This window comes from Pseudoprevotella muciniphila (genome assembly GCF_003265305.2).
Classification (GTDB): Bacteria; Bacteroidota; Bacteroidia; order Bacteroidales; family Bacteroidaceae; genus Alloprevotella; species Alloprevotella muciniphila.
Map to the genome: position 1 here is coordinate 2,133,844 of NZ_CP033459.1, position 56,815 is coordinate 2,190,658.

Sequence of the window (56,815 nt, forward strand, 5' to 3'; positions counted from 1 at the left end):
ACCAGCTGCCCATCACGGGCGACACACGAAAGAAACCGGACAAGTTCCAGCGAATAGAAGCCATCAGCCCGCTCTGGGAACGCGGATTCGTGTTCTACGACCTTGCACAGAAGGAAGACCCCGACATGCAGGCAGGACTCGAGCAGCTGCTGGCATTCGAAAAAGGTATGTCAGGCAACGACGACGCACCGGACGCCGACGAGGGAGCCATCTATATACTCCAGAAGAGCACAAGACAACAAACCTATAAACCGAGGTTCGGAAAAAGACCAACCTCTAAAAACTTATGGTAGTTCACTATGCTGAGACATCGTCGCAGCACAAATAGAAAAAACATGTTACAACTGATTAAGCAACTCATCTTCAGCATCCGCTTCAGGCAAGCCGTCAAAAAGGCAGACCGCCTGCAACACATCACGCACCGAAAATATATGGTGCTGGTCATTAACCGACGCCTCGAAGTCCTCTCCAAGCAGGAACTCAAAAAGTTCATAGCCGGTGGGGTGTTCCGGAAAGGTACCACCACACGCGACATTGAAGCAAAGGCGCTTTACATAACACTCTAAACTTCTGGCTATGTTTGTAACAGATCAAGACTATAAAATCGTCATCGGCGACCAGGCGCTGAAGGTGGTCTCGCAGGTCAGCCTGGAGAACCGCGCCAATGCCGAGACCGAAGCCGTCGAGGAAATCAGCGGCTACCTCAGACCCAAATACGACACCGAAGCCGTCTTCTCGGCAACGGGAACAGGACGAAACAGACTCGTGGTCATGTACACCTGCGACATCGCCCTCTACCACATGGCAGCCAGCGCACCGCAGAAAATGGGAATGGAGATACGAAAGGAACGCTACGAGCGGGCAGTCAAATGGCTCGAGGGAGTACAGTCCGGAAAAATCGTTCCCGACCTGCCGCTCGCTACAGACGAGGACGGAAACGCAACAGGGCTGCCGTTCACCTATGGATCGCAAAAACCGCTACGGCATAATTGGTGAGCAAATGAGAGCAGAGACAATATTTATTTTGGCTATGCAGAATGCAGCCAACAATCAACAAGGTTAATTGGTAACACAATGGGAAAGAGCAAAAAAAACAACAAGAATAAAACAACCGTGCAGACGCCGTTTGGTACCGTCCGGCTGGCACGAAAGGATGCACCGAAAGTGCGCAAGGTCGTCATGCAGCTCCAGAGAACCACCGACTCGCTCACACGAAAGGACATCGGCGACTGGCGAATGGCATGGCAACTCGCCATAAACATAGACAGCCCAAACCGGCAGCGTCTCTATGACATCTACCGCGACGTCGAGGTGGACCTCCACCTATCGGGCTGCATACAGCAGCGAGAAGGCTTCGTGCTCTCACGTTCGTTCAAGCTGGTCAACGAGAAAGGAGACGAGGACAAGGAGGCAGTCAACTATTTCAACACATCCTGGTTCAAGCTGCTCATGAAGCTCGCACTCGACGCAAACTACTGGGGACACTCGCTCATCGAACTGGGAAACATCACCAACGACATCAACGGAAGGCAGACATACGACGGCGTGAAGCTCATACCCCGTAAGCATGTCATTCCGGAATATCACCGTGTCATCACAGACCTGGGACAGGACTGGCACACGGGCATCGACTACCGTGAGCCGCCCTTCGCCGACTGGCTCATCGAGGTGGGACAGCCGGATAGCCTCGGGCTCTACCTCAAGGCGGCAACACAGACCATACCAAAAAAGAACGCACTGGCGTTCTGGGATACCTTCGCCGAAATCTTCGGTATGCCCATGAGAATCGCCAGGACAACAACACGCGACGAGAAAGAGCGCAAGAAGATAGAAGACATGCTCGAGAAGTCCGGACTCGCAGGATACATGCTCGCCGACCAGGGAACGGAACTGGAGTTCGTAGAGTCATCAAAGGGCGATGCGTTCAACGTCTATGACCGTCGCATCGACCGGGCTAACTCTGAACTCTCAAAACTCATCATAGGGCAGACCATGACCATAGAGGACGGATCAAGCCTCTCACAGTCCGAAACACACCTCGAAGTCTTCCAGAACCTCGTCGAGGCAGACTGCGACAACATACGCGACATGGTCAACAACCAGCTCATACCCCACATGATACGGCACGGCTTCCCGCTCACAGGAATACACTTCGACTGGGACTACAGCGTGGACTACACACCAGAGCAGCAGGCAGCATACGAACAACTCGTACTCAACAACTACGAGGTGGACCCTGCATACTTCTCCGAGAAATACAACATGCCTGTAGGGGAACGTAGGCAGATGCTGCCGCCTGTCGCGCCACCAGAGCCGCCACAGGACGATGAAGACCCCAAAGGCAATAAAACGCCCAAGCCGGACAAAAAGACGCGACAGGAACAAAACAATCGTGCCAGCGAGAGCCATCAAGTTCGCTTGAATGGCCGAGTGCAGCCGATTGAAGGCGAAGCCAATGCGCGCCCTTTTTTCGACTGAGCCCCAGTGATTACCTGGGGCTGCACGAACGCTATGCCCGAATCCTTGCGGACGGCGGTTTCCCCGTCGCCACTTTCGCCCGTGAGGACGAGATACGTCAGGAACTCTCGCGCCTGTTCGAGGGAATGATGAAGACACTCTACAAGGAGCAGGGGTCACAGTTCCGCATAGAGTTGCTCGAGACACCAAAAATGCAGGAGTTCATAGATACTCATGCCTCCGCACTCGATTCCTCTTTCCGGCAGGTGAAGATGTCCGATGCCATGCGACAGCGACTGCAACGTTCAAACTACATCTTCTCCGGCATGAAGACGTTCCACGAACTCAATGAGGCATTCCCTTCACTCATCGACGAGAACGGCAACAGAAAGCCTTTCGAACAGTTTTTGAATGACGTTCAGAAGATAGACCGTACCTACAACCGCAACTATCTCCGCGCAGAATACAACTTCTGTCAGGCTTCGGCTGACATGGCTGCCAAGTGGGAGGAGTTCATGCAGGACGGCGACCGATACAATCTACAATACCGAACAGCACACGACGACCGAGTGCGTCCGGAACACGCAGCGCTCGACCGCGTCACGTTGCCCATCACAGACCCGTTCTGGCAGGAGTATTACCCACCCAACGGTTGGAACTGCCGATGCACAGTCGTACAGGTGCGCAAGTCAAAGTACCCCGTGACACCACACGACGAGGCAATGGCGCTCGGTGAGGAGGCTACAGGGAAAGACACAAAAGGCATCTTCCACTTCAATCCTGGCATAGAGCAGAAGACTTTCCCTGACTATAATCCCTACACCATACGTCGATGCCGGGACTGCGATATTGCTAAAGGGAACGGTGCAGGCAGCCCATTAAGCCTATCACGCCCATTCATTCCAGAAAACGAACTATGTGCTGCGTGTCGGCTATTGCACGGACGTTTTGAGCAAATCGGCGAGAAACGGCAAGAGGGGAATGGAACTGTTACCATCCACACACTGATAAATCGCAATGATAGCGATTTCAACAAGCTAAATGATATTGCAACTTTCTTTGCAAGGGAACATGGGGCTGAGGTGATACTGACACCCAAAATGTCTCGTCCACCAAAGTTCCAGTACGAGTGTGTCTATGGTTCTCTTGTCGGCACTAAGTACGAAGGAAAATGTCCAGACCTCTGCATCAACGGTGTTTGGTATGAGCATGAAGGGTTCGTATCTGACAAACCTAAACGTGCATTTTCCAATATGCTAAATCATGGTCTAAGGCAATCAAGCCGCATCATAATAGACAGACCAAATCTAACTGATGCATATATGAAGCGTAATATAAACCAACGAGTAAAAGAGGGACAGATAATAGATGAGATCTGGATAAATGATGATTCTGGCATTAGATTGTTCTATAAAAAAGTTTGAGGAATGATTGCTCATTCCTCATTCTGCAACGAATCGGTAGTCATTAGCTACGGAATCGTTGATGCAAAAATACAAAAAAAACCGCAGTTTCCAAACAAAATAGCGGATTTTTTCATTGTAAAGCTTTTTTCTTACGTTTTTTTTAGTTAAAGATTTTGGTTACAAAGCAAAAATGTAATGTCCCTTTAACTATGATATTTTTTCTTTGACTATTGCATCCTCTATGTCTGTATGCAAATCATGAATCCTACGGAAATTATATATCTCATACAGCAATGACATAGCATTCACAAATATACAAAAAAATCCGCAACCTACAAACAAGTTTGCGGACTTTTTTCAAATTCCTCACTAACTCTCCTTCTGATGCACCTTTACATGGCAGTCATGGCAAAGAAGAACCAGGTTCTTCGTCTGCAACGCCAGTCCGGGGTTCTGGCTCACCGGCACCAAGTGGTGTATCTCCAATGCCTCCAGGGCAAAGTGCTTGCCGCAAAGCTCACAGCAGCCGCCACGCATCTGGTAGAGAAGCCGTTTCTTCCGGAGAAGAGCATTACGTCGATTGCGCAGCTGCTCGTCTATCGTACGTCTGCGCTTCATCCGAACGTTCGAAATGTAGAAATAAAGACCGAAAAGTCTGAAACTCTTGAATATCTCCATTGTCATTATCGTTTTGTATGTTGCGATTTCATCGCAACGATTTAATTGCCACGCATTGGTAACTCTCAATGTTCTCAATAATATCCTCATGATTGTGGTTCGTGCTGCTTCCCACAAGGTCAAACTCCAGAAACGTCTTGCCTCTCCTGCAAGCCAACTGAAGGTGTATCGCCTCCAGTAAGTCGAACACCTTCAGACCCTGTTCACGGAACTCACTATCTGCAGAACTGCTGCCCTGCCAGTCCGTCACCACATGAAGGTGTACTATCGGCTCTGCACGATATTCCGCTCCAGGCTGTATGGCATTCCACTGGATGGGCTGGAACTCCACGAACACCGCCGGACGTTCCCAATTCTCTTCCTGCTCGATGAACTCAACGTTGTGGTTCCACAGGTCGATGTGCTTGATGGCACGTTCCCAGCCTTCAGGAACGTCGTCTTCAGTTTCTGCTACTCCGTAGTAACCTTCTGTTGTCACATATAGTTTGGATAGTTGCTCTATGAGCATCTGATATACTTCTTTTCTCATTTCTCGTGTATTTTCAATTATCGTGCAAGCCGAAGGCAGAAGAGCTCGCTCTTATGCTGAGGCGCAGCCGATAATCATGATTCTCGAATCGTAAAATTGATGGATTCTTCAATATATCCGTTCAGGTTCTCCTCGATGATGGTCCGTACAGCTCGCTCCACTTCAGGACTGGTACCCAAAAACCTTCGGCGAGGAATCTTGATGGTGGTACCGGCTTTCTTCAAGGCCATGAACTTCCAGAACTCGGCTTCGCCGCTCAGCTGCACCGTGCGCTTGTCGTTCCGCCGGCTGCCGTCTTTCTTGCGACCGAACGAGCCGGTAGCCTCGTAATACTTGTGCCAGAAGTATTTCTTCATCCTGGTTGTCACCACTATCTCGCCCCCTTCGTTGTGAATGGCGGCGTAGGGCTCCGTCGTGAAGAACGTGATGCTGTTCTCGGTGGTCCGGCTCTGGATGCTACGGCGCAAACGTCCCGTATCGACCAGTATGTGACCGCCGGGACGAGTCGCGCTCTTCCTGCGCTGCCACGCCTCACTGAAAAAGGCCTGACGCTCAAAGTTCCGGTCGAACTCGTCGGACATCTCTACCTCGATGTCCTTAAGGATTCTTCTTAAAATAGCCTGGATCTCTGACTTCATCTTCGGGGTATAACAGTTCCGGGAACAAGAAGCCCTGGGCCGAAAGCTCCACACGCTCCTCAAGATGAGGATTGGCAGAGGCCTTCAGCAGATTGTAAAAAGTACGCTCGCTGATGCCGTATTTCGGATAGACATAACGTTTCCAGATCTCCCTGTTCGGAAGACCCGTCTTCGCGTACGTGTCGTAAATCTGGTTGATGTCGGCGACACGCTTGGCATAACTCTTGCCTTTGCGCTTCTTCATTCCCATGCAGCTGACTGTCGAAGTTAATTAATGCACTTTATAGGGCCTGACGTGCAGGGTCATCTCACAACTAACAAGCACCCTGCCGCTGCCCTCACAGTTAGGGCATAGCCTTGAAAAGCCCAGTTTGGAGACAGTGCCCCTGCCGTGGCATTCACGGCACAGGGCAACTTTCTCGGGCTTAGTGATGCTCCGGGTCTTCATACGGCAGTCTCCTCTTTCTTGGGTTCTACATAGAAAGTCTCGTCCTGAGTCACCTGAATACCACAGGCTGCCATAGCCTCGCGCATAGTGACCTCACGGGGCTCACCCGTCGGGGTGTCATATACTGCAACTTCTTTCAGGTCACGGTCGGCAAGCAACTTGTCCTTAGCAATCTCATCCGTCTGGCGGATGTAGGCGAAAGGCAGGAACTTCTTAGCCAACTGTAGCGCACTCGCCCAGGTAAAGCCCTTCAGGGTTTTCAGCTTCGGCGTGCCGGTGCGGAAGCCGATGGTGCCGTGGGCCATGTCAAGGCTCTTTTTCTTGGTGAACAACTCTGCCTGGTTCTCGGTGGCGAAACTCTGAAGCACATCGAACGACTTGTCTCTGTCACTGCCTAAAGCGGCTAACTTGTCGGCGTACTTCTCACGGATCTTGGCGCACTGAAGCTCAATCTCCGCATTGATCTTCTGAATCTGGGCATCACTCTTCGCGTATGTGGCGAAGGCTTCGTCGGCGGCCTCTCGGGTCACGCCGGTGATAATGGTCTTCTTCTGTCTTGCCATTGTCTTTTGTTTTTTTGATGGTTAATACTATTGCTTCTATTACTACTATTGCTACTATTGCTTCTATAGCTTCTATTACTACTAAGCCTCTCCCATTACGGTCAGGGGTATGGCTTTCAAGCAGGGTTCCGGTTCCGTATGCTGCGACTGTGTCGCAGCCTCTCTCGCCCTGGCAGCCTTCAGCCCTCTATTGCCCATAATGGCACGAAGCTTCACCTGCAGCGCGTCGAGGTCTTTCAGACCCAGTTGTGCGAACACCTTGCCGGCTATCTTCGGGTTCCGGCAGAAGTCGTTGACGCGAGCCCAGTCCGTGGTATCCACACCTGCTTTCTGCATCAGTTTCAGGCAAAGGCTGCGCTTCTTCTTCAACTGCTCCTTCCAGCCGGTGCGCGCCTCCAGGGAGGCGCACAGGGCATCATACTCCTTGCTCGTCATTTCCCTGAGACTGGTTGTCCGCCCGTCAGTGAAACTCGACACAAGGGTCTCTTTCATGTCCTCACGGTCAACGCCGGACAGACGATTGAACAAGGCATAAAAACGGTGATAACTCTTTACACTCATGGTAGCTTGGCGTTAATCTGGCGCATCTTTTCAAAAGAGGCTTCAAGCCCTGACTCATAACCGATAAGCAAACCCATGAGACCGCCAAAAACAGAACCGGCAATAATGCCAAGAACAGGGGCGAGAACTACGAACAGCCAAAACAGCGGATTCCACCATCTCGGCGCTAATAATTGTACTTTCTTGATGTTTGTCTTCATAATGATATATATTGTTGATTAAACATGATTCACACCTTTCCACTCAATCGTCACCTCAGGACGCAACTGACCCGCACCACCGCACAAAGGACAGGGCAGCTTCTCGCTTTCGCCAAATTCGTCGGTGCCCCAGAACCAACCGCTGCCGCAACAATAGTGACAACGCTGCACCATTCCAACAACGTGCTCACGCAACGTCTTGATGCTCGGACTGCTCAATTCAAGTATCTGCTTCGTCTTGCTCATTTATTGCTTTTGATTGATTGTTTTACGTTTACTTTCTCAGCGGCTCGCAGATAACTGACAATCCTTTCAGCATACAGCGCATCGGTGGTCTCTATCACGCGGCAGCCGGTGGTCTTGGACATCCGCAGGGTAAGGTCGCACTCGCCGCACTCCATCCAGTCGTCAATCACCAAACCCATACGGTCTTTTTTTACTAATATCTCAGTGATCATAATTTCTCCCTTTCTTTTGCCAATCTGAACCGTTCCTTGAGAACGACGTTGACATTACACACACCACAGCACACACCATCATACCTGACGGGAGCGGGATTATGGCCCTTGCCGGAAAATGTACGGCCGCAAATGCAACAAGTGTGGCCCTTGTTTAATTCAGATGTGATTCTTACTTTTTCCATGATTAAAAATTATTGCTGGTTCTCAAAACTCCTTCTTCCCACACCACGAAACTGTTGCCGGCATCGGGATTGAAACGACCCTGACAGTAAGCCCTGAAACCTACAACGCGGACCTTGACACCGGCACGGTAGCGAAGTCTGACAGCAGGCTTGCCCAAAGGCTGCCCTTTGGCTTCCTGACTGATGAAAATGAAACTCTTCTTCGGAAAGGCCTCGAGCAGGGCTTTCGTTTCCAGCCATTCCCAGCCTGCGTCCTGGAACGAGTCCACGATGATGAACTTCGCACTGTGTCGCTTCTTCAGGCGCTCTGTCAGGTCTTCCACGGTATCACTGGTCACCACACGAAACCAGCCCTGTTTCTTGTCAAGGTCAAACCGTAGCATTCGCTCCTGGAAAGACTGGTTCAAACCTTCCTCGTAACTCAGGTAGAGCACCTGCCCGTAGTGGGTCAGTTCGTAGGCCAGTTGCATCACGAAAGAACTCTTGCCGCTGGCAGACGCGCCGCTGATGAACCAGGTGGAGTTCTCCTCCGGCGAACCGAAGGCTGCTGCCCACTTGCCACCAAACGGCAGCGTCTTGTAGGTCCTCTTGGCTATTTCTTTCGGGCTGTAGGCGCGTTTCATATCTTTTTGTTTGTTGTATAACACCAACCCAATAGGCGGTTGAACGGAAGTCCTATGCCGTGTATCGTTCCCATAATACAGAAATCGTCCTCCTCATCGACATCACCATCACTATAGCCTGTATAGACCTCTCCATTGTCCATAACAAATTTCGCCTCGCGATTTTTATCTATTTTCTGCAATTCAGATGGGGATTTCAGTACACGGCGGCTCCCATCTGAAAAAATTACTTTTATTTTCATATCAGGCTCCTTTCTTTAGTTTTTCGATTTCAGTATAGACTCGTCTCAAACCACCCTGGCTCTTGCGCACGATCTGACCGATATCGGTTCCCTCCGGGGCGTTCACGCTGGCCACAACTCGCGCCTGCTCCATCAAGAACGCCTTGCGGTCGTCTCCCTGGTCTGGAGTGACACGGCTGTACTTGCCGCCGTAACGTGAGAAGATCTCAGCGTAACCCACCTTCTTGCCTTCCACGTTGCGGTTGATCTTGGCTGCCAGTCCGTCGGCTCCCATCATATACCAGCCGCAGCACATTTCGGTGGCGTTCCAAAGGGCTTTGAGTTCAAGAAAAGCCTCGTATGCAAGGTCGCCGGCTTCGTCAAGCACCACCAAAGGGCGCTCCATCGAGCGCAGATAGTAAACCAAATCCTCATAGGTGTCCTGGTACTTGCCCGTGGCACCCACGCCGAACTCGTTGGCTATTTTCTTAACCAGGGCGCGTTTTGTCTTCACCTGGCTGCAGTCGATATACACGGCGTTGCGGTGCTCATTCACATACCATCGAGCGGTGTACGTCTTGCCAATGTTCGGAAGGTCGCACAATATCACGCTCAGGCTACGCTCCTGGCAAGCCTCTAACTGTGTGGTGATATAGTCGAAGGTCGCGGTCCTTGCGCCCTTCCACTCGATAGAGTCGCGCAGGTTCACGTCTAAACGGCGGGCAATGTTCACCCAGTTGGCATCACTCAGAGCCTTATCCGTCTGACCCTTCTTCAGACTGTTATACACGCTTGCGGAAATGCCCAGCGAGGCAGCGTGCTTGGCATCGCTCGGGTAGTTCTTGCGGTTCTGGGCTATCGCCTCCAGAATCCGCTGTTTTTGCCAATCTTTAATCATATTCTAACGGCGTTTTAATGTTATTCTACATATCTGCAAGAGCTTTGCTTTCCACATCTACAGGAACATACAAGAGCTCTTGTTCTGTTTGTTGCGGTGGCAATGCCACGGCTTCTGTCTGCATGACAGGTGCTACACTCGGCTTAATCACACCCAGTTCGTCAATGGCATTTTCCTTTACATACTTGCTGAACTTCGCAATCTTCTTGCGCTGCTCGATATAGTTCACGGTGTCCTCTTCGGTTTGTTCTGCCATTACGCGGTTGTAGGTCTGAACTTTCTCCACTTGGTCAATGTACTTGTCGCCCTGGAAAATATGCACCTCAGAAGGCTTGCCCTCCTCGTCAGGCATATAGTACGCGGTCACCTGATAGTCATTCGGGCGAAGTTTCTCTAAAACGCTGGTGTCGCTCAGCCACCAGTCTTCGTGTGCCACACGCACCGTCGAGTTCCTCCTGATGCTCGTTTCCACACGCTCACCGATGTAGCGTGCCAGCGTCAGTTTATCGAGAGGCTGCAGGGTCGGGTTGATGCGCTCACAGAGAACGTCCCACCTTGTCATGCCGGGGAACTTCTTCTGGTTGGGGTGCAGTTGGTGGTTCCACTCATAACTGTCACGTCGGTCTTCTGCCACCAACTGGTCCCAACTGAAGTATTCCTTGTCCTCGTAGAGTTCGTTGGTCTCGTCGCTCACTTTCTTGTACTCCTGACGCCACTTGCCCTTGCCGTAGAAACGGCCAATGCCCTCGTGGTTCTTGTGGATCACGCTGCGCTTCTTCGCACCGTTCAGAGGCTCGGCATACTTCTCCTGAGAATTCTGGGGAGCGCAGAAGTGAACGAACGGGAAAGCGACACCGGCTTGCAGAAAACCGTCTTTATACTGCGACATCAGGTGATTCTCCACCTCAATGCCGGCAGGCATACCCCAACCGTTCTTCTCTATCAGCCTGAACATGTCGCGGAAGCAGTCAACAACCAAGCCCTCGTCCTTCTTGCGGGAGTATGACGCACCGACAACGCACTGGCTTACGACATCGTAAGCATAGTAGGCGTGAACGCGCTGCTTGGTGTCCTTCAGCTTTCTGGTCAGGTCCACGTCGTCCATCGTTATCTGTGACAATGAGAAATTGCCGCCGTGACGGTGAACGTGTGGCATCTGCTCGTGCATGAAAGTCGTCCAGCTCATAAGCGAGTGCTCAATCAGGGTCTTGTTGGCTGGTTTGTTCAGATAGTTGGTGATGGTGCTTTCGCTCAGTTCTTTTGGCTCACCAGTTTTCTTATCAACAAAGTCTTCGGGGTTCATCAGTTCGCCAGTCTTCGGGTCGTAAACGTCCAGTTCACCACACACGAACATATTGTACATTTCCGCAATGTTAGTGTTAAAAGGCTTGTTGGGAAGCACTGCCAGACCGAGTATCAGACGCTCTGTCCTGTAGTCCACCTTCCGCGCACACTGGTTGCCGAACTTGCCGCTGATGAGGCAGCCATACCCGTTGCGCTTGTATTCATTCACCTTCTTGCGAAAACGAAGCGTACTCGCTGGCAGTGTATGTCCGTACTCTTCACGCAGGGCTTCAATGGCCTTCGCCATCTGCTCCCAGTTATACTTGCCGCCAAACAGTTTCTGAGCCGTTGCAGCACGCTCATACAAGCGGATGCAGCAGTTCAGAACACTGGCGTTCACCACATATTCCTTGATTTTCTCAGGAGGCAGGTCAAGGCCTGCTTGCTCCCTGCTGTGGAAAAACGCCACCGCAGCCTGGTCAACCTCGTAGTTGCTGCACACCCAACCCTTCAGGTGGGTCAGGTCGCCGTCGGGATAGAGGGCTTGAACCTTGGCTCTGTAGTAGCGAGGAAGACTTTCAACGGCAACAAGGGCATACTGACCGGCTGCACCACCGCCACGACGCACCACGTCGATGCGTCCACGGCTCGCCATCGCCTTGTAGTTAGGGATGCTCATCACACCGCTATCTACAAGTTCACGGGCACTTATGCAAAGCCTGTTTCCGTAATACTCCATCTTCCCCTCCTTACTTCAAGTTCCTTGCGTAGTTCTGAATGGTAGGGATGTCTCTCACAAGCACCTCTTCATAGCGATGCCTGGGCGAGCCTTTGAAACGTACAACGCCCTCGCCTGTGGTCAGGCTGACTTCCAGAACGGCTCCATTGTTAAAATACTGGCGCATGAAACGCTCACCGCTGTCCATTGTGTCGTAGAAGATCTCGTCTTCAGGCACGGCAGCCTCAACCCAGCCGCCCATCTCCTGACGGGCTACATGCTGAATCTTTCTCGCCAGAAGCGTCTGGCTCTCAAAGCACAGAGCCTTGTAAACCATGCGCTCAGTGCAACCGAACAACTTCGCGAGCCTCGCCTTGTTCTCCTTCGAAACCTTTATGGTTCTCACGCTTTTTACTTTTGCCATAATCATTTATTTTATTTCTGTTATTATTGGTCTTAAACTCACACCGTAGCTGTTCATCAGCCGACGGACCATATTCTTAACATATAACTCAGGGGCGGAGAAAACAATGCCGTCCTCTTCGTTGTAACTGAAAGACACACCGTCAACCATAAGCAGCGTGGCCACTTTGTGCTTCACGCTCTGCGTCTGCCATTCTTTGATTTCACACATGTTCTTTTAACTGTTAATTTGTTGGTCTCGGCAAAGTTTCGTAACTTTGAGCCCCTATTCATTATTGAATACGCTGCAAAGATAGTCAAAATTTTGAAACAAGCAAAGAAAATGAGCGAAAAATTGACCGTAAAGAGAAAAATTTTGTCTTTTTTAGAGAAAATAGGTATTCAAAAAGAAGAATACTATAAAAAAATAGGAGTTGCTCCTTCTAATTTTAAAGGAGTCGGACTTCAAAGTATGCCGGGGGGTGAGATAATAGTCAAAACATTGACTCTTTACCCACAGCTTTCTGCAGATTGGCTGTTACGTGATAAGGGGGATATGCTCATTCAAAATTTTGAAACAAACAAAGAAAATGAGCGAAAAATTTCTGAAAAAAATAAAAATTCTTCAGAAAAAATTCCTGTTAGCAACTCGAAGGCTATCCCACTTATACCGTTCAGTGCAATGGCAGGAGCCTTAACGGGGGAAAAGTCTGTCCTGGAATACGAGTGCGAGCGTTATGTGGTACCGGCTTTCAGCGGGGCTGACTTTCTTATGCCAGTGAAAGGCAACAGCATGATGCCGACATACATATCAGGCGACATAGTGGCTTGCCAGCGTGTACCCATGTCCGGCTTATTCTTCCAATGGAACAAACCCTACGTCCTCGACACGGCACAGGGGGCAATTATCAAACGCATAAAGCCGGGATCTGACAAGCAGCACGTCCTCATCGTTTCCGACAACAAAGAATATGATCCGTTTGAACTACCATACGAGGACATCTATGCCGTAGCCCTTGTTATCGGCATCATCCGCCTCGAATAATCTGGACGCAGATTATTTTTTAAAACAATTTTTGGAATAATTGATTTTTATCATTAAGTTTGCAAAAATATGGCAAGTATAATCAGTAAATATATTTCGCAGAGAATGAGTGTCTTGGATCTGAAAAAAGAACTCAGTCGATTGCGTTCTGAATATAACAGGTTGACTGGACGCAACTTGTTCATCTATGCTGCTGACTTTAACAAGGGGAAGCAAGGTATAGACGTCAGTCTTATGCAAGATGACTTTTATATGATTCAGGACATTTTGCGAGAGTCTGACAAGAAGCAAATTGACATTTACCTGGAAACTCCTGGAGGAAGTGGAGAGTCTGCTGAGGAAATTGCAAGATTCCTACACTCAAAATTTGAGGAAGTGAATTTCGTGATAGCAGGGGAAGCAAAAAGTGCCGGAACCATACTTGCCATGTGTGCTAATAATATTTATATGTGCAGCACTGGCAGTTTGGGACCAATCGATGCACAGGTAAGAGTTGGAAGAAGTACAATCTCTGCCTATGACTATAAGACTTGGGTTGACGAGAGAAGGGAAGAGGCCGCAAAAAAAGGAAAATTGAATCCATTTGATGCTTTGCTTATTTCACAGATCTCCCCAGGTGAAATCTATGGCATCATGAATTCGCTGCAATTCGCACAGGATCTTGTGGAGGAATGGCTGCCGAAATACAAATTTAAGGACTGGATAACTACAGAAACTCGAGGTCTTCCTGTTACTCAGGAAATGAAAGAGAAAAGGGCAAAGCAAATTTCCGAGAAACTGTGCAATCACATGGATTGGCACACACATGGGCGATCCCTCAAAATCGAAGACCTCAATGCAGAACTGAGAATTGAAAATATTGACGATAATCCTACCCTCGCGAATATAGTCTATAGGATAAAGACTGTTATCCGATTAATATTCGACACCAGTACTGACTTTAAACTATATTTCTGGGAAGATTGCGAACTGGCAAGATCTGCCAATGTGGCCAGTACTCCATTCAACAAACCTGCAGCACAGAATGACGTTAAGAGCATAGAAGTGGTCGAGTTCGGAGTTCCATGTCCTAAATGCGGAAAAGAACATAAAATAAAGGGATACCCTAACCTTTCAAGCGCAGATATACGAAGACTCCATCTGCAAGTAAACCCTTTAGTAAAAGATAATGACCTCTTGGTCTGTGATACTCCAGGATGTGGGTTTACAATCGATTTGAAACCAATTAAAAATATGTTTGAAAATCAGTTCAAGAAAAGAGTCACACTAAAATAGCAAAGCAATGGAAAAGAACGACAAACAACCAAAAGGTTTTAGCGAAGTCCTCGATTTCATAGAAAACACAAAAGATGGGAAGTTTACAGAAGGAGGAGTCTCTATTACAGAACTCATGAAATGCACCATTTCACGTGAAGAGATTGCGTATATCCAAAATGAAAACTTCCAACACAACGAAATCATTTTATATGGCCTAAGTTGAAACCCTTTGACGCATCTAATTGGTACCGAGTTATAGCCCTGCCTTGTGTAGGGCTTTTTTGTCACCCCCATGCTCCCAGGTGCCCCCATGAGGGGTATTCCCCCCACCCAAACACTACCCAAATACACACGAAATCCCCCATTTATGGGGCTTTACGCCAGATTACACCCCCGACAAAGTTGCACGAAAAGGGTCAGTTTCCTACACTTTACTCCATTTTTTTGCTCGTTGCCCCCCCCTCACACGGTATGCGTGGGCAAGAGTTTTGTAACCCCAGTTTCCCGAAAATGTAACCCCACTTTGTAACCCCACCTGTAACCCCACCCCTCGTTTTTCGCCAATTTCGCCCTCTGGGAACGGAACACGGACTTTTCCAGACCCACCGCCTTCTAATGCCATCAGAACACCGTTCAAACGTGGACGCAATATAAAGCCCACAGACGCACTAAACGCCCACATACAAAGGATTTACCCACACACAAACAAAAAAGGCCACACGCGTAAACGTGCAGCCCTCTGTGCGTAAATCTATCGTCCCACGGACGTAAACGAATTTGCCTCAAACGTAAAGCAAACGTAAGCCTATGTAAACGTTTCGTTTTGTGCCGACCTCACAGCCTCAACCCTCGCAACTCTTTGTAAATAAACGGCTTTCTGTGTTTTTCGTCCCCTCTCTCCCTTATACGCTTCGTTCTGTGCCCCATAGAAAAGAGCAAAATAATCCCTAAGTTCAAGAGAAAATCAAAAAAGAAATTCCCATTCGAAGACATAGCCAAGGAATTGGCTGGTAAGAAAAACTATTGTTACTTCAAAGACAAGGAGCAGAAGCCTTATAAGTTCAATTACCCGATGGATACATCAGTATCCGGAAGTGTGGTCAATGCCCAACTTGAGGAAATCTTCGGCAGCGATTGGAAAAACGCCGTTTGCGAGGTCTATACTTTGTCTGACGGCAAGACACAAGACGAAATCGTCAATGACGTCTGGCATGCATTGTTCTTTTATGACGATGAAGAAAAACTCAAAGGTTTTGCCAAAAACCGCTTACAACTCAGTGATGAGGAGTCGGAGAAATTCTGCAAAATAACACTACCAAGCGATTACGCAGCACTCAGCATGAAAGCCATCCGAAAAATACTGCCTTATATGCGCGACTACGGACTGATTTATTCAAAGGCCGTCTATTTGGCAAATTTGGGAGAGGTAATTCCACAAGAGATTTGGGAAAATGAGGAGGCACGGAAGTCTGTGATAGACGAAGTGAAAGATGTGATGGAAAACGTTGAAATCGGCAAACTTTCAGGAAATTTAGGAACTGTTGTCAGAGAATATTTGAGCCAAAAGTATGGTGTTGACGAAAATGCTTTGAATAGGTTGTACCATCCGTCCATGTTGGAACATTATCCGCAACAGCGTTCCAATAGTGATGGCATCTTCCAACTTGGCAGTCCGCGCATCAACAGTGTACGCAACCCGATGGCGATGCATTCGTTATTCAGGTTGAGAAAAGTGGTCAATCTGTTATTGAAAGAGGGCAAAATAGATGAAAAGACCATCATTCATATAGAGTTTGCAAGGGAACTGAATGATGCCAACAAACGGAAGGCTATTAAGTTTCTCCAAAAAATAAACGAAAACGACCGAGATGCATGCAGAAAGAAAATTGAGGAATTGGGTTATACCTCCGTTTCTGACACAGACATCCTGAAATATCAATTGTGGGAAGAGCAAGGCCACCAATGTCTTTATACAGGCGAGCAAATCGGTGTGAAGGACTTCTTGGGAGAAAATCCGAAATACGATATAGAGCACACCATACCGCGAAGTGCGGGAGGTGACAGTACCAAGGAAAACATGACCTTGTGTAGCAGTAAGTTTAATCGCGAAGTAAAAAGAACCAAACTGCCTACAGCGTTGCCAGATTATGATGAAATCTTGATGCGTATTGAGTTTATGAGAGAGAAGTATGAGAGTCTGGACAAGCAAATAAGGGCAATAAAGCGCAAGTCAGCAACAACCAAGGAGCAAAGGGATTCGGATATTCAAAAGCGGCATCAATTAAAGATGCAGCGCGACTATTGGAAAGGCAAGTACGACCGATTCACGATGGAAGAGGTGCCCGAAGGTTTTGCTCGCAGGCAGGGTGCAGGCATCGGCTTGATTTCGCGCTATGCTCGCCTATATCTTAAGTCGGTTTTTGAGAAGGTATATGTGGTTAAGGGTAATGCTACAGCGGAATTCAGAAAGATTTGGGGTATTCAGGAAGAATATACCAAGAAGGAGCGCGTGAATCATGTTCATCACTGTATAGATGCTATAACGATTGCTTGCATAGGGCTTGACGAGCATAACAAACTTGCTCATTTTTACCATCAGGTGGAAGAATATAGGAACAACGAAAAGAATAGACCTCAATTCGTAAAGCCCTGGCCGACATTTACGGAGGATGTCATGAAAATTCAAGATGAGTTGCTTGTGGCGCACTATAGTCAGGATAATATGCCGAAACATACACGAAAGAGGGTAGGCAAAACGTATATACAAGGTGATACCGCGCGTACATCTCTTCACAATGAGACTTATTATGGTGCTATTGAAAAGGATGAGGAGGTGAAATATGTAGTCAGGAAACCGCTTGATGGCATGGAAGAAAAAGATGTCAAGAATATAGTGGATGACGTGGTGCGCCAAAAAGTGGAAGATGCTATAGCAAAACACGGAAGTCTGAAAAAAGCAGTGGAATCCACAATCTGGATGAATGAACAACTGCAAATACCTATTAAGAAAGTACGCATTTATGCAAAAAATGTTGTTAGACCACTGCAAATACGCCAGCAGCGTGACCAATCAAGAAAAGAATACAAACGCCAGTACCATGTAGAGAATGACCGTAACTATTTGATGGCTATCTATATCGGTAAAGATAAGAAAGGGAAAGAAAAAAGAGACTTTGTGGTGGTAAACAATCTTGAAGCAGCTAAATATTACAGACGTAGCAACAATGCGGAAGGAGGTTTAGTGCCAGATGTGAGCGAAAAGAATGGTTTCTCCCTTGCTTACTGCCTGAAGATAGGAACAATGGTGCTGCTTTATGAAAAATCTCCAGAAGAAATTTGGTTGTCCGATAAGAAAGCTTGGCAGAGAAGACTATATAAAGTTACGGGACTTTCTTCTTTGGTGATAAGTAGTTATGTGTATGGTACAATATCATTGATTCATCATCAAGAGGCAAGAAGGAGCAGTGAAGTAAAACTGAAAAATGGTGCTTATGCTTCAAATGAGGAATTAAGATCTGGCATTAAGATGTATCATACCCAAATTAATGCCCTCGTTGAAGGAGTTGATTTTGTACTGAACGATTTGGGCGAAATCAAGAGACTAAGATGATAAAGCAGACTTTAATATTTACAACTCCAGTGTCTTTGTCTTTAAAGGATTGCCAGTTGGTTATCTCAAAGAAAGAAGACGATACCATTGTGACGCGTCCGATAGAAGACATCGGCTTTGTGGTGGTGGACAATCCGATGGTAAAGATGACAGTGCCATTGATAAATGCTTTGACAGAAAACAATGTGGCTACTATCTTTTGCGACAGCCGTCAAATGCCCAGTTCTATGCTCTTGACGCTGGAGGGTAATTCCACTCAGCAAGAAAGTTATCGGTTTCAGATAGAGGCAAAAAAGAGTACCAACAAACAACTTTGGAAACAAATCATAGAAGCAAAAATAAAAAACCAGTCGGCACTTCTTAAACTAGTGGGTAAGGATGGCGACAAACTAAAGCCATATTATATGAATGTGAAATCAGGGGATTCCGACAACAGAGAAGGCATTGCTTCACAAATTTATTGGAAAACCTTGTTTGGCAAGGATTTCCTGAGAAGCCGCGATGGTTTTTCGCCAAACAATCTGCTGAATTATGGGTATGCCATACTTCGTGCAGCGGTGGCACGCGCGTTGGTGGGGTCGGGACTCCTGCCCGCTTTTGGCATATACCATCGCAATCGCTACAATGCTTTTCCTTTGGCAGATGACATTATGGAACCATACCGTCCCTTTGTGGATGAAATAGTTTACCACCAATATATGGATGAAGAAGTTGATAGTCTTAACAAGGAGGTAAAAATACAACTGCTTAAATGCCTGACGTCAGATGTAAAAATGAATAAAATAGTAAGACCTCTGCAGATTGCATTGTCAATGACAACGGCATCGCTTGTGAGGGTGTATAAAGGTCAGGAAGGTAAATTGGTGCTCCCGGAAATGAAATGAGTGAAATTAGACTAAATGCATATCATATCATGTGGCTGTTCGTATTTTTCGACTTGCCGGTAACTACGAAGAAAGAACGCAAGCAAGCCGCACAGTTTCGTAAGGAACTGATGAAGGATGGCTTTGCGATGATGCAATTTTCTGTGTATATCCGGCATTGTGCTTCTTATGAAAGTCAGAATGTACATCTCAAACGGATTAAGGCCATTGTGCCCCCGAAAGGAAAGATAAGTGTACTCAGCGTAACAGATAAACAATATGGGAATATTCTCAACTTTTGGGGCAAAGAAAAGAAAGTAATAAGCGAACCTGTACAGTTGGAACTTTTTTAATACTTTTGCAAAAAGAAACCTATATTTTTCCATTTCCTAATACATAAATACATAAGTTATATACTGAAAATCAGTAAAATAAAGCGATTAGGTTGTGGTTTGATGTAGGAACCAAGGATATAACAACGAGTGTGATGGAGTGTGAGTCGTGTGTGGTGTTGTGGTTTGATGTAGGAACCAAGGATATAACAACCCGACTGCTGGGTGACATTCAGGCGGAGCTGTTGTGGTTTGATGTAGGAACCAAGGATATAACAACTCTTGTGAGAGACAACTATAATGAAGATTGTTGTGGTTTGATGTAGGAACCAAGGATATAACAACTGACCTGCGTCGTCCCGTCGCAGCCGAGACGTTGTGGTTTGATGTAGGAACCAAGGATATAACAACACGTGCACCCGCATCATACTGCTCCTGTGGTTGTGGTTTGATGTAGGAACCAAGGATATAACAACCTTTCGACCAGCAGTAAGGACAGCGGACATGTTGTGGTTTGATGTAGGAACCAAGGATATAACAACGTAACGCGCGGCTGTGTCTTCCACCACTTGTTGTGGTTTGATGTAGGAACCAAGGATATAACAACGATTTTGAGTATTTAGACGATGCCGATTTAGTTGTGGTTTGATGTAGGAACCAAGGATATAACAACCGCTCGAAACACTTATGCTTAGTATGAATGTTGTGGTTTGATGTAGGAACCAAGGATATAACAACAGTAATCGTGCCACCCTTGCCTGCAATAGGTTGTGGTTTGATGTAGGAACCAAGGATATAACAACCCGGATTTTCCAGATGTTTCAGGATTTCCGGATTTTTCGGAATTTCTCGGTTTTGGCTTTTGTGGGGGCTTTTCTTTTACGGAAAGTCCGGGATGTCCGGAAAGTCCGGGATGTCTGGAAAGTCCGGGATTTCTGGAAGGTCAGGAAAATCCGGACAATCTGGAAGTTTGATGCGGGCACAAAGGCTATATCAACTTTTTATGTAAATTTGTAGGTGAAATCAGCAATAGAATATAGAATGCTTATGGTGTCAAAAGAAAAGAACAAGTCAAAAGAAAAGAACATAAGTCTGGAACGTTACGAAGATGGCACACCGAGCGTTATGCGCAAGGCGACAGTCTATACAGAGTTATACTTCTACCGTAAGAGCGATGTGCTTGTTCAACTCACAAAAGAATTCTGCAATCGCTTTCTTCCCCGTTATGGCGACCGCACCAAGGACCAGATGATACAGGCTGCGCGCTCCATAAAGCAAAATATCGCTGAAGGGCTTACCGACGGGCAAACATCCTTCGAGATGGAGATAAAACTGCTTGGCACTGCTAAGGGCAGTAACAGGGAACTCTTGGAGGATTACCAAGACTATATTAAGCAGCATAACATTCCCGAATGGGCAAAGGAAAACACTGGCCGATACAATGTTATGCGCAACTTTTGCTATGAGCACCACGACGAAAAAGATTACCGCCCCTATTTCACACGCTGGACCGACGAGGAGATGGCAAACGTCGCTATCTGCCTGTGCCACATGGTGGACAAAGCCCTGACCACTTTCCTTAAAAAACGCGACCGCGAGTTCGTAGAAGAAGGCGGCATAAGGGAGCGTATGACTGCTGCCCGCCTTGACGAACGCGGTACACAGAAGCAAATCATTGCACAGCAGGAACGCGAAATAGCAGAACTAAAGGCGAAGATTGCCTCTCAGCAACGCGAAATAGAAGTGCTCAAGGCTCAGATAAACAAGGCGGAAGCGGATAGCAACGATTTTTCCGGATAGTCCGGATGTTCCGGATGTTTCGGGATTTCCGGAAATTTCGGGCTTAAGGCGTCGTGATTTTCCTGACGATGTCGAACTGTGTCCATTCGGGCACGAGTTGCTGATAGACATCCTTCAAGTCGCTGAGGGTGATGTCTATCTCGCGGTAGGTTTCGCGAGGATTGTCGGCAAGATTGTGCCAAAAGAGCCAGTCGTAGGCCTGGTGGGAATACATGAGACGGGCAAGGTCGCCGTGACTGGCTCCTGCCCACCAGCTGTATCTCAGGAGTTTGTCCTGCCCGCTTTCCTGCAGGGCGCGTACCACCTTTTTCGACTCTTCGATGTTGATGGCGCGGTCGGCTGTGCCATGGAGTATCCAGAGGGGTAGTCGTCCGAGTCCTGACTTGTCTTTCAGCGTGGTTCCGCCGCAGATGGGCATGGCGGCTGCTATGCGGTCGGGGTAGGTGCCGGCAAAGTCCATCACGCCGTAGCCGCCGAGACTCATGCCGATGGCATAGAATCGGTTGCTATCGACGTCGTAGTTCTGCTCCACCCATTCGAGGCATTGCATGATTTTCTCGGGTTTCCACGGTCCGCCCGGGTTTTGTGGTGCGATGATGAAGCAGGGGAAGTAGAGCCCGCGCTGCAGGGCATCGAGAGGACCGTATCGTCTCACTTTCTGCATGTCGGTGCCGCAGAGGCTTCTGCCGTGGAGGAACACGAGGACGGGCACTCGCTCGCCGTCCACCACGTATTCCGGCGGTGCATAGAGCCAAAAGTTGTAGCCGCCTTCAGCCGTAGCCTTCATGGCAGCCAGTTGACCCCGCTCCTGTGCCGAGACTTGGAGCGAGGCGAAAAAGGTGCTGAGGAGCAATAGTCTGATGAAGGAGCGTTGCATAAGAGAGGTCATACGAACTTTCCTTCGTCGTCCATTTGTGCCTGATTGATGTATGTGCGCAGGATGTCGGTGTTGTTGTTCGGGCAGACCACGATGACGCCTTGCTGCATCGCCACGAGGTAGCCGCTGAGGTCCTTCAGGCAGACGAGTGTGCCGTTGGGCACGCTGATGACGTTGTCCTTGCAATTCGACAACATGGCGATGGCTCCTTTATCAACAGCATTACCATCCACGTCCTTCTTCATCACATTGCGCACACTGTCCCACGAACCGACATCAGCCCATCCGAAGTCGCATTCGCGCACACAGACATTGGTGGATTGGTCGAGGATGACGAGGTCGATGGAGATGCGCAGGCTGGCGGGGTAGTACTGATTGATGAGTCGTCGTTCCTCTTCTGCCGTGAGCACGCGCTTCTCTTCGCGCCAGTGTTCTGCCACACCGGGCATGAGTTGCTCAAGGCGGCGTGTCAGTGTGGGCAGTTGGCAGAGGAACAATCCCGTGTTCCATACGAATTCTCCACAATCGACGAACATCCTGGCGTATTCCTCGCTGGGCTTCTCGCTGAACGATTTTACCTTGTATATAGGTGCTTCTTCGCTTGTGAGTTCGCCTTTCTGAATGTATCCGTAGGATGTGTTGGGCATGGTGGGCTTTGCGCCGAGTGCGAGGATTTCTTCGTGGTCCTCCACGTAATTCAGTCCTTCTCTGACATCCTCCTTGAAGCGTTCCTGATTGATGATGATCTGGTCGGCTGGCGAAACGATGATGTTCGCCTTGGGATCGATCTGCTCAATGTGGAAGGCTGCCCATGCCACGGGAGGTGCAGTGGAGAGTTGTACGGGCTCTTCGAGTATCTGGTCGCGCCTGAGTTCAGGCAGTTGCTCCAACACGAGGTCAACGTACCCGGCATACGTGGCAACAAAGATGTGTTCCGGTGGAATTATTTCTGCGAAGCGGTCGTACGTCTGCTGTAGAAGCGATCTGCCAATGCCGAAGAGGTCCATGAACTGCTTGGGGTATATCTGTCTGCTTACAGGCCATAGTCGCTTGCCGGATCCTCCTGCGAGGATGATGCAATAATCGTTGTGTTTTATCATTTTTGTTCAACTTTTACAAGGTTGCGGGGCATTGCTTGTTCTGCCCATCTTTTTTTGCAAATGTATGAATTCCTACTTTTATAACGCAAAAAAAATGTTATTATTTTGTTAAAGGGTCAGAGAGTTGCTTAAGCAGGTGAAACTTTGCCGGTATGCGCAAAAAAAATGTTTAAAAAGTTTTTCCGATTGGCGCCGTTGCATTATCTTTGCACTCGCTAAGCCCAGATGGCGGAATTGGTAGACGCGTTGGTCTCAAACACCAATGCCGCAAGGCGTGCCGGTTCGATCCCGGCTCTGGGTACAATAAATTAGCACTTAAAGCACTGCAATCAGATAGGTTGCGGTGCTTTTAATTTTTGACTATTGGTAAATCACTGGCAAAAAGCCCTCTTTTCATGTTTGTTTTTATTAAGGTGTTGCTGTTTTATTTACAAAATCAAAAAAGGTTGTAATAGTACAACCATTTTTCCTATAAATCAACCTTATCTATTCGCAGTTTCAAGAGCCCTGCCGGGACAGCCACCTCTATGGTGTCGCCGGCTTTCTTGTTGAGCAACGCCTGACCTATGGGCGACTTTATGGAGATTTTTCCCTCGCGCAGATTAGCCTCGTGGGGGCTGACAATCGTATAGTTCATTTTTGCGCCAGTGGTGAGGTTGGTCATTTCTACTTTGCTGAGCAGGGCTATGCTGTCGCTGTTGAGCCGCGACTTGTCCATGACGCGCGCATACTTCAGCACATTCTGCTTGAAGCGTATGCGGCTCAGCAGGCGTGCCTGTTCGCGCTTTGCTGCATGATACTCGAAATTCTCGCTGAGGTCGCCTTTGTCGCGCGCTTCAGCAATAGCATCTTTCACCTTGGGCAGTTCCTCATGTATCATCTGCCGCAATTCCTCTACAAGTTTGTCGTAGCCCTCTTGAGACATGTATTCCATGGTTCATTCATTTTTTGCGAAAAGCAAAGGTAAGTAAAAAGGCTGAAAGCCGGAAATGGGGGGCAGCCAAAATAAGACGGCTGCCCCACGGAGTGTTTACTCTTGAAGGGGCAGCCGTCGTTCTAATCCCAAATTCTATTACCTTTTCATCATTCTTAACCTTGCATATTATATTTTTTCACACATTATAGGTATGTTTTGCGATAGTGGTTTTAGAATCCATCCGGTCCGCCAAAACCACCAGGGCCTCCGAATCCGCCAGGGCCTCCGAATCCGCCAGGTCCGCCTTGGAAGCCGCCTCCGTTCATGTTAGGCCTGTTGCCGCCACGGCGCATGCCGCGGTCGTTGAAAACGCTGTACACCTGCTGTGGGGTGAGTTTTTCGCTGAATTTCTTATAGTATTCGCGTTTCAGCCTTACTGCGGCTTCTTCGCGTGCAAAGCCTTCGAGCACTTTTGCTGTGGCTTCTTCATCGGTGAGTTCTTTCTTCTTCTTATCGTTGTCTCTGTCTCTGTTTCCGAATCCCCCCGGGAATTGTGTGCCCATCAAGGTGTCGCGGTATTCGGTATAGAGCGAAATAAACCATTGCTTGGTGTCGCCGTCGAGTTTCATCTCTTTTGCTTTCTGTTCTGCCATGCGGCCAATCATTTCCTTACGGTCGCCACGGCCGCGACGTCCGCCCTGATCGTTTTGGGCAGACATGCTTGTAGCAAACAGTGCTACTGCCATAATCAATAATAATTTTTTCATACTGTTTTTTTTGTTGTTGAAATTTGATTTACATCTATTAGACGCAAAAAAGTTGAAAAAGTTTGCACGCAATCGATTAAAGAAATGTTTTTATCGACAAAATAAGTTTTTTTGAGTGCCGAATATTCCGATGACTCCGACTATTTCTGTGTATTCCGAATACTCGGAAGACTATCTGCTGACTTTCGATAAAATTTTTTATCTTTGTGCGTCAAATACAGTAATGATGGCAAACGAGAAGGACCTGAAACTTTATTACTCCATCAACGAGGTGGCTGAAATGTTCGGTATCAAGGACACCACTCTCCGTTTCTGGGAGCGTGAGTTCCCCAAGCAGATCAACCCGAAGAAGACGAGCCGCAACGTGAGGCAATACACAAAGGACGACATCGAGCAGATTCGTGTCATCCACAATCTCGTCAAGGTGCGCGGTCTGAAGATTTCTGCTGCCCGCGAACTGCTGAAGAAGAACAAGAGCGGTGTGCAGCAGGAGGCAGAACTCGTGGCGCGGTTGCAGAAAATACGTGCCGAGTTGATAGCCATAAAGAAAAACCTCGAAGAACTGGAATAGTCCCTGAATAATCAATTATTTAAGTTTCGGGAGTTCCATTTGCTCGAAGTTAAAGAATTTGAAGAAGTTATCGCTTCGATCGAAGTTATCGGAGTTAACGAAGTTAACGACGATACTTAGGTACGATAAAAGAAAGAAAAAAGAAGACATCAGCATAAGGTCTCGTCGTTAACTTCAAGGTGTTTCGATAACTTCAGAAAGTAGAATCAATTATAAAATAAAAAACTTTTCCCCGTGGCACAAAAGTCAAAAACCGTTTTCGTCTGCTCAAATTGCGGCTACGATGCGCCGAAATGGCAGGGCAAATGCCCCAGTTGCGGACAGTGGAACACGTTCAAGGAGATGACCATAATGCCGGAACGTCGCAGCGAGAAGATAGCCTCCGGTGTGCTCGATAACGGACATAAGTCGGAGCCCGTGCGTCTGTCTTCCATCTCGGCTGCCGAGGAACCGCGCATCGACACCCATGATACGGAACTCAACCGTGTGCTTGGTGGCGGACTTGTGCCAGGCTCGCTCACGCTCCTTGGCGGTGAGCCGGGCATCGGCAAATCCACCCTTCTCCTGCAGACCATCCTCGGTATGCGCGACAAAAACGTGCTCTATGTGAGCGGCGAGGAGAGCGAGCGGCAAATCAAGTTGCGCGCCGACAGGCTGAACCATCAGGGCACCGACTGCCTGCTGCTCTGCGAAACGGAGTTGGAGCGCATATTCGCACACATCAAGAACACGCAGCCCGACATGGTGGTCATAGATTCCATACAGACCATCTTTACCTCCACCATCGACTCTGCTCCAGGCAATATCACGCAAATCCGGGAATGCACCGCTGCCATACTGAAATATGCAAAAGAAAGCAGTGTTCCCGTCATTCTGATTGGACACATCACCAAAGACGGCACCATTGCCGGACCGAAAGTGCTGGAACACATTGTCGATACGGTGCTGCAGTTCGAAGGCGACCGCCACTACTTCTACCGCATCTTGCGAAGCATAAAGAACCGCTTCGGCAGTACGGCAGAACTCGGCATCTACGAAATGCGCAGCGATGGACTCATCGCCGTGGAAAATCCTTCGCAAGTGCTCGTAAACGAAGACAATGCCGAACTCAGCGGCGTGGCTGTTGCTGCTGCCATAGAGGGTGCGCGTCCATTCCTCATCGAGACGCAAGCCCTTGTCAGTACGGCGGCTTACGGTACACCGCAACGCTCCAGCACAGGCTTCGACACGCGGCGACTCAATATGCTGCTTGCCGTACTCGAGAAGCGCGTGGGGTTCAAACTGGGGCAGAAGGACGTCTTCCTCAATATAGCCGGTGGTATCCGCGTGAGCGACCCTGCCATCGACCTGAGCGTCATTGCAGCCGTGCTTTCGAGCAATGTGGATACAGGCATAGAGCGCAGCGTGTGCCTCACGGGCGAAGTGGGGCTGAGCGGCGAGATACGTCCCGTTACCCGCATAGCCCAGCGCATCAGCGAGGCACAGAAACTCGGTTTTGAGCGGATGATTGTACCGGCTGCCAACGTGAAAGGGCTCGACAAGAAAGGCATCACCATAGAACTCGTTCCCGTGAAGCGCGTGGAAGAAGCCTTGCGCGCCTTGTTCGGATAAGAATTCGTCAAGTTATGATATCACTTCGTCTCCCACCTGAAATTGCTTATACTCCCAGTCGTCTTAAAGCCGCTTGTGCTGATGAGATGGGGGTGGATGTGGCAAGTATTAAGGACGTACGCATACTTCGCCGTAGCATCGATGCCAGGCAGAGGCAGATTTTTGTAAACCTTTCTTTAGAAGTTTTTATCGATGAGCCTGCTCCCGAACTCTATTTTGCTCCGATAGTATATCCCGATGTCAACGGAAAGCCTGCTGTCATTGTTGTAGGTGCAGGACCGGGTGGACTTTTTGCTGCATTGCGGCTCATAGAACTCGGTCTGCGCCCCATAGTGCTGGAGCGAGGCAAGGACGTGCATGAACGCCGTAAGGACATTGCGCTTATTTCGCGAGAGCACACGGTAAACAGCGAGAGCAACTATAGTTTCGGCGAAGGCGGAGCAGGTGCTTTTTCCGACGGTAAACTCTATACGCGGAGCAAGAAGCGCGGCAATGTAGAGAAAATACTTCGTGTGTTTTGCCAACATGGAGCATCTACTGACATTCTTTGCGATGCCCATCCTCATATCGGTACGGACAAATTGCCGCGCATCATCGAGCGCATGCGCGAACAAATCATCGCAGCAGGTGGGGAAGTGCATTTCCAGACACGCGCTGATGCACTCATTATAGAAAAGCAAGAAGTCAGGGGAGTTGTTGCTTCCGACGGCAGGGCGTACGAAGGTCCCGTCATTCTTGCCACGGGGCATTCAGCACGCGATGTTTATCAGATGCTCCACCGCTCACAGGTTGCCATAGAGGCTAAAGGACTTGCCGTGGGCGTGCGTCTGGAGCATCCTTCACATCTTATAGACCAGATACAATACCACTCGCGCGAGGGTAGGGGAAAATATCTCCCTGCGGCAGAATACAGTTTTGTGGCGCAATGCACTGGCGCTGTGCAGCAGAAAGCGAAGAAGCGTGGCGCAAGCGTACAGAAGGGCGGTGGCGTGTCGCGCGGAGTGTACAGTTTCTGTATGTGCCCGGGCGGTTTTGTCGTGCCTGCTGCGAGCGGTGCGGAGCAACTCGTCGTGAACGGCATGAGTCCGTCGAACAGAGGTTCGGCATGGAGCAACAGCGGCATGGTGGTGGAGTTGCATCCGGAGGATATAGACAACAACTTTTCCGAATTGTTTGCCAACTGCGAAATGGAAGTGCCTGCAACAGACGACCCGCTCCGCATGATGCACCTCCAGAGCGCCCTCGAACGCATGACGTGGCAGCAAGGTGGTTGCAAACAGACAGCACCGGCACAGCGTATGTACGACTTCCTCAATGGGCGACTGTCCGGCGAACTGCCTGCCACAAGTTATGCGCCGGGTGTCATAGCCTCGCCGCTCCATTTCTGGATGCCAGGTTTTATCGTAACGCGCTTGCAGGAAGGCTTTCGCATCTTCGGGCAGCGCAGCAAAGGCTTCCTGACCAACGAAGCCGTTCTTATCGCCTCCGAAACACGCACCTCCTCGCCCGTACGCATCCTGCGCGACCAGGACTCCCTCCAAAGCCCGCATCTGCAAGGTCTCTTCCCCTGCGGCGAAGGAGCAGGATATGCCGGCGGCATAGTCAGCAGCGCCATCGACGGCGAACGCTGCGCCGAAGCCGTCGCACAGATGCTCGCGCGGGAGAAATAACCCCTCTTTTTGATATATTTTTCCGAAAATTTGGCAGATAGACAAATTGTGTCTATTTTTGCGCTAATAAATATACTTTGATGGTATATTATGCAAGATTTTAGGCTATAAATTAACAGAAATATAAAATTAAAAATGATTGATTATTCAGAACTTTCAGCTGTAGAGTTAGTGAGAATGTTAAGTGGCAGATTTAAGGAATATCGCCTGAGAGCCAACATGACACAGAAAGAAGTGGCAGAGATGTCGGGTCTTTCGGTACAGACTGTACATCGATTTGAGAACGGCACGGTAACTGACATAGCGCTGAGTTCCTTCCTGCTGCTGATAAAGGCGGTGGGTTGTATAAATGATTTGAACGAACTGATGCCTGAGCAGCCAGAGTCGCCTTATTTATATAAAGAGAACAAGAAGGTTCAACGGATAAGACATAAGCGGGCATGAAAGAGATTTTAAAAGTGTTCCTCTGGGGACAAGAAATAGGTCGTCTGACTTGGCATGAAGCCAGAAAGACAACATTCTTTATGTATAATCTGGAGTTTTTAAAAGGGACATTGGATATAGCGCCTTTGGTGGCTTCCATCCATCATCCATTAAGCACTCGTGCCATCTTCGGAGAAACGGAGCGTATATATCAAAAACTACCGTCTTTCATAGCAGATTCCCTTCCCGATGCATGGGGTAATCAGCTTTTTGAGCAATGGCGTAAGGCAAATAATATTACAGAAAGAACTGTAACTCCACTTGAAAAGTTGGCATTCATAGGCAGGCGAGGAATGGGGGCATTGGAGTTTGTTCCGGCAGTTGAACGCGATGCTGTGGCAGACAGGATAGACATTAAGGCTTTAGTTGATTTGGCAAACAAAATTGTTTCAGAGCGTGAGAGTGTGAGAATCATGCCCGATGAGTCGGTTACCTTGCAATCGTTGATAGCTGTCGGCACTTCGGCTGGAGGTCGCCAGCCCAAAGGAATTATTGCTATCGACAAAGAAACAAGAGAGATACGCAGCGGGCAAATTGATGCAGAACCAAACTTAGAATATTATATACTGAAGTTTGGCAACAAAGAGCGTTCTACGGCAGAAATAGAGCAAACGTATTACGAAATGGCTCTTGCGGCCGGTATCAATATGATGCAGTCGCGCATAATTGAAGTGGAAGGTGAAAAGCATTTCCTCACGAAACGCTTCGACCGCAATGAAACAGGTAAGTTGCACACGCAGACCTTGGCGGCGATGAACCCTGAAGCAGACAGCTATGAAAAGCTATTTTCAGTGTGCCGCAAATTGCATCTGCCGGAAGTTGATTGTCAGGAACTGTTCCGCCGAATGGTTTTCAATATACTTGCTAACAACACTGATGACCATAATAAGAATTTCACGTTTGTGATGAACCGTCAAGGCAAATGGCGACTGTCGCCGGCATACGACATGACCTACATTTTCGATTTGGGAGGTTATTTGCCTAACAAGGAGCATTGCCTGATGGTCGGTGGCAAGTTGCAAGACATTACTCGCGAAGATATTTTACATTTTGCTCGTGAAAACAGCATACATAGGGCTGATGCTGTCATTTGCGAAGTGGCTGCTGCCCTAAGGCAGTTCCGGTCTGTTGCAAAGAAAAACGGGGTGCCGGAACAATGGGCTGGCAGGATAGAAACCACGATTATCGACCATCTGAAATCATGGGGTGAATGGGAAGGTGAAAATGCTATGCCTGAGCAGATTATAAGCGGGCACACCGTTTCCAATCTCCGAATCGAGCAGGCTTACAAGGGCAATTTCCATCTTCTGGCAACGATAGATGGCAGTGAACGCAAATTTATTATAGGTAAGAACAAGGAGGAATACGCGCTGATAGAAAAGACGGGTATTGCCAATCTGACCTTTACGCAATTAAAGGCAATGGCAGAGAAGTTCTTCAAAACATAATTCATGTCAAAAACTGAGGTAAAGAAATATATCAAGTCATTGGAACGCAAATCATTGGAAGAGTTGGTTTTTAGACTTGTATTCAGCCCGTAAGGAAGCGAAAGAGTATCTGGAATATGTGATTTTCTTGTTTGTCAATTTCCAATTTGGCAGCAGTTTTACAGTATAATGTCCTTCGGGACGCATGTACGCTATTGCATAATAACAGGGGTTACGCTTCATAAACTTCGTTTATTCCGCTGCACCCCTGCCTGTATTCCTAAGCGCCTTCAGCGCTTATCTTTGTTTCAGTGTCCGCGCCGAAGGATTTTGTTCCTGTATTTCTCGTGCGACTGGGCGAAGATGTTGTAGCACGCTGTTTTGTCGGCGTGGCGGATTTCTGCATATTCGTCCAAGAGAAGTTTCAGGTTCTCGTCGCTGCAGTTTAGGCGTGCGAAGTTGGCGCAACCTTTTTCCACGCTCACGTGGCGCCCCTTGTGCACGCGGTTGGCATCGAGCAGGGCAAAGGTGTAGCCGTCGCCCACTTTGTCGAAGAGCACATGCTTCGTTTTCATATTGCGATGGGTGAAGCCGTCCTCATGGAAACGTGCGGCGTAGGCGGCGAAAGCGCGGACTACTGCTTTCTGTTCTTCTTCAGAAAGAGAGGGGAGGTCGTTGAGGGAATAGCGAAGCGGGGAGCGCACCGTGACGAAATATGTTCTTGACGTCAGCATCCTGCGACGATAGCGTACAAAAGCCACGGGTTCCGGACTCTCGTAGCCGCGCTCGCGCAGCAGGCGTTGTCCGATGTAGGCTTTCTTGCCTTTCGCCATCTTGTAGAATTTCAGGCGGTGGCGCATCGACTGACCGTATTTCTTTACAGACAGTTTCAGCCCGTCAACTTCAAGCGTGCGTATCTCGTTAAAATCGTCCTGCACTATTTCACCTTTCTGATAATGCTCTTCAAGATGTGCCAAAAAGTCGTGCAGGTGGCTGTATTTCGGATTAAGGATTATTTCCACGGTTTATGCAATTGCAATGATTATAAACCCTCTTGCCGGTCAGTCAACCGGCAGGGGCTTGACGACATTTTCCCTGCAAAAACAGGTTTGCACAAGGCTTTTATGCTACAAATATAGCAAATGCATCCGAATAGTCCAAATATATGCGGTCTAAATTGTTAAAATAGAAACACGAAAGGAGTCAAACACCTAATACGATGGAAGGGTCTATATTTAATTTTTGACTTATTAATCTTCCGGTTTTTAGCGAAGGTTCGCCTTTTCCGGAAACTATTTCACTAACACGTGCAGGACTTAAATTTAACATTTTTGCAAGCTTTGCCTGTGTAAGTCCCATCTCATACATTCGCAACTTGATTGTATCAATCAGAGTAGGGGGGAGCAATAGGATAATGGATAGCCTCATATTCCTCCACCAATGCAGAAATTATTTAACTCAGAGCGCCAAATGGAAGCCCACGACCGCCTCTATGCCTTTTCGGAGCATGTGGAGCGGGAAATTCTCGTTGGGGGAGTGGATGGCATTGCTTTCGAGGCCGAACCCCATCAGTATGGTTTTCACGCCGAGCACCTGTTCAAAAGTGGCAATGATGGGTATGCTGCCACCGCGTCTTACGGGCAGGGGGCGTTTGCCGAATGCCTGCTCGAAGCCTTTCTCTGCAGCACGATAGGCAGGGTGCGAGATAGGGCATACATAGCCTTCGCCGCCATGCAGGTAATCCACCTTCACGGTAACACCTTTCGGTGCTATGCACTGCAAATGGGCTGCTACCAACGCGCCTATTTCTTCGCTGTTCTGATGCGGTACGAGGCGAGTGGAAATCTTGGCGTATGCCTTGCTCGGAATGACTGTTTTTGCTCCTTCGCCGGTATAGCCGCCCCAGATGCCGCAGCAGTCGAATGCGGGGCGACAACTGTTGCGCTCAATGGTGCTGTAGCCCGTTTCGCCGAACACGTCGGTGATACCAATAGATTGTTTGTATTTCTCTTCATCGAACGGTATCTGGGCTATCATTGCACGTTCTTCGGGCGAGAGGTCCTCCACTTTGTCATAGAAACCGGGAACGGTAATTTTCCCGCTTTCATCGGTAATTTGGGCAATCATCTTGCAGAGTGCATTGATGGGGTTCATCACGGCACCGCCGAAATGCCCGGAATGCAGGTCGCGGTTGGGTCCCGTTACTTCCACCTGCCAGTAGGACAGACCGCGAAGACCTGTAGTAAGTGACGGCAGGTCGGCACTCAGCATCGACGTATCGCTCACAAGGATGATGTCGGCTTTCAGCAGTTCGCTATGTGTTTTGCAGAATGCTTCCAGGCTTGGAGAGCCTATTTCTTCTTCTCCTTCAAGAATAAATTTTACATTGTGCGTGAGCAGGTTGTTTTTTACCAGATATTCAAATGCCTTTGCCTGGATGAACGACTGCCCCTTGTCGTCGTCTGCACCGCGGGCAAAGATATGGCCGTCGCGTACTTCGGGCTCAAAGGGGTCGGACTTCCAGAGTTCAATAGGCTCCACAGGCATCACATCGTAGTGGCCATAGACGAGTACCGTTTGTGCCTCAGGATTAACTATTTTCTCTGCGTAAACCATTGGGTTGCCTTCCGATGGCATTACTTCTGCTTTGTCGGCTCCTGCAGCCAACAATAGTTCACGCCAACGCTCAGCACATTTCAGCATATCTGCCTTGTGTTCGTGCTCGGAACTGATACTGGGAATACGGATAAGGCTGAAGAGTTCCTCGAGCATGCGCGCTTCGTTTGTTTGAATATAATCCTTTATCATAATGTTGTTTTTTCTTTATTCCACTATTACTTCATCTGTAAATATCCAGCCGCCCTGCCGTCCGTTGGCTACTGCTGTGAGGCGGACGTAGCGGCACTTTGCCGTGCCTTTCCAGCCCATCTCACGATAGATGATGTCCGGAATGTCGGGACTGATGGTGTGAGTTTCGCGCCCCACTTCGCGGAAGTTGATGCCGTCGTCGCTGATGCTTGTAACGACTTCCTTCGGCAACCATATCCACTGGTCATTTCGCTGCATGTAACAGGCTTTTACGCCATGTATTTCTTTCAGTTTACCTAAATCGATGGTTACTTCAAAATTTTTTGTCTCCACTCCCTGCCAGCGCTTATCCTGATACATAAAACTGCCACGCACACCATCAGTCAGCGCTGAGTCGCCTCCGGCTGTGTATTTGTGTGAGTACTTGTCTGTATAAATGACGGGGCAGCCAGAAGCCAGATGCCTGATGCGTGTCCTTGCCTCTTTGCGGTCGCCTTTCTCGGCGGCGAGGTTGAATGTGTTGTACCCCATAGCGCGCAACCAGTCCACTTGCTGCAAGGCAAGGCTATGGAAATGCTGCCAGTTCTTGTTCTCCGGCAGGCTCCAACCATCTTCGGCAATGGCAAGTATGCGGGGGTAAATCATGTATTCGGCATGTTCTGCCGTAGGGATGTGCTCTGCCCATACGTTGCCCTGTACACCGAGGATATGCTTTGCCTCCGATGGTGTCAGTTCTGCAGGCACAGGATCGTAGGCATACGTCTTTTCGAGTGGGACGTATCCGCCCACACCCCTTGGTTCCACTTGTGGGTCGTCCTGAGCATTGTCGAGATAGCATTGCCATGGTGTCATCACGGCATCGTGCCCTGTGCGTGCTGCTTCTATACCGCCTTGCTCACCGCGCCACGACATCACTGTGGCACGCGGCGACAGACCGCCTTCGATGATTTCATCCCATCCGAGAAGTTTCCTGCCGTGAGCATTGAGGAAACTCTCTATACGACGTGTGAGATAACTTTGCAGTTCTTCTACCGATTTCAAGTTCTCATCCTGCATGCGCTTCTGGCATTTAGGACAATTCGCCCAATGCGAACGATTCGCCTCGTCTCCGCCGATATGGATGTATTCTGAAGGAAACAATGTAAGAACCTCTGTCAACACGTTTTCAAGAAACTCAAATGTAGCTTCGTTTCCAATGCAAAGTTCACCATTTTGGTATGGCTTGCCAGAGCAGCCGAGTTCGGGCATGGCTGCAAGCACTTCCCAACTGTGTCCTGGCATTTCTATCTCGGGCACAACGGTGATGTGGAGTTTTGCAGCATAGTCAACAATCTCCCTGATGTCTTTCTGTGTGTAGTAGCCGCCGTAGGCACCCTCAGGCAAACCTTTTTTTACATCGCAGAACTGCATGCCGGCAGCACCCCAGTCGGTCCACTTGTGCTGTGGGCGGTAGGCGGTTTTTTGTGTCAGTTGCGGGTATTTCTTGATTTCTATGCGCCAGCCGGGGTCATCGGTGAGGTGCCAGTGGAATCGGTTGATTTTGTAGTGCGCCATCATGCGCAACTGCTTCTTGAGGTATTCCTTGTCAAAGAAATGGCGCGACACATCAGCATGCCAACCACGCCATCCGAAACGAGGGGCATCATAAATTCTGCAGAAAGGAAGGATGTAGTTCTCACCTTGCTTTTTTGCCAACTGCTGCAGTGTTTGATGGGCATAAAAAAGACCTGCCGTTCCTGCTGCACTGATGTCTATGCCTTTGGCGCCAATCTCCATGCGATATGCCTCGGGCGACTCAAACTGCGGGTCGAGGTTGTCTATTGTGTACCGCACAGCGGCATCGTCTGCTTTTCCGATGGTGCGGAGTGAGAAGCCATTTGCTGCAATCTGTTCGGACAGGATTTTCATCTCCTTTCCTTTCAGCCCTATGTAGCAACTCATCTCGGAAGGTCTGAGGGTCAGCACCTTATCGCCTTTCTGGGCATATTGTGGATAGGGCACCACATCGAGCGCGCGCTGGGCAGTGGCGGTAAGAGATAGGCATGATGCCAATAGAAAAATCAGTCTCTTCATATTTTCTTATATAGTTTGCGAATGATTATTTGGTTGTAAACTCAATGGTACCGGCATCTATGAGTTCGTCGTGTGAGATGCGGAACGACTTATGGTTTTTGCCGTCAACCTTCAGTCCGGCAATTCTCTTCCCAGTGCCTTTCTTGTTGATAGTAAGGGTGGGGAGGTTATAGAAATTGCGGTCGAGGTGGATGGTGATTTTGTCGAACACTGGTGTTGTCAGTGTATAGGAGGGGTCGCCCGGACAGTCGGGATAGAACCCCATCATGGAATAGATAGCCCAAGCAGACATGGCACCGGTGTCTTCGTTTCCCGGCAGCCCGTCGGGTGCATTGCGGAAGTATTTGGCAAGCAGAGCCTGCGTGAGTTCCTGTGTGCGCCACTCCTCGCCACGGAAATAACTGAAGAGGTAAGGGTAGGTGATGTCCGGTTCGTTGGCAGGGTCGTAGAGATTGTTGTCGAACACCGACTGCAATTTCTCTACGAAAATCTTGTCGCCACCCATAGAGCGGGCAAGTCCTTTGATGTCGAAAGGCACATAGAACGTGTAGTTCCATGCGCAGCCTTCGTGGAAACCCGGATTTGCCTCGAAATTCTGGCCAGCAAGGGGATTGAAGTTCTTGAGGAAACTGCCGTCACCCACACGGGGGCGTATCATGCCTGTCTCCTTGTCAAAATAGTTTTTCCAACCCTCCGACTGCTTGAGCAGCATGGTTGCATCGTCCGCCTTTCCGAGATCGGTAGCAAGTCGCGACAGGGCATAGTCTGCCATATAGTATTCCAACGCAGCACTCACTGCAAAACTGTTTTCAGAGAGCACTGGGAGATAGCCATTTTGCCGATAGATATCGTTGTCGGGACGCAGAAAGTTTTCTGCGCCGCGGGTTGTGGCAGATTTCATGCAAAGAGCGTATGCAGCATTGATGTCGAAATCGCGTATGCCGCGCATCCATGTATCGGCTATGACTATGCTCGCGGGGTCGCCGTCCATGGTATTGGTTTCGCGTCCGTACAGTTCCCATTTGGGCATCCATCCCCACGATTTAGCCTTGTCCACCATGCTGCGCACCATGTCCTGCTGACGGTCGGGGAATAGAAGGCACAGCAACGGGTGCGTGTTGCGATAGGTGTCCCAAAGCGAGAATACCGTGTAGTGGTTGGAGTCTGTTTTCCCAATAGATGAAGATTCCATCTTGGGATACCTGCCATCAACGTCTTGCAGAACGTTAGGATGAAGCAACAGGTGGTAGAGACCTGTATAGAATACGGTCTTTTGCTCATCTGTACCGCCTTCCACTTCTATCTTCGAAAGGTCGTCCTGCCATGCCTTGCGGGCAGTCTGGCGGATATCGTCGAACGACTTTCCTGCCTGTTCTGCGTCAAGGTTTTTCCTTGCACCATCTATGCTGACAAAAGATATGCCTATACTGACTTCCACTTGGTCGCCTTCAGCACAGTTGTACGTGTAGTACACACCGATGTCATCGCCCGAGATTTCTTTCGTATATTTCTTGTAGAGTTTGTATCTTCCTGCGTGTTGGTCCCATGCCGCTTCGGCATCCATTTCGCGCTGTTTCTTCCAGTAGCCACAGGAGTCTGCTGCCTTGTTTACTCTCATTACGAAATACATAGGATACACGGCATCCGGCACGTTGTAGCAAAAATTGCCGAAGAGTTTCACTCCCTCTATTTCCGTATCGCTAACCATGCGCACAGTGGCACCCGACTCGTTGGTAAGTCCCTCGCCAAGGTTCATCAGGACATTTCCTTGTCCTTTTGGGAAGGTGAAGCGTGCACGCGAAGTGCGGGGCGTGGCTGTTACTTCCGTCTTTATGCCGTAGCGCGAAAGGATGTTGCTGTAGTAGCCTGGTGTAGCCACGGCGTTGGAGTAGGTGCTGCCATAGTCATGATAATCCACCGACAGAGTGCCTGTCGTTGGCATTAAAAGCAAAGATGAGAGGTCCGGACAGCCCACGCCGCTGAGGTTAACGTGCGAAAAGCCCGTCATCACGCTGTTGTCGCTGCTATAGGCTGTGGACCACCACCGTTTGTCCTTATCCCATTTGTTCAAGTTGCTTCCCATTACATTGAATGGTGTAACCGACATCATGCCGTGAGGCAATACGGCACCGGGGTTACATGTGCCGAAATTTGACGTGCCGATGAAAGGATTGACGTAATCCACGGCAGTTTTCTGTGCATGGGCAACTGATGCCATGCATAGGGCAAGGAAAAGGAAAATCTTCTTCATGTCTCGAAGTAGTTGAGGATAATGTGCGTTGTAGTGAAAATCTTCTTGGGGCAGTTCTATCTCGTTAGGTAGAATATAATTCCAGCGATGACAAGTAGCAGAAGAAACAGCCCCACATGAATGCAAAGCCGGTGGATGTGCTTACGGATGCGTGATTTTCTTTCGGGGTCTTGATGATTGTCCATGGTATTATTATTTTTTTCAGTGTTTTAGGTAAAATGTCAAGAATCATTTTTGAGGATTTTTCTCGCGGTTTCAAGAATGGTATCTATGCTCCGTTGATAATCCTCTGAGGCGATATCTACTTTAATGTCAGGGTCTATTCCCATTTCCGTGTCGTGCATCTCGATGTCGTACATCGGGCAGGCTGAGAAACGCAACGACCATCCGTTAGGTAATTCCGATGACAGAGGCATGCCCGAACCGCCACCCGTGCGGTCGCCAATGATGGTAACGTTGGGCAGTGGCTTCACGTACATCACAAAGCAGTTGGCTGCGCTATATGTTCTCCTGTTCACCAGCACAGCCACAGGCTTTTGCCAGCGCAACCCCTTGAAGGGTGTCAGTTCTATGGCTTCGGGCGAGGAGAAGTCGTTGTGTCCGGGGCCTGTCTTGTGCGACATGTAGCCCACGATGGTCTTCTCGTTGAAGAAGAGAGAGGCAAGGTCCTGAGCGGAAGAAATAAGGCCGCCGCCATTTGAGCGTATGTCCACTATGAGGGCATCGCACGCTGCGAGATGGCTCATCATCTGGCTTAAATTGCCGTCGCCAAAAGCGTAGTTGAACGATGAGCAACGCACATAGCCGACGTTGTCGTCAAGAACCTTGTATTGCAAGCCCGATGCAGAACGATATTCCTCTGCACGCCCGAGAGTCTTGCGGAGTAAAGAGTCGGAAAAGTTCATGGGATAGTCGTCGAACCATGCGCCATAGCGCGACACGTTGTGTGCTGCTGTCAGGTTGACATGTCCGTCGCGCAGTTCGTAGGTCATGTTGCTCAGCACCTCAAAGAGTTGGGCGTTTGTCATGTTTTCCGATATGGCAGGCAGGTAGCGTTCGCGCACCTCGTTCCAGTTGAGTCCATATTGCTTCGCTTTGTAGTCGAAGAAGCAATACCTCTCGTCGATGGTCTTCCAGAAGGCTTCGAAATTGCCGCGTTTGGTGTTGTCCTCCACATCTTCCGTGACACAGGATGTCAACGTGGCGATGCATAGGACCATCAGCGGGATAATTCGGTTCAGGAGGTGCGTCATGTCCGGTTATTTGATGATTTTCAACTTTCGGCTCCAGCCTATAACGAAATAGTGCCCCCAGAAGTGGCGTTTGAGGTGGTTCGCGTCGCTCTGTCGGATGTTTCCTTCGTAGCCCAGCGTGAGGCGCGACTTGCGTACTGGTATTTCCAGTAGTGCACTCAGGCGTGCCGACGGTGCATTGAAGGGTGTTGTGGCGCAAATGTTGTGGTCGTAGTTGCCGAGAGAGAATATCTCGTAGTACGACTGCCCATAGTTGGGGCTGAACATCATGCCAATGACAGGGATGTCCAGTTGTGCGCGTGCAGTCCAGACTGCGCGTTTCACCCTGAAGTCGTATTCCGCCTGGCCGCTCGCGGCAAGAAGCAAGGCGAAACGACCCTGTGCGGGATTATTCCCATTGCGGGTGTTATACGTAAAACCACCGCTGATTTCTGCCAACGGACCAGCGGCAAGACGCAGGTGCGGAGCAATGCGCCAGTTGTTGTGCAGCGCAAATGCCACACGGGCATTGCCATCGAGATATTTGCTGTCATCTGTGGGCGACTTGGTATATGAAAAATCTCCACCATACATGCCCATAATCGCCCAATGTCCGCGGCGCCATGGTAATCGGCGTTCTGTGCTGTGGAGCGTAACGAAACTGCCGCCAGTGTATTCCAAGGGTGAAAGGTAGGTGTCGAGAATGTTAGTCGCGCCTAAGCCGAAAAGGTGGGTGTGGCGCACAATGCCTGTACTGTCGGGCATTTCGGCACGGGCAATCATCGCTGATAGCACGAAGAGAAGAAACAATATGAGTCGTTTGGCAATCTCCATGCGTCATCACTTTTTCGTTAGTCGGAAAATCTCGTCTCTGCAGGCTTCCATCAGCCATTTCGGGGTACTCGTGGCACCGCATATCCCCACACTGCTCACTTCATTGAACCAGGCGAGTTCGATACTTGACGGACTATCCACCATATAACTGCGCGGATTGCTCCGACGGCAAGCCTCGTAGAGCGCATGTCCATTACTGCTTTTTTTTCCGCATACGAAGATTACCACGTCGTGACGCTCGGCAAATCGCTCTATCACAGGTTGACGGTTGGCAACTTGGCGGCAAATGGTGTCGAAAGCATGGAACTGTGCGGGAGGCTGAATGTGTGAGAGGAAAAACTCTTTGAGTTTATGAAAACCGTCAAGCGACTTTGTAGTCTGCGAGAAGAGGTAAATGTCATGGTTATAGTTGAGTGGAGTTTTCTCGGCTTCTTCTATGTTTTCCACGATAATGGCTTTGCCTGCAGTTTGTCCTACGAGGCCCAGTACTTCTGCATGACCGCGTTTACCATAAATCACAATTTGTGCATGAGGACTCGACTCGTACACCTTCCGGATACGTTTCTGCAGTTGCAGCACCACAGGGCATGTGGCATCAATGATTTCTATGGCGTTGTGCTTGGCTATGTCGTAGGTGGCTGGCGGCTCTCCGTGGGCACGTAGCAAAACTTTGGCATTATGGAGGTTGCGGAACGTGTCGTGGTTGATGGTTTCAAGGCCTTTGGCGTGCAGTCGATCCACCTCGCCACTGTTGTGGACTATGTCGCCAAGACAGTACAGTCTGCCGCGCGAAAGTTCCTCCTCCGCCTTGCTGATGGCGGTGGTCACACCGAAGCAGAAACCGCTTGAAGAGTCTATTTCCACTTTCAGCGGTCTGTTGTCCGCAAGTGTCTTATCTTTATCCAAGTCGCTATCCATATAAAGAATCTGTCGTTTTCCCTCTTCAGACAGTTTCAGCCTGTAATCCTCCTGACTTGTTTCAGCAACCATGCATTTTGCTCATCTATGGTCATCTGGCTGTTGTCGAGCAGTATGGCATCATCTGCCTTGCGCAGAGGTGCCACCTCGCGATGACTGTCGATATAGTCGCGTTCGCGCACATTCTTGAGCACTTCCTCAAAGTCCACCTTTTCGCCTTTCGCCTGCAGTTCCTTGAAGCGACGCCCGGCGCGCACTTCGGCGGAGGCTGTAACGAAAATTTTTAGTTCGGCATTGGGAAAAACGGCAGTGCCAATGTCGCGACCATCCATCACGATGCCTTTCTTTTCGCCCATCAACTGCTGTTGCCTTGTCATGGCTGTACGTACGAAGGGTAGGGCAGAGATGGGGCTGACTTTGCTCGATACCTCCATGCCACGAATGTCCTTTTCCACACATTCGCCGTTGAGGAGTGTCTCGGGCAGGTTCGTCTCTTTGTTGAGGCGGAAACTGACGTGAATATCGTCCATCCTGCTTTCAAGGAGTGCGGCATCTGGTGATTCGCCCGTGAACATACCGTTGCGGATGGCATAAAGCGTAACGGCACGATACATGGCACCTGTATCGACATAGATGTAGCCTATCGCCTTGGCGAGTGCTTTTGCCATTGTGCTTTTGCCGCAGGAACTGTGACCGTCGATGGCTATGATTATCTTCTTCATTCCGTTTTTTATGTAGTCTGTTATTTAAGTGTCAGAGGAACAGTTATTCCTCTTCCTCGGCTTGTGTATCAGTTGACTTTGTTGTCTGTGCGTTCTTTTTCTTCTTAGAGGCAGGAAAACTGTAGGACAGGTTGACCATCAGGCTGCTGGCGCTGAGGCTGTATTTGGCAAACGACACACCAAACTTGAAGTCCTTCAATGTAAGCCCGCCACCCACAGATAACCCTGCCCAATGCGACTCACCTGCCTGCTTGAGTTCGTATGCGCGTCGGAAATTGTAACCCACCGAGAGATAGGTCTGCTTAGTCGGCAGGATGTCAACACCTGCAACAAAGTGGTTGAGAAGCATCTTCCCGAATCCTATCTTGTCCTCTGTGGTGAAGTAGTCTTCCTTCTTCCAGCGGGTGAGGTCGGTCATCGTGATGCTCAGACGGACGGGAGCCTGAGCCAGTCCGATAGTGGCACCGGCTTGCAGGTTGAAAGGAAGGTGCTCGCGCCGGTCGTCGAACATCTTGATTTGCCTGCCTATGTTCAGGGCTGCCAGAGAGAGGGAAAGGTCGTGGTCTTCGTCGAAATAGTTCAAACCCAAATCCACTGCAAGCGCCATACTGCTGTAGTCGCCATACGAGGAAGATATCATTTTCAGTTGTGCACCACCGCTCACATAGTCACCCATGAGGTAACTGTATCCCGCACTGAGCACGAGGTCCTTGGGGGAGAATGTTCCCGATGCTATGCCGCTCTCGTCAGTCTCATCCACGGAGCCATAGTTCATGTAATGGGCAGTGAATGCTGCCGTATGGCGGTCGCCGAAAGCCTTCACGAATTGTGCGCCGAAGAGGGTGCCGCCGGCAGGATAGGTCATGAATGAGAGTCCCAGCGTGCGGTCGTTTACATTCGCATACAATGCAGGATTCTGTCTGGCAGAAGCCGCATCATCTGCTATCAGCGAGATATTCTCACCACCGAGTGCCGATACGTGCGATGATGAGGGCACCCTGAGGAAATTGTAAGCCGACCTGCTCTCCTGGGCATTGGCAGCAATCACAAAAAGCATGAAAACAAGCGAACAAAGGCCTTTTTTCATTTTATTAAGATTTTTTGTGTTCAAAGATACTCATAAATTTAGATTTTGCAACTAATTTTGCCAACGCGTTTTCACAGATGTCGCACATAATACCTAAATTTGCATATAGTAGATAGGTAAAAGGGTGGCGATGTCCAAGAAAAGCGAACATTGCAAGATGCGCAAAATATTCAATAAAAATAACGCAACCAATGCCAATTTATTATCATCCGAAGATTGGCTGGACATCATATTCAAGGAGAGAAACCACGAATATGGTGCATACGTTATGCGCAGCAGATATGCCAGGCGGCTTTCGTTCTCGCTTGCCGTGGTGTTCGTTACGGTTCTTCTCGTACTTGCAGTCGTCTTCGGCGTGAAGGGGATTGTAGGATTGGTGGTACATCACAAAATGAGCGAGATAGAAGAGGCGATAAAACTCAATCCCATCAACCTGGAAGAAGAGAAGAAAAAGAAGGTGGTGGAGGAAGGTCGTCGTGAAACGGCAGAGACACGTCCCGATGCACCACCCGAGCAAGGTCCCAATCTCAAAATCATATCTAAGGAGGAATTTGTAGCCAATCAGGTGGAAGAAGTAGTGAAGGAAGGGCCCAAGCAAGTGAAGGTGGGTGAAACCACACTCGTGGCAATCACGCAAGATTCCCTTATGCAACAAGATGAGGCGGCACCTATTACCAAAAACGACACGCTGACACCCACCGTTGTCATTGCTTCGCCGTTGCCGCCGGGAGGATGGCAGGCATTGTTGAAATGGATTGGCGAAAACCTGGGCTATCCCATAGAATGTATAAGAGATAATATCGGAGGAGAAGTAAAGGTGAAATTCTATGTCGATACAGACGGAACAATCAAGAATGCAACCATTGTCAAGTCGCTCAACCCGCAACTCGACAACGAAGCACTAAGAATAGTGAAGAAAATGCCCAAATGGAGACCAAGAATGGTCAACGGCACACCGTCGCGCTGCGATGTAATACTACCCATCGAGTTCGATCCTTCAGGCAAGGATCCAATCGTGGTCGAAAACGATGGAACGGAAGCACCCCCCGTAACTGGAGAAGAGATAAACAAAGCCTTGGAAAAAGCCACAGGGGCACCCCTCCCGGCGGAGGAACAGGGAACAGGGGCGAAAACCACGGAAAATGCAGAACAGAAATCAAAATAAAGAGGACGTCCTCATAAAAGCAAAAAACCATGATCAGCAAAATCAATGCGGCACTCGATGCCCTGAAGTATCCAAAACAACCCAGAGGCCTTTATGAACCCATAAAATACGCACTCGAAGAAGGCGGGAAACGTGTCCGTCCACGTCTGCTCCTGTTAGCCTACAGCCTCTATAGCGATGACATAGAGCGCGCCATGCCGGCTGCCATAGGCATAGAAACCTACCACAACTTCACACTTCTCCACGACGATGTGATGGATAACGCGGAGATGAGAAGAGGAAGACCTACGGTACACGTGAAGTGGGATCAGAACACAGCCATACTCTCCGGCGACGTGATGCTCATGCTGGCGCTTAGGTATGTATCAGAATGTCGTTGCAAGCGCTGGGCTGAGTTAAGAGATGTTTTCATACAATCCTGCATAGAAGTGGGAGAGGGACAGCAGTACGACATGAACTTTGAAAAGCGTGATGAAGTGGCTGTGGACGAATACCTCGAAATGATAAGGCTAAAGACGAGTGTACTTGTGGCGTGTGCCGCAAAGATGGGAGCCATTGCTGCCAATGCTCCGGAAGAAGACTGTGAACTCATCTATGCCTTTGCAGAACGCATCGGTATAGCATTCCAACTTCAGGACGACTATCTCGATGTGTATGGTGACCCCGCTGTGTTCGGAAAGAAAATAGGAGGCGACATTCTCTGCGGAAAGAAGACTTATCTGCTCATCTCAGCACTCAACAGAGGCGACGAAGGACAGCGCATGCAGTTGCTCAGCCTAATCAACGACAAAAACATCGGCAGCGAAGATAAAATAAAGGCTGTAACGGACATCTACAACGCTATAGGCATACCCGAAATCTGCAAAAATGCCATCGAAGCGTACTACGATGACGCAAGAAACCTCTACGAAACACTGCCTTTGCCGGAAAACAAGAAAGCACCCCTCTGGGCATGGGCAAGCGAACTTATGGAAAGAAAGAAATAATCATCCTCGAATAACTCTCAACTCTCAACTAACTTGTCCTACATAGACACGCATACACACCTCTACACAGAGGAATTCGATGCCGACCGCAAAGAAGTGGTGGAGCGGGCTGTACTATCGGGGGCACAATGCATTTTGCTACCCAACATCGACGAAGCAAGCATAGCACCAATGCTCCGGATGTGTCGGGACTATCCACGTCTGTGCTATCCCATGATGGGACTGCACCCTACGGACATACCCGAAGACCCGTGGCCACTGCTCAACCGCATGGAGCAACTGCTCGCAGGTGGCGATTATGTAGCGGTGGGGGAAGTGGGTGTTGACCTGTATTGGGACGACAGCAGGAGAGACGTGCAGATAGACGTGTTCCGGCATCAGGTGGAATGGGCAGTGAAGTTTCAGTTGCCTCTCGTCATCCACTCCAGAAACGCGCAAGATGAAATAGTCAGCACACTCTTGCCTTATCGCGACGAACTTTGCGGAGGCATCTTCCATTGCTTCGGAGGGACAAAGGAGGAGGCGGAGGAACTGCTGGATTTCCCCAATTTTATGCTCGGTATAGGTGGTGTGATCACATTTAAGAAGTCATCGCTGCCAGAATTCCTCAAAACCACAGTGCCACTCTCCAGAATAGTGTTGGAAACCGATGCGCCTTATCTCGCGCCAACACCTCATCGGGGCAAACGCAATGAGAGCAGTTATATACCGCTCATAATCAGCAAACTCGCGGAAATCTATGCCACAGACGCAAATACTATAGAAGCCGTTACCACACATAATGCGAAAACAATTTTCAAAAAAATCACGTAAATATTTTCGTATTCCAAAAACTTGACATATCTTTGCAGTCGCAAAAAAACAAATGGTGCCATAGCTCAGTTGGTAGAGCAACGGACTGAAAATCCGTGTGTCCCCGGTTCGATTCCTGGTGGTACCACCTTAAAGTCAACTGAATATCAATCAGCTGGCTTTTTTTATGCCCAGGTATTTCCGAATTTTCTCTCGATTTATTTCGATGTAGTCGCGTGGGGTGCTGCCGATTGGCAATTATTTCATCAGATTGTGTTAACCCCTTTATATACAGGCTATTCAAAGTGGTAAAAACTGTAATCATGTAACCTTATTATTCTTTTTCCGAACAGCAATAATTATTCTCTATGACCGACTCACTTACTCCTCTGAACCATATTTTTTGCTTACATTTGCAAAACTAAGTAGAATACCTGTAAAAATGCCCGAGAAGTATGTTAAGACGTAACAGACTGAACAGCCACACAAACACATTGTTTCATTATACCAAGAGCGAAGACATCCTGTCATCTATTCTCAAGGAAGGCTTGAGGTTTGTGTACTGCAAAGAGCGGCTTGACGAGCGGCTTTGTTTTGGTATTCCTATGATTTCTTTCTGCGATATACCTGTGGCGCAGAGTGTTGAGCATACTTCAAAATATGGTGAATTTGCTATTGGGCTGTCAAAGGAATACCTCATTTCAAATTACTCGTTTGCCATAGGACCGGTCACTTATTATTTAAAAGGGGCTCCTATATTTAAGATGGCTTTAGATTATCTTAAAATATATGGCAGTAACGTGTATAACAGGGGAAATGTTCTGACAGTTTCCAATAGTCCCGGCGACAAAACAATTTTGTCAAAAGAAGAGGCACCGGGTGTGTTGAAGAGTTTTTTAGACACGAACAACTACCATCAGTTGGTTACCACTTCCATAGGCATAATAAAGCCCTATTGTTCAGAGTATGAGAAAGGTGTTCAGATCAATTATGATGAATGTGAATGGAGAATGATTGTACCGGAAAATGCACGCCTGTCTGCCACAGAGCGGTGTAAATGGTTCTGGACTGAACAGGAGTTCGATGACTGGAGAGAAAAATACGGCGACATCTTCATCAACAGTTGGAGTCTCCCCTTTGACATATCAGACATCAATTTCCTCATTGTTCCCGACAACGAATCGGTAAAATCGTTGATACAAGCCATTTATGATATGGAAACGCTGTGCGGCCAACCGATTTACGATGAAGAGAAAGCATTGCTGTGTACCAAAATCTTATCGTTCGACCAAATCAGGGATATATAAAGGATAGTTCTATAGCGGTGTGCTATAATAATTATTTCCGCATTCAACCAGCCTTCAGTTTGCATGCGGAAATTTTATTTGTGATCCCGAAGGGATTCAAACCCTTGACCTTCAGAACCGGAATCTGACGCTCTATTCAACTAAGCTACGGGACCGAAATCGGCTGCAAAGATAGATATATTTTTTCAGATATATCAACGCCGTTTTGTTGAAAGTTTCTTTTGGAGCGTTTTTCTGCTGCACATTTTTTTGTTTTTCTTTTTCTGTTTTTTGAAGAATAGATAATTTTGCAGTGAAATTAAAGAAAGGGGGTCGTTTGAACTGCCAAAAGGCGGTTATATCGACGACCCTTTATTTTTTATGAAGTTCAATAAATAACTTAAATACATCTTCTTCTCATGAAACTCGGTTTTGACAACGACAAATATCTGCGCATACAGTCTGAACACATCAAGGAACGCATTAGTGAGTTTGGCGACAAACTCTATCTTGAATTTGGTGGAAAACTCTACGACGACTATCATGCCAGCCGTGTGCTGCCAGGGTTCCAGCCCGACAGTAAGATGCGAATGCTGATGCAACTGAAGGATGACGCAGAAATTGTGATGGTCATCAGTGCAGAAGACATTGAGAAGAATAAGATACGAGGCGACTTAGGCATCACCTACGACAAGGATGTGCTGCGCTTGCGTGACATCTTCACCGAATGGGGGTTTTATGTGAGCAGTGTGGTCATCACGCATTTTAACGGGCAGGCAAGTGCGGTGTCGTTCAGGGAACGCTTGGAACGACTTGGACTGGTGCGTGTGTATTACCACTATCTCATAGAGGGTTATCCCACCAATGTGGAACTTATCGATTCAGACGAGGGCTTTGGCAAGAACGACTATGTGGAGACCACCCGCCCGCTCGTTGTGGTAACGGCACCCGGTCCCGGTAGCGGAAAGATGGCAGTTTGTCTCAGCCAACTCTATAATGAGAACCGTCGCGGTGTGAAGGCAGGGTATGCCAAGTTCGAGACGTTCCCCATCTGGAACATCCCCTTGAAACACCCCGTCAACGTGGCTTACGAGGCTGCTACGGCAGACCTGAACGATGTCAACATGATTGACCACTTCCATCTGGAAGCGTATGGTAAGACCACTGTAAACTACAACCGTGACATAGAGATTTTCCCTGTGCTGAATGCCATTTTCGAGGGCATCTATGGTGAAAGCCCCTACAAGTCGCCGACGGACATGGGCGTGAACATGGCGGGCTTCTGCATCAGCGACGACGAGGTGTGCAGCGAAGCATCGAAACAGGAAATCATACGCCGGTACTATGCTGCACTATGTTCCCTGACCGATGGCAGCAAGGACGACAGGGAAATCAATAAGATTCTGCTGCTGATGAAGCAGATGAAACTTACCACAGCCTACCGCAGATGCACTGTGGCGGCACACGAAAGAAAAGAAAAAGGAGGGACAGCCGCGGCAGCCATAGAACTGTCAGATGGCACACTTATTACTTCCGGCACAAGCAGTCTGCTCGGACCGAGCGCGGCGCTTATCCTGAATGCCACGAAACATCTGGCAGGCATAGACCATAACCTTAAACTCATACCGCAAAACATGATTGAGCCCATACAGCGCATGAAGACGTCTATGCTGCATGGCGTGAACCCACGTCTGCATACCGACGAAGTGCTGGTGGCTCTCGCAGTGCTCAGTCAGCATGATGACAACTGCAAGCGGGCGCTCGACTCACTGCCACTGCTCGATGGATGTCAGGTGCATGCCACGGTGATGCTTAGCGAAGTGGACCGCAAAATCTTTAAGAAACTCGGTTGCGGACTTACCTTCGACCCTGTCAAGAAGTAGTTGAGAGTTGATGGTTGATAGTTTTCTATAGCATCTATAGTTTCTATAGCATCTATAATATCTATAGCATCTATAATCAATACCACTCGATATTGGAACTATACGAACTGCGTTTGTCCCATTTCAGGGCATCGGTGAGTTCGTTTGCCCTTGCGCGGAAAGTGAAGTTGAAACTGGTGTAAGGACGAAGCACCACACTGGCGCTCATCTCGAAACAGTGCAGGTCGCGAGAGAGGCTTGCCGTAGTCATCGACACTTTGTGGTTAGTGAAGTCGTAACCACTTGAGAATGTAATGTTCCAACCATCAGCGATACGTACGTATCCGGAGCAGTTGAATGTCTGTGAGAAACTATAGGGGTAGCGCATCGTGCGCACATTGATTTCCTTGCTTCTGTCCTCATACATGGAAATACCGTAACTCAGCGAAAGACTCCAAGGTATGGAGAAAGCCAGATAGCCATCGTCGTCCACCTTGGCTTTTACTTTCTTCGCACCTTTTTGGCTGGACTTAAGGTTCGGGTCGATGTTTGATTCTTCTGTGTCCGTCTCTTCTTCCTGTGAGGTGTTCTCATCTTGGTTCTTACGGTTCAGATAGCCCTGCCCGGTAAGGGTGTTCCAGAGTTTTCTGACTTTTTCGTTATTGAGCGTATATGAAATGTTCTGCGACATACCGCCGAATCGTCCGAACCTGCCATAACTCCATTCCGTGCGGTCGCTCGTTACCACAGCGCCCGATTCGTTGAAGGCGTAGGCGTATGTGGCGAATACGGCTGCCATGGAGAAGGTGTACGACTTGGATAACTTCAGGCGGATGCGGGTGCTCAGGTCGCTCCAGGGGCGTGTCTTGGCGGCAAGGTTGTACGACAGTGTACCGGCGAGTTCGTCGATGAGCGAAATCTTCTTTTCGCCCGTGGAGTCGCGGTCGCTCTTGATTTTCATTTCAAGGTTGTTCGACAGCGTCATCGACACCGTACCCTGTGTCTTGTTCGACGGATAGCCGTACAGTCCGTTGGAATATGGCGAATACGACACAGTGGAGACATTACCGTCGGCATCAGTCTTCACGTATGTATCGAAGTAGCCGTAGCGCGAAGAAGTGAAGTCGGGAGAATAACTCAGCGACACACTCGGCTTCAGCACGTGCCGCACGGCAATAATCTTGTCGCCAAAGAGTTTCTTCCATGGCTTGTAGAAACCATAGAGCGTGGTGTTGGCGCTGAGCGCCATGTTCCAACTGTAGAGGTTGTAGAAACCATATACCGTGTCTTGCAACTCGCGCTGATTGTCTTCGTCCCAACTGCGTTTGATTTTGTTGGTGTACATAATGTCGCGGAAGTTGAACGATGGCGACACATTGATGTATTTCAGCACTTGGAAAGTAGCGTCAATAGGTATGCTGTGCTGCATACCGTTACGCCAGTCCTTGATGAGGTTGGAGTGCAGGAGTTTGTCTTCCTTAGTCGTGATGGAGTTGCTCATGTTTCCTGTGTACGACATCGAAATCTTTTCGTACCAACGCTCTTTGCCCACTTGCTTCGACCTACGGAAGGGGTAGAAGCGGGTGAGCGACAGACTCAATTCCGGCAGCGTCAATGCTATGGTGCTGTCGCGCATATTCTGCGTGAGGTTGCTCGAGAGCGAAAGCGAGAGACCAATCTTCGTGAAGTTGTGGCTGAACGAAACAGAACTGGAGCGTGTGGACTGGGTGTACGAGATGGGGTTGTACATCGATGAGAGGTTGTTGCGCTCGTAAGATTCTGATGCAAAATTGACCCTTGCACTGAATGTGGTATTAGGCGAAGCCTTGGCATCCTTCGAGTGTGTCCACAGTACCTTCAGGCTCTTGGTCACATTATAGTCGGGCATATTCTTCTCGCCTTCCACGGAGCGCAGGAAACTGACAAAGAAATTGCCGTTGTATCTGTAGCGCTTGCGATAGTTTGTCTCGGCGCTTAGTCCCCACGAGCCCTTGGTATATATTTCACCAAGCAACTTGAGATCTACATAGTCGTTGATGGCAAAATAATAACCGCCATCGCGCAGGTAGAAGCCGCGTGTCGTCTCGTCGCCATAACTCGGCATGACGATACCGGAGGAGTATTTCTTGTTAAACGGGAAGAAACCGTAGGGGATGGCGAGTGGTAGCGGTACGTCCTCTACGACAAGGTAGGCAGGTCCGAAAACCACGTCCTTAGCCGGTCTGACCTTCATGCGTGAGAGGGCGAGGTAGAAGTGCGGGTGCTCGGCATCACAAGTGGTGTACTTGCCTTTCTCCATGTAGAATATGCCGTTGGAATCGCGCTTGGCCTTCATGCCCTGCACGTAGCCGTTGCCCTGCGTTGTGGAGACGTGTTCGATGAAGCCCTTCTTCGTCTTGAAGTTCATTGCCATCTCTTCGCTCACATATTCATCGTTGCCCTGCCGATAGGTGGGCTTCTCCGTCATCACGCCGGCAGTGTCCACCTTGCCCTGTGCATACACCTTGCTACTGTCCATGATCATCGTCATTTTATGGGCATCGAGCGTCATGTTGGTGTATTTCACCTGTGCCTTGCCGTAAAGGTATGCCTGACGGGTCGTGGCGTCATAAACGAGGGAGTCGGAGGCGCGGTATTCCACCGGTACGTCGATACCGGCAGAGCGCTTCTTTAGCGTATCGACCTTCACCGTATCTGCACCGGCATTGCCCGGCAGAACGGTGTCGCGCTGCGAAATGCGTTTGAGGAAGTTGTCGCCAAAGATGGAGTCCATCGCTTCCGTGATGCTGTCCTGAACGTGTACGATGGAGTCGTTCACAGAGTCGTTGGGCCAGATGTCGCGAGGCGGAGCAGGGTGGTTTTGGAACACATTGCTCCTTCCCGCCTGTAATGCCTCTCTGCTCTGTCGGTAAAGGTTTTCAGACGAAATCCTGCCTTGCGAAGAAACGTCTGAAGCCTTTTCTGTCCGGCTGTCGTTCCAGGGCACGTAAGAACTCACCGCTATGTTTACAGCGATGAAAAGGCAGAAAACGGTATAAAAAAACTTCCTCAAAAGGCGTCGAGTTTCTAATTCAAAAGGCAAAATTACTAAATACTTGCGGATTTGCTCGCATTAAAACTTTAACAAATCTAAAAATCGCCGTTTTTTGGAAAAAGAACAGTAAGACAGAACCACGAATTAACACGAATGTTCACAAATTTTCTTACTGCTTAATCTTGATGCAGAATTTATAAGATTTGTACCGATTTGCAGGATTTCTTCGACGAACGCAGCGAGGCGAACTCCATGCGCTTGACTCCTTAGCAGTCGCCTGTCGGTGAGCATCTTTCGGTTATTTCTCAAATAGCGATGAAATACTTTTTGTGTCAAGCAGAAAGTCGAGCAGCCCCATCGTTACAATACCCTTATCATTTATCTTACGCATTATGTTGTCGCCAACGACAATCATTTTGCGGAAGCTATCATTGATTCCAAGTAGTGGCCTTTGTTCTTGGTTTTCCTTTTCCGATGTCGGCATACGAAAGGCAGATTGGAGATAAACACGATCCGGACCTTGATTTACCACGAAATCCACTTCCAAGCGTTTACGAACAGCCTTTCCCTGATCATCGCGCTCCCACGTTTCCACAAGTCCGACATCGACCCGATAACCACGACTACGGAGCTCGTTGTAGATGATGTTTTCCATAATGTGCGTTTCTTCCTGCTGTCTGTAGTTTAGTGCTGCCGCACGAAGACCTATGTCAGTAAAGTAGTATTTGGTTTCTGTCCCGATATATTTCCGTCCCTTTACATCGTATCGCATAGCCTCTTCTATCAAAAATGCGTCTTGTAAGTGGCCGATATAGTCCTTAATGGTTTTGCTGATAATCGTTTTTCCTTCAACTGATTGGAATGTGTTGCAGATTCGTTTAGGATTGGTGGATGTTCCAACAGCAGAGGCAAGAATCTGCGTAAGTTGTCTTAAGCCTTCAGGGTTTCGTAAATGGTTACGCTCTATCACATCGTGTAAATAAGTCAACTCGTACAGGTTAATGAGGTACTCTATCTTCTTGGTCGCGGATTCAAATTGTACCACTTGAGGAAGTCCACCAAATGTATAGTAGTCATTCCACGCCGTTGTCCTGTCGCCACCTACAACCTCGTAATACTCCTTGAAACTCAATGGCCACACTCGTATTTCATCTCCTCGTCCTCTGAATTCCGTTACGACATCTTTGGATAGAAATTTTGAATTAGAACCCGACACATAAACATCTAAATGACGTTTGTGCATGAGGCTCAAAAGTACCTCAACGAAGTCATCTACAAGTTGTACTTCGTCAAGTACGACATAGTATGTGTGCCCATCAGCAGGTGTCCGGTTTTCAATGTAATCCAATAAAACGTCGGGGTTGCGTAGCCGGCGGTTTGTCCGGTCATCAAGTGATAGTTCGACAATGTGGTTTTCATCGACATCATGCTCTGTCAGGTAACGATGGAATATATCGAAGAGCAGGAAAGATTTTCCACATCTTCGTCCACCAGTTACTATCTTCACTAATCCGTTTCCTTGACTTTCTACTAATTTATCAAGATATTTCTGCCGTTGAAAGTAATACATCTAAGTCGTTTTTTTGTGGCGTGCCACAGATTTTGGTTGCAAATATACATTTTTACTCCCAATAGTACCAAAATTATGCGCTTATTTGGACGCTCTTTTCAGAAAAATCGTTTTATGCCTTTTATCTTAATCCTGTGTAAAGAAGGGGCACACAATCTTTGAAAGATTCAAAGCAAAAAAATCGTGTTAATTTGTGTCCATTTGTGGTTCTGTTTATAAAAGGTTCCGTTTGCTAGATTTGTACCGATTCGCAGGATTTCTTTGACGAGCACAGCGAGGCGAACTCCATGTAGTCGCCTGAAGTCGAGAAATCCGACAAATCTTTTCAAATCAAACAAATGTTTCTTCTTATAAATAGAGAATACCCCATTGATTTTTAAAATCAAAAAAAAGCCACGCGCAGCAAAAATTTTGTGTTAATTTGTGCCGGTTCGTGGTTCTTTTTATTAACTTTGCCCTGTCGCAGGGAGAAATCTGCGACCAAGAATGCGTTTTTGATTTATCCTAATCATAGAAATCGCCAATTTCAAAGTATAGAAGGATTAAAGCAATTAACGCTCATCTGTGATATATAGTTTCATACATGCTTGCATGCTGTGTGAACTGCTGTATATTTCACAGCGTGAGGGAGTTGTATATGGTTCATTTCTGTACGAGGTGTTTGGCGATACCCTATGATTGATGAACAAAACAAGTCTTCACGCTTTTCTTGTATCCCCATGTTTACAATGGCTTCCGGAGGCTGAGCCGCAAAAAATAAAGTTATGAAACGAAAACTACTGTTTCTGCTCCTGCCGCTCATCCTCTGCGGCACAAACGCCCTCGCCCACGACATCGAGGTCGATGGCATCTACTACGTTTATACCAACAACAAAACGAAATTAGGCGTGTCTTATAGAGGAACATCCTATTCTTCTTACTCAAATGAGTATTCAGGCAAAGTGGTCATCCCGGATTCCGTTACCTATAACGGAACGACTTATCCCGTCACGAGCATAGAAAATTATGCTTTCTATAATTGCTCCGGCCTGTCCTCCGTAACCATCCCAAGTTCCGTCTCGACCATCGGAAGTTCTGCTTTCTATAAATGCTCCGGCCTGACGAAGGTAAATATCACAGACATAGCCTCATGGTGCAAGATATCTTTTGGTAACGACTCTGCCAATCCCTTATATTATGCAGAGCACCTTTATTTAAACGACAGTGAGGTTACAGAATTGGTTATTCCCAGTTCCGTCACGAGCATAGGAAGTTATGCTTTCTGTAATTGCTCCAGCATGACCTCGCTAACTATCCCCAACTCCGTCACGAGCATAGGAAGAGAGGCTTTCAGCGGTTGCTCTGGCCTGACCTCGGTAACCATCCCCAATTCCGTCACGAGCATAGGAGATTATGCTTTCTATAATTGCTCCGGCCTGACCTCCATAACCATTCCCAACTCCGTCACGAGCATAGGAAGAGGGGCTTTCAGCGGTTGCTCTGGCCTGACCTCGGTAACCATCCCCAATTCCGTCACGAGCATAGGAGATTATGCTTTCTATAATTGCTCCGGCCTGACCTCCATAACCATTCCCAACTCCGTCACGAGCATAGGAAGAGAGGCTTTCAGCGGTTGCTCTGGCCTGACCTCGGTAACCATCCCCAATTCCGTCACGAGCATAGGAGATTATGCTTTCTATAATTGCTCCGGCCTGACCTCCATAACCATTCCCAACTCCGTCACGAGCATAGGACGTGATGTGTTCCCCTCTGCTACGAAAATCTACGCAGAAAAGGGCAAGGTGTCTGTCTTGGTACTGTGGAGAGCGAGTTATACTGTTTATGACAAGGATACACAGAAGTCGCTGCCTAAACCTACTTTGAGTTACAGCAGTACGCAAAGTACGGTGAAACTTACCATCAACAATCGTGATGACAGTTATAAGTACAAGATTACTTCGGACACTAAAGTAGCAGAGGCAAATGTACTGAATCTGTCTCTTTATCCCGATTATTACGGCTGGGCATATTTATACGCCGCAGAAAAGAACGCTGAAGATTGGTATTCACTTGAAGAATATAAAGAATATTTTACATCTTCGCTCAATGCATCCGTTTCGACTACGGCAACCACAGCCTCATCATTGTCCGTAAAAGGCAGTTACACGCAGGGCGATGCAACGGTAACGGCACAGAAGCTGCAAATCAATGGTACGACCTACGACGTGTCGGACGGCAAGGCAGCTACTTTTACAGGTCTGAACCCCAACAAGGAGTACACCGCCACCTATACAGTTACAGCCAACGGGCATACCTATACTAAGACGGGTAAATTCACCACGGCAGCCCTCACCCTGACCACCCGTCAGCCGAAGGTGGTGAGCGCCGGCAACGTGATTGTGGCGGCAGCATCGAACATCAGCGAGGAGGAGGAGAACGTGGGCTTCGAGTGGCGGCGCACCGACTGGACGGGCGACTTCGCCTCAAACACCGGCACGGCATACGTCTATACCGACGGCACGGCAGGCACCAACATGATAGAGGGCTATATCCGCAACCTGAACACGGAGAAACTCTGGAAGTACCGCCCGTACTACCTTGCCAACGACGGCACGTACTACTACGGCGACTGGGTGGGGCTCGACCCGACGAACACGTCCTACTTCGAACCCACGGTGCACACCTACGCCAAGGTGGACATCCAGGGTAACACAGTCCTCGTGAAAGGCTATGCCCTGCGCGGCTCGGACAACGTAACGGTGAAGGGCTTCATGTACTGGAAGAATACTGGCAAGTCGGCTCCCAAACTCATGGCAGTTACGATTCCTGCCAACGCCAAGACGCTGACCGTAACCGGCAGTTCGCAGATCATGACCGCCAGCCTCTCCGACCTCGACTACGACGCGGAGTACAGCTACGTTTCGTTCATGACCACCAGCGAGGGCGACACCTACTACGGCGAGGTGCAGACCTTCCGCACAGAGCCTGACGTTACGGGCATCAGCGAAGTGATGACGGCGGACGAGCCAGCCGCAGAGACCGCTCGCACGGGCATCTACACCCTGAGTGGCGTGAAACTGAGCGACGACAGCAGCCGCCTGCGCACACTGCCCGCCGGTGTTTACATCGTGAATGGCAAGAAAGTGGTGAAGAAGTAGCCGCTTGATCCAAGAACTTTTCTTATGAATTAGCGTGAGTGCGACATTTTCTTATGCCGCACTCACGTTATCTTAGGGGTGTTCTATAAATTAGGATTTGGTCTTATGTTTAGTCTTGTTGATTGTTGGTTCTTTTGGGTGTCTTTTTACCTAAGTTCTTGGTTCATGGCTTGCTATGCACCTGCGAACTTTAAGAGGGTGTGTCAAAATAAATTGAGTGCGCTGTCGCGCAGAAATCCTACAAATCTACTCAAATCTAACAAATTGATTTTCAGATGATTATTTTTGCATGATTTGTGATGATTTGCAAGATTTCTTGCCTTTTAGGCGACTTAACAAATTTTGACACACCCTCCATTATTTCTGAAACAAATCAATAATTCCATAAATCATTGCTGTAAATCAGTGCACCACGTGAATTTTAGGCACATTAGTAGTTTGCATATCCGAAAAAAAATGT

57 protein-coding genes, 3 tRNA genes and 1 CRISPR repeat array (1 of these 61 cut by a window edge) are annotated in these 56,815 nt (G+C 48.6%); of the genes, 25 read left to right on the forward strand and 35 right to left on the reverse strand.

Annotated elements, in window-relative coordinates; translation table 11 throughout:
- From C7Y71_RS08545 to C7Y71_RS12045, 5 genes are all read left to right on the forward strand, one after another.
- Window positions 1-293, forward strand: partial view of a hypothetical protein gene (locus tag C7Y71_RS08545; RefSeq protein WP_111899413.1) — the 3' end only. The gene continues 1,270 nt to the left of window position 1, outside the view; 293 of the gene's 1,563 nt are visible here — the last part of the coding sequence; its start codon lies off the left edge, out of view; the stop codon is at window positions 291-293.
- Between the two features lie 42 nt (window positions 294-335).
- Window positions 336-566: a hypothetical protein gene (locus C7Y71_RS08550; RefSeq protein WP_111899412.1), complete on the forward strand. Its 231-nt coding sequence runs from the start codon at window positions 336-338 to the stop codon at window positions 564-566.
- 10 nt (window positions 567-576) lie between these two features.
- Window positions 577-996, forward strand: a complete 420-nt coding sequence (locus tag C7Y71_RS08555; protein WP_111899411.1) for a phage protein Gp36 family protein — start codon at window positions 577-579, stop codon at window positions 994-996.
- 78 nt (window positions 997-1,074) lie between these two features.
- Window positions 1,075-2,478 carry a phage portal protein family protein gene (locus tag C7Y71_RS08560; RefSeq protein WP_111899410.1) on the forward strand — a complete coding sequence of 468 codons (1,404 nt, stop codon included), beginning with the start codon at window positions 1,075-1,077 and terminating at the stop codon, window positions 2,476-2,478.
- Between the two features lie 125 nt (window positions 2,479-2,603).
- On the forward strand, window positions 2,604-3,881 hold the full coding sequence (locus C7Y71_RS12045) for a phage minor head protein (RefSeq protein ID WP_226943425.1): 1,278 nt from the start codon (window positions 2,604-2,606) through the stop codon (window positions 3,879-3,881).
- 351 nt (window positions 3,882-4,232) lie between these two features.
- Here the strand turns inward: C7Y71_RS12045 and C7Y71_RS08570 are convergent, their stop codons facing one another.
- The 17 genes from C7Y71_RS08570 to C7Y71_RS08650 form a co-directional block, all read right to left on the reverse strand.
- Window positions 4,233-4,541 carry an HNH endonuclease gene (locus tag C7Y71_RS08570; protein WP_193215888.1) on the reverse strand — a complete coding sequence of 103 codons (309 nt, stop codon included), beginning with the start codon at window positions 4,539-4,541 and terminating at the stop codon, window positions 4,233-4,235.
- Between the two features lie 28 nt (window positions 4,542-4,569).
- Window positions 4,570-5,070 (reverse strand): hypothetical protein, encoded by a 501-nt coding sequence (locus C7Y71_RS08575; RefSeq protein WP_226943427.1) that lies wholly within the window; start codon window positions 5,068-5,070, stop codon window positions 4,570-4,572.
- 74 nt (window positions 5,071-5,144) lie between these two features.
- Window positions 5,145-5,708, reverse strand: coding sequence for a phage virion morphogenesis protein (locus tag C7Y71_RS08580; RefSeq protein WP_151908897.1), 564 nt, complete (start codon window positions 5,706-5,708; stop codon window positions 5,145-5,147).
- Window positions 5,668-5,952 (reverse strand): hypothetical protein, encoded by a 285-nt coding sequence (locus C7Y71_RS08585; protein WP_151908898.1) that lies wholly within the window; start codon window positions 5,950-5,952, stop codon window positions 5,668-5,670. The genes C7Y71_RS08580 and C7Y71_RS08585 overlap by 41 nt, the downstream gene beginning before the upstream one ends.
- 27 nt (window positions 5,953-5,979) lie before the next feature.
- Window positions 5,980-6,156 carry a molecular chaperone DnaJ gene (locus C7Y71_RS08590; RefSeq protein WP_151908862.1) on the reverse strand — a complete coding sequence of 59 codons (177 nt, stop codon included), beginning with the start codon at window positions 6,154-6,156 and terminating at the stop codon, window positions 5,980-5,982.
- Window positions 6,153-6,719, reverse strand: coding sequence for a host-nuclease inhibitor Gam family protein (locus C7Y71_RS08595; protein ID WP_151908899.1), 567 nt, complete (start codon window positions 6,717-6,719; stop codon window positions 6,153-6,155). Before C7Y71_RS08595 ends, C7Y71_RS08590 begins: the two co-directional genes overlap by 4 nt.
- An 81-nt stretch (window positions 6,720-6,800) precedes the next feature.
- Window positions 6,801-7,280 (reverse strand): hypothetical protein, encoded by a 480-nt coding sequence (locus tag C7Y71_RS08600; protein WP_226943428.1) that lies wholly within the window; start codon window positions 7,278-7,280, stop codon window positions 6,801-6,803.
- A complete protein-coding gene (locus tag C7Y71_RS08605) occupies window positions 7,277-7,480 on the reverse strand; it encodes a hypothetical protein (RefSeq protein WP_111899434.1) in 204 nt (67 codons plus the stop codon). Before C7Y71_RS08605 ends, C7Y71_RS08600 begins: the two co-directional genes overlap by 4 nt.
- 18 nt (window positions 7,481-7,498) lie before the next feature.
- Window positions 7,499-7,726: a hypothetical protein gene (locus tag C7Y71_RS08610; protein ID WP_111899435.1), complete on the reverse strand. Its 228-nt coding sequence runs from the start codon at window positions 7,724-7,726 to the stop codon at window positions 7,499-7,501.
- Complete coding sequence (locus tag C7Y71_RS08615) at window positions 7,723-7,938, reverse strand: hypothetical protein (protein ID WP_111899436.1); 216 nt, start codon at window positions 7,936-7,938, stop codon at window positions 7,723-7,725. The genes C7Y71_RS08610 and C7Y71_RS08615 overlap by 4 nt, the downstream gene beginning before the upstream one ends.
- Window positions 7,935-8,123: a hypothetical protein gene (locus C7Y71_RS08620; RefSeq protein ID WP_146739507.1), complete on the reverse strand. Its 189-nt coding sequence runs from the start codon at window positions 8,121-8,123 to the stop codon at window positions 7,935-7,937. The genes C7Y71_RS08615 and C7Y71_RS08620 overlap by 4 nt, the downstream gene beginning before the upstream one ends.
- Before the next feature lie 2 nt (window positions 8,124-8,125).
- The gene (locus C7Y71_RS08625; protein ID WP_111899437.1) at window positions 8,126-8,746 is read right to left on the reverse strand and encodes an AAA family ATPase; all 621 of its coding nucleotides are present in this window, start codon (window positions 8,744-8,746) and stop codon (window positions 8,126-8,128) included.
- Window positions 8,743-8,988, reverse strand: a complete 246-nt coding sequence (locus tag C7Y71_RS08630) for a hypothetical protein (RefSeq protein WP_111899438.1) — start codon at window positions 8,986-8,988, stop codon at window positions 8,743-8,745. Before C7Y71_RS08630 ends, C7Y71_RS08625 begins: the two co-directional genes overlap by 4 nt.
- 1 nt (window position 8,989) lies before the next feature.
- The gene (locus C7Y71_RS08635) at window positions 8,990-9,865 is read right to left on the reverse strand and encodes an ATP-binding protein (RefSeq protein WP_151908900.1); all 876 of its coding nucleotides are present in this window, start codon (window positions 9,863-9,865) and stop codon (window positions 8,990-8,992) included.
- Between the two features lie 25 nt (window positions 9,866-9,890).
- Window positions 9,891-11,888 (reverse strand): hypothetical protein, encoded by a 1,998-nt coding sequence (locus tag C7Y71_RS08640; RefSeq protein ID WP_151908901.1) that lies wholly within the window; start codon window positions 11,886-11,888, stop codon window positions 9,891-9,893.
- Window positions 11,889-11,898: 10 nt separating this feature from the next.
- A complete protein-coding gene (locus C7Y71_RS08645; RefSeq protein ID WP_151908858.1) occupies window positions 11,899-12,291 on the reverse strand; it encodes a hypothetical protein in 393 nt (130 codons plus the stop codon).
- 6 nt (window positions 12,292-12,297) lie between these two features.
- The gene (locus tag C7Y71_RS08650; RefSeq protein ID WP_151908902.1) at window positions 12,298-12,501 is read right to left on the reverse strand and encodes a hypothetical protein; all 204 of its coding nucleotides are present in this window, start codon (window positions 12,499-12,501) and stop codon (window positions 12,298-12,300) included.
- Between the two features lie 450 nt (window positions 12,502-12,951).
- Between C7Y71_RS08650 and C7Y71_RS12050 the strand changes: the two genes are divergently transcribed.
- From C7Y71_RS12050 to C7Y71_RS08685, 7 genes are all read left to right on the forward strand, one after another.
- The gene (locus C7Y71_RS12050; RefSeq protein ID WP_226943430.1) at window positions 12,952-13,314 is read left to right on the forward strand and encodes a S24 family peptidase; all 363 of its coding nucleotides are present in this window, start codon (window positions 12,952-12,954) and stop codon (window positions 13,312-13,314) included.
- A 69-nt stretch (window positions 13,315-13,383) separates the two neighbouring features.
- Window positions 13,384-14,589, forward strand: coding sequence for an SDH family Clp fold serine proteinase (locus tag C7Y71_RS08660; protein ID WP_111898231.1), 1,206 nt, complete (start codon window positions 13,384-13,386; stop codon window positions 14,587-14,589).
- A 7-nt stretch (window positions 14,590-14,596) separates the two neighbouring features.
- Window positions 14,597-14,794: a hypothetical protein gene (locus C7Y71_RS08665; protein WP_111898230.1), complete on the forward strand. Its 198-nt coding sequence runs from the start codon at window positions 14,597-14,599 to the stop codon at window positions 14,792-14,794.
- Between the two features lie 717 nt (window positions 14,795-15,511).
- Entirely contained in the window at window positions 15,512-18,181 is a 2,670-nt protein-coding gene (gene cas9 / locus C7Y71_RS08670) for a type II CRISPR RNA-guided endonuclease Cas9 (protein ID WP_394366626.1), read from the forward strand.
- The gene (gene cas1 / locus C7Y71_RS08675) at window positions 18,178-19,065 is read left to right on the forward strand and encodes a type II CRISPR-associated endonuclease Cas1 (RefSeq protein ID WP_111898227.1); all 888 of its coding nucleotides are present in this window, start codon (window positions 18,178-18,180) and stop codon (window positions 19,063-19,065) included. Before cas9 ends, cas1 begins: the two co-directional genes overlap by 4 nt.
- A complete protein-coding gene (gene cas2, locus C7Y71_RS08680) occupies window positions 19,062-19,397 on the forward strand; it encodes a CRISPR-associated endonuclease Cas2 (RefSeq protein ID WP_111898226.1) in 336 nt (111 codons plus the stop codon). Before cas1 ends, cas2 begins: the two co-directional genes overlap by 4 nt.
- Before the next feature lie 91 nt (window positions 19,398-19,488).
- A CRISPR array of direct repeats spans window positions 19,489-20,179; the repeat unit is 36 nt; unit sequence GTTGTGGTTTGATGTAGGAACCAAGGATATAACAAC.
- A 244-nt stretch (window positions 20,180-20,423) separates the two neighbouring features.
- Entirely contained in the window at window positions 20,424-21,176 is a 753-nt protein-coding gene (locus C7Y71_RS08685; RefSeq protein ID WP_111898242.1) for a four helix bundle suffix domain-containing protein, read from the forward strand.
- 43 nt (window positions 21,177-21,219) lie between these two features.
- Here C7Y71_RS08685 and C7Y71_RS08690 read toward each other — a convergent pair whose 3' ends face one another.
- Together C7Y71_RS08690 and C7Y71_RS08695 are read right to left on the reverse strand one after the other, a co-directional pair.
- Entirely contained in the window at window positions 21,220-22,065 is an 846-nt protein-coding gene (locus C7Y71_RS08690; RefSeq protein WP_193215889.1) for a carboxylesterase family protein, read from the reverse strand.
- The gene (locus C7Y71_RS08695) at window positions 22,062-23,153 is read right to left on the reverse strand and encodes a mannose-1-phosphate guanylyltransferase (protein ID WP_111898223.1); all 1,092 of its coding nucleotides are present in this window, start codon (window positions 23,151-23,153) and stop codon (window positions 22,062-22,064) included. Before C7Y71_RS08695 ends, C7Y71_RS08690 begins: the two co-directional genes overlap by 4 nt.
- Window positions 23,154-23,372: 219 nt before the next feature.
- On the opposite strand from C7Y71_RS08695, the gene C7Y71_RS08700 reads away from it, so the two are divergent.
- A tRNA-Leu gene (locus C7Y71_RS08700) sits at window positions 23,373-23,454 on the forward strand.
- Between the two features lie 168 nt (window positions 23,455-23,622).
- On the opposite strand, the gene greA is transcribed toward C7Y71_RS08700, so the two are convergent.
- Both greA and C7Y71_RS08710 read right to left on the reverse strand, forming a co-directional pair.
- Complete coding sequence (greA, locus tag C7Y71_RS08705; protein WP_111898222.1) at window positions 23,623-24,087, reverse strand: transcription elongation factor GreA; 465 nt, start codon at window positions 24,085-24,087, stop codon at window positions 23,623-23,625.
- 212 nt (window positions 24,088-24,299) lie between these two features.
- Window positions 24,300-24,836, reverse strand: a complete 537-nt coding sequence (locus C7Y71_RS08710; protein ID WP_146739396.1) for a hypothetical protein — start codon at window positions 24,834-24,836, stop codon at window positions 24,300-24,302.
- 226 nt (window positions 24,837-25,062) lie between these two features.
- On the opposite strand from C7Y71_RS08710, the gene C7Y71_RS08715 reads away from it, so the two are divergent.
- The 5 genes from C7Y71_RS08715 to C7Y71_RS08735 all read left to right on the forward strand — a co-directional run bounded on the left by C7Y71_RS08715 (window position 25,063) and on the right by C7Y71_RS08735 (window position 30,619).
- Window positions 25,063-25,407, forward strand: coding sequence for a MerR family transcriptional regulator (locus C7Y71_RS08715; protein ID WP_111898241.1), 345 nt, complete (start codon window positions 25,063-25,065; stop codon window positions 25,405-25,407).
- A 234-nt stretch (window positions 25,408-25,641) separates the two neighbouring features.
- Window positions 25,642-27,018, forward strand: coding sequence for a DNA repair protein RadA (radA, locus tag C7Y71_RS08720; RefSeq protein WP_111898220.1), 1,377 nt, complete (start codon window positions 25,642-25,644; stop codon window positions 27,016-27,018).
- A 14-nt stretch (window positions 27,019-27,032) separates the two neighbouring features.
- A complete protein-coding gene (locus C7Y71_RS08725; protein ID WP_111898219.1) occupies window positions 27,033-28,688 on the forward strand; it encodes an NAD(P)/FAD-dependent oxidoreductase in 1,656 nt (551 codons plus the stop codon).
- Window positions 28,689-28,823: 135 nt separating this feature from the next.
- Window positions 28,824-29,132 carry a helix-turn-helix domain-containing protein gene (locus C7Y71_RS08730; RefSeq protein WP_111898218.1) on the forward strand — a complete coding sequence of 103 codons (309 nt, stop codon included), beginning with the start codon at window positions 28,824-28,826 and terminating at the stop codon, window positions 29,130-29,132.
- Window positions 29,129-30,619 (forward strand): type II toxin-antitoxin system HipA family toxin, encoded by a 1,491-nt coding sequence (locus C7Y71_RS08735; protein WP_111898217.1) that lies wholly within the window; start codon window positions 29,129-29,131, stop codon window positions 30,617-30,619. Before C7Y71_RS08730 ends, C7Y71_RS08735 begins: the two co-directional genes overlap by 4 nt.
- Before the next feature lie 287 nt (window positions 30,620-30,906).
- Here C7Y71_RS08735 and C7Y71_RS08740 read toward each other — a convergent pair whose 3' ends face one another.
- From C7Y71_RS08740 to porQ, 11 genes are all read right to left on the reverse strand, one after another.
- On the reverse strand, window positions 30,907-31,620 hold the full coding sequence (locus C7Y71_RS08740; protein WP_111898216.1) for a lipopolysaccharide kinase InaA family protein: 714 nt from the start codon (window positions 31,618-31,620) through the stop codon (window positions 30,907-30,909).
- A 181-nt stretch (window positions 31,621-31,801) separates the two neighbouring features.
- The gene (locus tag C7Y71_RS08745; protein WP_262883948.1) at window positions 31,802-31,966 is read right to left on the reverse strand and encodes a helix-turn-helix domain-containing protein; all 165 of its coding nucleotides are present in this window, start codon (window positions 31,964-31,966) and stop codon (window positions 31,802-31,804) included.
- Between the two features lie 90 nt (window positions 31,967-32,056).
- On the reverse strand, window positions 32,057-33,406 hold the full coding sequence (locus tag C7Y71_RS08750) for a dipeptidase (RefSeq protein WP_111898215.1): 1,350 nt from the start codon (window positions 33,404-33,406) through the stop codon (window positions 32,057-32,059).
- 15 nt (window positions 33,407-33,421) lie between these two features.
- A complete protein-coding gene (locus C7Y71_RS08755; RefSeq protein ID WP_111898214.1) occupies window positions 33,422-35,479 on the reverse strand; it encodes a glycoside hydrolase family 20 protein in 2,058 nt (685 codons plus the stop codon).
- A gap of 25 nt (window positions 35,480-35,504) precedes the next feature.
- Window positions 35,505-37,730, reverse strand: a complete 2,226-nt coding sequence (locus tag C7Y71_RS08760; protein WP_111898213.1) for a GH92 family glycosyl hydrolase — start codon at window positions 37,728-37,730, stop codon at window positions 35,505-35,507.
- Between the two features lie 64 nt (window positions 37,731-37,794).
- Entirely contained in the window at window positions 37,795-37,962 is a 168-nt protein-coding gene (locus C7Y71_RS11875) for a hypothetical protein (protein ID WP_193215890.1), read from the reverse strand.
- A complete protein-coding gene (locus C7Y71_RS08765) occupies window positions 37,952-38,983 on the reverse strand; it encodes a S41 family peptidase (RefSeq protein ID WP_111898212.1) in 1,032 nt (343 codons plus the stop codon). Before C7Y71_RS08765 ends, C7Y71_RS11875 begins: the two co-directional genes overlap by 11 nt.
- 6 nt (window positions 38,984-38,989) lie before the next feature.
- Window positions 38,990-39,796: a DUF3316 domain-containing protein gene (locus tag C7Y71_RS08770; RefSeq protein WP_111898211.1), complete on the reverse strand. Its 807-nt coding sequence runs from the start codon at window positions 39,794-39,796 to the stop codon at window positions 38,990-38,992.
- Window positions 39,797-39,802: 6 nt separating this feature from the next.
- Window positions 39,803-40,714, reverse strand: coding sequence for a 4-hydroxy-3-methylbut-2-enyl diphosphate reductase (locus C7Y71_RS08775; protein ID WP_111898210.1), 912 nt, complete (start codon window positions 40,712-40,714; stop codon window positions 39,803-39,805).
- Between the two features lie 35 nt (window positions 40,715-40,749).
- Complete coding sequence (cmk, locus tag C7Y71_RS08780) at window positions 40,750-41,436, reverse strand: (d)CMP kinase (protein ID WP_111898209.1); 687 nt, start codon at window positions 41,434-41,436, stop codon at window positions 40,750-40,752.
- Window positions 41,437-41,479: 43 nt separating this feature from the next.
- Window positions 41,480-42,523, reverse strand: coding sequence for a type IX secretion system protein PorQ (gene porQ / locus C7Y71_RS08785; protein ID WP_146739395.1), 1,044 nt, complete (start codon window positions 42,521-42,523; stop codon window positions 41,480-41,482).
- 157 nt (window positions 42,524-42,680) lie between these two features.
- On the opposite strand from porQ, the gene C7Y71_RS08790 reads away from it, so the two are divergent.
- The 5 genes from C7Y71_RS08790 (at window position 42,681) to C7Y71_RS08810 (ending at window position 46,773) form a co-directional block, all read left to right on the forward strand.
- Window positions 42,681-43,688, forward strand: a complete 1,008-nt coding sequence (locus tag C7Y71_RS08790) for an energy transducer TonB (protein WP_193215891.1) — start codon at window positions 42,681-42,683, stop codon at window positions 43,686-43,688.
- Between the two features lie 29 nt (window positions 43,689-43,717).
- On the forward strand, window positions 43,718-44,674 hold the full coding sequence (locus tag C7Y71_RS08795) for a polyprenyl synthetase family protein (protein ID WP_111898207.1): 957 nt from the start codon (window positions 43,718-43,720) through the stop codon (window positions 44,672-44,674).
- Between the two features lie 33 nt (window positions 44,675-44,707).
- Window positions 44,708-45,487, forward strand: a complete 780-nt coding sequence (locus tag C7Y71_RS08800) for a TatD family hydrolase (protein WP_111898206.1) — start codon at window positions 44,708-44,710, stop codon at window positions 45,485-45,487.
- 54 nt (window positions 45,488-45,541) lie between these two features.
- A tRNA-Phe gene (locus C7Y71_RS08805) sits at window positions 45,542-45,614 on the forward strand.
- 307 nt (window positions 45,615-45,921) lie between these two features.
- Complete coding sequence (locus tag C7Y71_RS08810) at window positions 45,922-46,773, forward strand: abortive infection system antitoxin AbiGi family protein (RefSeq protein WP_111898205.1); 852 nt, start codon at window positions 45,922-45,924, stop codon at window positions 46,771-46,773.
- Window positions 46,774-46,854: 81 nt separating this feature from the next.
- On the opposite strand, the gene C7Y71_RS08815 is transcribed toward C7Y71_RS08810, so the two are convergent.
- Window positions 46,855-46,928, reverse strand: a tRNA-Arg gene (locus C7Y71_RS08815).
- 243 nt (window positions 46,929-47,171) lie between these two features.
- Between C7Y71_RS08815 and C7Y71_RS08820 the strand changes: the two genes are divergently transcribed.
- The gene (locus C7Y71_RS08820; RefSeq protein ID WP_111898204.1) at window positions 47,172-48,635 is read left to right on the forward strand and encodes a DUF1846 domain-containing protein; all 1,464 of its coding nucleotides are present in this window, start codon (window positions 47,172-47,174) and stop codon (window positions 48,633-48,635) included.
- 76 nt (window positions 48,636-48,711) lie between these two features.
- Here the strand turns inward: C7Y71_RS08820 and C7Y71_RS08825 are convergent, their stop codons facing one another.
- The gene (locus tag C7Y71_RS08825; protein ID WP_226943435.1) at window positions 48,712-51,666 is read right to left on the reverse strand and encodes a putative LPS assembly protein LptD; all 2,955 of its coding nucleotides are present in this window, start codon (window positions 51,664-51,666) and stop codon (window positions 48,712-48,714) included.
- A gap of 280 nt (window positions 51,667-51,946) precedes the next feature.
- Window positions 51,947-53,218 carry an ATP-binding protein gene (locus C7Y71_RS08830; RefSeq protein ID WP_111898203.1) on the reverse strand — a complete coding sequence of 424 codons (1,272 nt, stop codon included), beginning with the start codon at window positions 53,216-53,218 and terminating at the stop codon, window positions 51,947-51,949.
- Window positions 53,219-53,982: 764 nt separating this feature from the next.
- Here C7Y71_RS08830 and C7Y71_RS08835 point away from each other — a divergent pair.
- The gene (locus C7Y71_RS08835) at window positions 53,983-56,355 is read left to right on the forward strand and encodes a leucine-rich repeat domain-containing protein (protein ID WP_151908903.1); all 2,373 of its coding nucleotides are present in this window, start codon (window positions 53,983-53,985) and stop codon (window positions 56,353-56,355) included.
- Window positions 56,356-56,815 lie beyond the last annotated feature (460 nt).

Bases quoted from the DNA above. Each gene is read 5' to 3' on its own strand.
- C7Y71_RS08550 (WP_111899412.1), top strand. From the start codon at position 336: ATGTTACAACTGATTAAGCAACTCATCTTCAGCATCCGCTTCAGGCAA.
- C7Y71_RS08555 (WP_111899411.1), top strand. From the start codon at position 577: ATGTTTGTAACAGATCAAGACTATAAAATCGTCATCGGCGACCAGGCG.
- C7Y71_RS08560 (WP_111899410.1), top strand. From the start codon at position 1,075: ATGGGAAAGAGCAAAAAAAACAACAAGAATAAAACAACCGTGCAGACG.
- C7Y71_RS12045 (WP_226943425.1), top strand. From the start codon at position 2,604: ATGATGAAGACACTCTACAAGGAGCAGGGGTCACAGTTCCGCATAGAG.
- C7Y71_RS08570 (WP_193215888.1), bottom strand. From the start codon at position 4,541: ATGGAGATATTCAAGAGTTTCAGACTTTTCGGTCTTTATTTCTACATT.
- C7Y71_RS08575 (WP_226943427.1), bottom strand. From the start codon at position 5,070: ATGAGAAAAGAAGTATATCAGATGCTCATAGAGCAACTATCCAAACTA.
- C7Y71_RS08580 (WP_151908897.1), bottom strand. From the start codon at position 5,708: ATGAAGTCAGAGATCCAGGCTATTTTAAGAAGAATCCTTAAGGACATC.
- C7Y71_RS08585 (WP_151908898.1), bottom strand. From the start codon at position 5,952: ATGAAGAAGCGCAAAGGCAAGAGTTATGCCAAGCGTGTCGCCGACATC.
- C7Y71_RS08590 (WP_151908862.1), bottom strand. From the start codon at position 6,156: ATGAAGACCCGGAGCATCACTAAGCCCGAGAAAGTTGCCCTGTGCCGT.
- C7Y71_RS08595 (WP_151908899.1), bottom strand. From the start codon at position 6,719: ATGGCAAGACAGAAGAAGACCATTATCACCGGCGTGACCCGAGAGGCC.
- C7Y71_RS08600 (WP_226943428.1), bottom strand. From the start codon at position 7,280: ATGAGTGTAAAGAGTTATCACCGTTTTTATGCCTTGTTCAATCGTCTG.
- C7Y71_RS08605 (WP_111899434.1), bottom strand. From the start codon at position 7,480: ATGAAGACAAACATCAAGAAAGTACAATTATTAGCGCCGAGATGGTGG.
- C7Y71_RS08610 (WP_111899435.1), bottom strand. From the start codon at position 7,726: ATGAGCAAGACGAAGCAGATACTTGAATTGAGCAGTCCGAGCATCAAG.
- C7Y71_RS08615 (WP_111899436.1), bottom strand. From the start codon at position 7,938: ATGATCACTGAGATATTAGTAAAAAAAGACCGTATGGGTTTGGTGATT.
- C7Y71_RS08620 (WP_146739507.1), bottom strand. From the start codon at position 8,123: ATGGAAAAAGTAAGAATCACATCTGAATTAAACAAGGGCCACACTTGT.
- C7Y71_RS08625 (WP_111899437.1), bottom strand. From the start codon at position 8,746: ATGAAACGCGCCTACAGCCCGAAAGAAATAGCCAAGAGGACCTACAAG.
- C7Y71_RS08630 (WP_111899438.1), bottom strand. From the start codon at position 8,988: ATGAAAATAAAAGTAATTTTTTCAGATGGGAGCCGCCGTGTACTGAAA.
- C7Y71_RS08635 (WP_151908900.1), bottom strand. From the start codon at position 9,865: ATGATTAAAGATTGGCAAAAACAGCGGATTCTGGAGGCGATAGCCCAG.
- C7Y71_RS08640 (WP_151908901.1), bottom strand. From the start codon at position 11,888: ATGGAGTATTACGGAAACAGGCTTTGCATAAGTGCCCGTGAACTTGTA.
- C7Y71_RS08645 (WP_151908858.1), bottom strand. From the start codon at position 12,291: ATGGCAAAAGTAAAAAGCGTGAGAACCATAAAGGTTTCGAAGGAGAAC.
- C7Y71_RS08650 (WP_151908902.1), bottom strand. From the start codon at position 12,501: ATGTGTGAAATCAAAGAATGGCAGACGCAGAGCGTGAAGCACAAAGTG.
- C7Y71_RS12050 (WP_226943430.1), top strand. From the start codon at position 12,952: ATGGCAGGAGCCTTAACGGGGGAAAAGTCTGTCCTGGAATACGAGTGC.
- C7Y71_RS08660 (WP_111898231.1), top strand. From the start codon at position 13,384: ATGGCAAGTATAATCAGTAAATATATTTCGCAGAGAATGAGTGTCTTG.
- C7Y71_RS08665 (WP_111898230.1), top strand. From the start codon at position 14,597: ATGGAAAAGAACGACAAACAACCAAAAGGTTTTAGCGAAGTCCTCGAT.
- cas1 (WP_111898227.1), top strand. From the start codon at position 18,178: ATGATAAAGCAGACTTTAATATTTACAACTCCAGTGTCTTTGTCTTTA.
- cas2 (WP_111898226.1), top strand. From the start codon at position 19,062: ATGAGTGAAATTAGACTAAATGCATATCATATCATGTGGCTGTTCGTA.
- C7Y71_RS08685 (WP_111898242.1), top strand. From the start codon at position 20,424: ATGGTGTCAAAAGAAAAGAACAAGTCAAAAGAAAAGAACATAAGTCTG.
- C7Y71_RS08690 (WP_193215889.1), bottom strand. From the start codon at position 22,065: ATGACCTCTCTTATGCAACGCTCCTTCATCAGACTATTGCTCCTCAGC.
- C7Y71_RS08695 (WP_111898223.1), bottom strand. From the start codon at position 23,153: ATGATAAAACACAACGATTATTGCATCATCCTCGCAGGAGGATCCGGC.
- greA (WP_111898222.1), bottom strand. From the start codon at position 24,087: ATGGAATACATGTCTCAAGAGGGCTACGACAAACTTGTAGAGGAATTG.
- C7Y71_RS08710 (WP_146739396.1), bottom strand. From the start codon at position 24,836: ATGAAAAAATTATTATTGATTATGGCAGTAGCACTGTTTGCTACAAGC.
- C7Y71_RS08715 (WP_111898241.1), top strand. From the start codon at position 25,063: ATGGCAAACGAGAAGGACCTGAAACTTTATTACTCCATCAACGAGGTG.
- C7Y71_RS08725 (WP_111898219.1), top strand. From the start codon at position 27,033: ATGATATCACTTCGTCTCCCACCTGAAATTGCTTATACTCCCAGTCGT.
- C7Y71_RS08730 (WP_111898218.1), top strand. From the start codon at position 28,824: ATGATTGATTATTCAGAACTTTCAGCTGTAGAGTTAGTGAGAATGTTA.
- C7Y71_RS08735 (WP_111898217.1), top strand. From the start codon at position 29,129: ATGAAAGAGATTTTAAAAGTGTTCCTCTGGGGACAAGAAATAGGTCGT.
- C7Y71_RS08745 (WP_262883948.1), bottom strand. From the start codon at position 31,966: ATGTATGAGATGGGACTTACACAGGCAAAGCTTGCAAAAATGTTAAAT.
- C7Y71_RS08750 (WP_111898215.1), bottom strand. From the start codon at position 33,406: ATGATAAAGGATTATATTCAAACAAACGAAGCGCGCATGCTCGAGGAA.
- C7Y71_RS08755 (WP_111898214.1), bottom strand. From the start codon at position 35,479: ATGAAGAGACTGATTTTTCTATTGGCATCATGCCTATCTCTTACCGCC.
- C7Y71_RS08760 (WP_111898213.1), bottom strand. From the start codon at position 37,730: ATGAAGAAGATTTTCCTTTTCCTTGCCCTATGCATGGCATCAGTTGCC.
- C7Y71_RS11875 (WP_193215890.1), bottom strand. From the start codon at position 37,962: ATGATTCTTGACATTTTACCTAAAACACTGAAAAAAATAATAATACCA.
- C7Y71_RS08765 (WP_111898212.1), bottom strand. From the start codon at position 38,983: ATGACGCACCTCCTGAACCGAATTATCCCGCTGATGGTCCTATGCATC.
- C7Y71_RS08770 (WP_111898211.1), bottom strand. From the start codon at position 39,796: ATGGAGATTGCCAAACGACTCATATTGTTTCTTCTCTTCGTGCTATCA.
- C7Y71_RS08775 (WP_111898210.1), bottom strand. From the start codon at position 40,714: ATGGATAGCGACTTGGATAAAGATAAGACACTTGCGGACAACAGACCG.
- cmk (WP_111898209.1), bottom strand. From the start codon at position 41,436: ATGAAGAAGATAATCATAGCCATCGACGGTCACAGTTCCTGCGGCAAA.
- porQ (WP_146739395.1), bottom strand. From the start codon at position 42,523: ATGAAAAAAGGCCTTTGTTCGCTTGTTTTCATGCTTTTTGTGATTGCT.
- C7Y71_RS08790 (WP_193215891.1), top strand. From the start codon at position 42,681: ATGCGCAAAATATTCAATAAAAATAACGCAACCAATGCCAATTTATTA.
- C7Y71_RS08795 (WP_111898207.1), top strand. From the start codon at position 43,718: ATGATCAGCAAAATCAATGCGGCACTCGATGCCCTGAAGTATCCAAAA.
- C7Y71_RS08810 (WP_111898205.1), top strand. From the start codon at position 45,922: ATGTTAAGACGTAACAGACTGAACAGCCACACAAACACATTGTTTCAT.
- C7Y71_RS08820 (WP_111898204.1), top strand. From the start codon at position 47,172: ATGAAACTCGGTTTTGACAACGACAAATATCTGCGCATACAGTCTGAA.
- C7Y71_RS08830 (WP_111898203.1), bottom strand. From the start codon at position 53,218: ATGTATTACTTTCAACGGCAGAAATATCTTGATAAATTAGTAGAAAGT.
- C7Y71_RS08835 (WP_151908903.1), top strand. From the start codon at position 53,983: ATGAAACGAAAACTACTGTTTCTGCTCCTGCCGCTCATCCTCTGCGGC.